General features: G+C 42.9%; 50 protein-coding genes and 3 pseudogenes. 29 read left to right on the forward strand and 24 right to left on the reverse strand.

The features are described 5' to 3' along the window. Window positions 1-30: 30 nt before the first annotated feature. Window positions 31-1,362 (reverse strand): IS4 family transposase, encoded by a 1,332-nt coding sequence (locus PseudUWO311_RS20360; protein WP_142657072.1) that lies wholly within the window; start codon window positions 1,360-1,362, stop codon window positions 31-33. Between the two features lie 485 nt (window positions 1,363-1,847). On the opposite strand from PseudUWO311_RS20360, the gene PseudUWO311_RS20365 reads away from it, so the two are divergent. From PseudUWO311_RS20365 to PseudUWO311_RS20400, 8 genes are all read left to right on the forward strand, one after another. Continuing rightward, on the forward strand, window positions 1,848-2,279 hold the full coding sequence (locus PseudUWO311_RS20365; protein ID WP_142657073.1) for an Hpt domain-containing protein: 432 nt from the start codon (window positions 1,848-1,850) through the stop codon (window positions 2,277-2,279). 26 nt (window positions 2,280-2,305) lie between these two features. After that, a complete protein-coding gene (gene arsS, locus PseudUWO311_RS20370) occupies window positions 2,306-3,298 on the forward strand; it encodes an arsenosugar biosynthesis radical SAM (seleno)protein ArsS (RefSeq protein WP_142657074.1) in 993 nt (330 codons plus the stop codon). After that, a complete protein-coding gene (gene hsdR / locus PseudUWO311_RS20375; protein ID WP_142657075.1) occupies window positions 3,295-5,661 on the forward strand; it encodes an EcoAI/FtnUII family type I restriction enzme subunit R in 2,367 nt (788 codons plus the stop codon). The genes arsS and hsdR overlap by 4 nt, the downstream gene beginning before the upstream one ends. A gap of 148 nt (window positions 5,662-5,809) precedes the next feature. Further along, on the forward strand, window positions 5,810-7,285 hold the full coding sequence (locus tag PseudUWO311_RS20380; RefSeq protein ID WP_142657076.1) for a class I SAM-dependent DNA methyltransferase: 1,476 nt from the start codon (window positions 5,810-5,812) through the stop codon (window positions 7,283-7,285). Then, the gene (locus PseudUWO311_RS20385; RefSeq protein ID WP_142657077.1) at window positions 7,285-8,718 is read left to right on the forward strand and encodes a helix-turn-helix domain-containing protein; all 1,434 of its coding nucleotides are present in this window, start codon (window positions 7,285-7,287) and stop codon (window positions 8,716-8,718) included. Before PseudUWO311_RS20380 ends, PseudUWO311_RS20385 begins: the two co-directional genes overlap by 1 nt. Then, window positions 8,711-10,405: a restriction endonuclease subunit S gene (locus tag PseudUWO311_RS20390; RefSeq protein ID WP_142657078.1), complete on the forward strand. Its 1,695-nt coding sequence runs from the start codon at window positions 8,711-8,713 to the stop codon at window positions 10,403-10,405. Before PseudUWO311_RS20385 ends, PseudUWO311_RS20390 begins: the two co-directional genes overlap by 8 nt. A 53-nt stretch (window positions 10,406-10,458) precedes the next feature. Next, complete coding sequence (locus tag PseudUWO311_RS20395) at window positions 10,459-10,689, forward strand: addiction module protein (RefSeq protein WP_142657079.1); 231 nt, start codon at window positions 10,459-10,461, stop codon at window positions 10,687-10,689. After that, a complete protein-coding gene (locus PseudUWO311_RS20400) occupies window positions 10,686-10,979 on the forward strand; it encodes a type II toxin-antitoxin system RelE/ParE family toxin (protein ID WP_142657080.1) in 294 nt (97 codons plus the stop codon). Before PseudUWO311_RS20395 ends, PseudUWO311_RS20400 begins: the two co-directional genes overlap by 4 nt. A gap of 93 nt (window positions 10,980-11,072) precedes the next feature. Here PseudUWO311_RS20400 and PseudUWO311_RS20405 read toward each other — a convergent pair whose 3' ends face one another. Further along, window positions 11,073-11,708, reverse strand: coding sequence for a restriction endonuclease subunit R (locus PseudUWO311_RS20405; protein ID WP_142657081.1), 636 nt, complete (start codon window positions 11,706-11,708; stop codon window positions 11,073-11,075). A gap of 276 nt (window positions 11,709-11,984) precedes the next feature. Continuing rightward, a complete protein-coding gene (locus PseudUWO311_RS20410; RefSeq protein ID WP_142657082.1) occupies window positions 11,985-12,923 on the reverse strand; it encodes an AAA family ATPase in 939 nt (312 codons plus the stop codon). Between the two features lie 230 nt (window positions 12,924-13,153). Between PseudUWO311_RS20410 and PseudUWO311_RS20415 the strand changes: the two genes are divergently transcribed. Next, window positions 13,154-14,518 (forward strand): DUF3084 domain-containing protein, encoded by a 1,365-nt coding sequence (locus tag PseudUWO311_RS20415; protein WP_142657083.1) that lies wholly within the window; start codon window positions 13,154-13,156, stop codon window positions 14,516-14,518. A gap of 21 nt (window positions 14,519-14,539) precedes the next feature. Further along, window positions 14,540-15,931, forward strand: a complete 1,392-nt coding sequence (locus PseudUWO311_RS20420) for an MFS transporter (RefSeq protein WP_142657084.1) — start codon at window positions 14,540-14,542, stop codon at window positions 15,929-15,931. Between the two features lie 61 nt (window positions 15,932-15,992). On the opposite strand, the gene PseudUWO311_RS20425 is transcribed toward PseudUWO311_RS20420, so the two are convergent. From PseudUWO311_RS20425 to PseudUWO311_RS20435, 3 genes are all read right to left on the reverse strand, one after another. Continuing rightward, window positions 15,993-16,709, reverse strand: coding sequence for a glycoside hydrolase family protein (locus PseudUWO311_RS20425; protein ID WP_142657085.1), 717 nt, complete (start codon window positions 16,707-16,709; stop codon window positions 15,993-15,995). Window positions 16,710-16,871: 162 nt separating this feature from the next. After that, the gene (locus PseudUWO311_RS20430; RefSeq protein ID WP_142657086.1) at window positions 16,872-20,075 is read right to left on the reverse strand and encodes an efflux RND transporter permease subunit; all 3,204 of its coding nucleotides are present in this window, start codon (window positions 20,073-20,075) and stop codon (window positions 16,872-16,874) included. A gap of 5 nt (window positions 20,076-20,080) precedes the next feature. Next, entirely contained in the window at window positions 20,081-20,743 is a 663-nt protein-coding gene (locus PseudUWO311_RS20435; protein ID WP_142657087.1) for a cobalt transporter, read from the reverse strand. Window positions 20,744-20,879: 136 nt separating this feature from the next. On the opposite strand from PseudUWO311_RS20435, the gene rppA reads away from it, so the two are divergent. The 3 genes from rppA (at window position 20,880) to PseudUWO311_RS20450 (ending at window position 23,478) form a co-directional block, all read left to right on the forward strand. Further along, on the forward strand, window positions 20,880-21,581 hold the full coding sequence (gene rppA, locus PseudUWO311_RS20440) for a two-component system response regulator RppA (protein WP_142657117.1): 702 nt from the start codon (window positions 20,880-20,882) through the stop codon (window positions 21,579-21,581). 35 nt (window positions 21,582-21,616) lie between these two features. Next, entirely contained in the window at window positions 21,617-22,993 is a 1,377-nt protein-coding gene (rppB, locus tag PseudUWO311_RS20445; protein WP_142657088.1) for a two-component system sensor histidine kinase RppB, read from the forward strand. A 194-nt stretch (window positions 22,994-23,187) separates the two neighbouring features. Beyond that, the gene (locus tag PseudUWO311_RS20450) at window positions 23,188-23,478 is read left to right on the forward strand and encodes a hypothetical protein (protein WP_142657089.1); all 291 of its coding nucleotides are present in this window, start codon (window positions 23,188-23,190) and stop codon (window positions 23,476-23,478) included. Window positions 23,479-23,503: 25 nt separating this feature from the next. Here PseudUWO311_RS20450 and PseudUWO311_RS20455 read toward each other — a convergent pair whose 3' ends face one another. Beyond that, window positions 23,504-24,145, reverse strand: a complete 642-nt coding sequence (locus PseudUWO311_RS20455; protein WP_142657090.1) for a hypothetical protein — start codon at window positions 24,143-24,145, stop codon at window positions 23,504-23,506. A 212-nt stretch (window positions 24,146-24,357) separates the two neighbouring features. Beyond that, window positions 24,358-25,428, reverse strand: coding sequence for a hypothetical protein (locus PseudUWO311_RS20460; protein ID WP_142657091.1), 1,071 nt, complete (start codon window positions 25,426-25,428; stop codon window positions 24,358-24,360). Window positions 25,429-25,860: 432 nt separating this feature from the next. Between PseudUWO311_RS20460 and PseudUWO311_RS20465 the strand changes: the two genes are divergently transcribed. Together PseudUWO311_RS20465 and PseudUWO311_RS20470 are read left to right on the forward strand one after the other, a co-directional pair. Continuing rightward, on the forward strand, window positions 25,861-27,012 hold the full coding sequence (locus PseudUWO311_RS20465) for a UDP-sulfoquinovose synthase (RefSeq protein ID WP_142657092.1): 1,152 nt from the start codon (window positions 25,861-25,863) through the stop codon (window positions 27,010-27,012). A gap of 218 nt (window positions 27,013-27,230) precedes the next feature. Continuing rightward, window positions 27,231-27,608: a response regulator transcription factor gene (locus tag PseudUWO311_RS20470; protein WP_142657093.1), complete on the forward strand. Its 378-nt coding sequence runs from the start codon at window positions 27,231-27,233 to the stop codon at window positions 27,606-27,608. A 40-nt stretch (window positions 27,609-27,648) separates the two neighbouring features. Here PseudUWO311_RS20470 and PseudUWO311_RS20475 read toward each other — a convergent pair whose 3' ends face one another. Both PseudUWO311_RS20475 and PseudUWO311_RS24190 read right to left on the reverse strand, forming a co-directional pair. Further along, window positions 27,649-28,269 (reverse strand): rhomboid family intramembrane serine protease, encoded by a 621-nt coding sequence (locus PseudUWO311_RS20475; RefSeq protein ID WP_142657094.1) that lies wholly within the window; start codon window positions 28,267-28,269, stop codon window positions 27,649-27,651. Window positions 28,270-28,356: 87 nt separating this feature from the next. Then, on the reverse strand, window positions 28,357-28,515 hold the full coding sequence (locus tag PseudUWO311_RS24190) for a hypothetical protein (RefSeq protein WP_190303590.1): 159 nt from the start codon (window positions 28,513-28,515) through the stop codon (window positions 28,357-28,359). Window positions 28,516-28,909: 394 nt separating this feature from the next. Between PseudUWO311_RS24190 and PseudUWO311_RS20480 the strand changes: the two genes are divergently transcribed. After that, on the forward strand, window positions 28,910-29,428 hold the full coding sequence (locus PseudUWO311_RS20480) for an RNA recognition motif domain-containing protein (RefSeq protein WP_142657095.1): 519 nt from the start codon (window positions 28,910-28,912) through the stop codon (window positions 29,426-29,428). A gap of 81 nt (window positions 29,429-29,509) precedes the next feature. On the opposite strand, the gene PseudUWO311_RS20485 is transcribed toward PseudUWO311_RS20480, so the two are convergent. After that, window positions 29,510-30,829, reverse strand: a complete 1,320-nt coding sequence (locus PseudUWO311_RS20485) for a YdcF family protein (RefSeq protein WP_142657096.1) — start codon at window positions 30,827-30,829, stop codon at window positions 29,510-29,512. Window positions 30,830-31,267: 438 nt separating this feature from the next. On the opposite strand from PseudUWO311_RS20485, the gene lipA reads away from it, so the two are divergent. Beyond that, on the forward strand, window positions 31,268-32,128 hold the full coding sequence (lipA, locus tag PseudUWO311_RS20490) for a lipoyl synthase (protein ID WP_142657118.1): 861 nt from the start codon (window positions 31,268-31,270) through the stop codon (window positions 32,126-32,128). 260 nt (window positions 32,129-32,388) lie between these two features. Here lipA and PseudUWO311_RS20495 read toward each other — a convergent pair whose 3' ends face one another. The 7 genes and pseudogenes from PseudUWO311_RS20495 to PseudUWO311_RS20525 all read right to left on the reverse strand — a co-directional run bounded on the left by PseudUWO311_RS20495 (window position 32,389) and on the right by PseudUWO311_RS20525 (window position 36,174). Further along, complete coding sequence (locus tag PseudUWO311_RS20495) at window positions 32,389-33,546, reverse strand: 5-(carboxyamino)imidazole ribonucleotide synthase (RefSeq protein ID WP_142657097.1); 1,158 nt, start codon at window positions 33,544-33,546, stop codon at window positions 32,389-32,391. A 171-nt stretch (window positions 33,547-33,717) separates the two neighbouring features. Then, window positions 33,718-34,380 (reverse strand): annotated as a pseudogene (locus PseudUWO311_RS20500) (PDDEXK nuclease domain-containing protein); the annotation flags it as partial. Window positions 34,381-34,459: 79 nt separating this feature from the next. Then, complete coding sequence (locus PseudUWO311_RS20505; protein WP_142657099.1) at window positions 34,460-34,675, reverse strand: type II toxin-antitoxin system HicB family antitoxin; 216 nt, start codon at window positions 34,673-34,675, stop codon at window positions 34,460-34,462. Between the two features lie 3 nt (window positions 34,676-34,678). Next, window positions 34,679-34,867, reverse strand: a complete 189-nt coding sequence (locus PseudUWO311_RS20510) for a type II toxin-antitoxin system HicA family toxin (RefSeq protein ID WP_142657100.1) — start codon at window positions 34,865-34,867, stop codon at window positions 34,679-34,681. An 89-nt stretch (window positions 34,868-34,956) separates the two neighbouring features. Further along, window positions 34,957-35,340 (reverse strand): HEPN domain-containing protein, encoded by a 384-nt coding sequence (locus PseudUWO311_RS20515; protein WP_142657101.1) that lies wholly within the window; start codon window positions 35,338-35,340, stop codon window positions 34,957-34,959. Then, window positions 35,312-35,641, reverse strand: coding sequence for a nucleotidyltransferase domain-containing protein (locus PseudUWO311_RS20520; RefSeq protein ID WP_142657102.1), 330 nt, complete (start codon window positions 35,639-35,641; stop codon window positions 35,312-35,314). The genes PseudUWO311_RS20515 and PseudUWO311_RS20520 overlap by 29 nt, the downstream gene beginning before the upstream one ends. 254 nt (window positions 35,642-35,895) lie before the next feature. After that, entirely contained in the window at window positions 35,896-36,174 is a 279-nt protein-coding gene (locus PseudUWO311_RS20525) for a prevent-host-death protein (protein WP_103669037.1), read from the reverse strand. A 243-nt stretch (window positions 36,175-36,417) separates the two neighbouring features. On the opposite strand from PseudUWO311_RS20525, the gene PseudUWO311_RS20530 reads away from it, so the two are divergent. Together PseudUWO311_RS20530 and PseudUWO311_RS20535 are read left to right on the forward strand one after the other, a co-directional pair. Beyond that, on the forward strand, window positions 36,418-36,738 hold the full coding sequence (locus PseudUWO311_RS20530) for a replication protein (RefSeq protein WP_142657103.1): 321 nt from the start codon (window positions 36,418-36,420) through the stop codon (window positions 36,736-36,738). Continuing rightward, on the forward strand, window positions 36,657-37,100 hold the full coding sequence (locus PseudUWO311_RS20535) for an HNH endonuclease (RefSeq protein WP_142657104.1): 444 nt from the start codon (window positions 36,657-36,659) through the stop codon (window positions 37,098-37,100). The genes PseudUWO311_RS20530 and PseudUWO311_RS20535 overlap by 82 nt, the downstream gene beginning before the upstream one ends. A 16-nt stretch (window positions 37,101-37,116) precedes the next feature. On the opposite strand, the gene PseudUWO311_RS20540 is transcribed toward PseudUWO311_RS20535, so the two are convergent. Together PseudUWO311_RS20540 and PseudUWO311_RS20545 are read right to left on the reverse strand one after the other, a co-directional pair. Continuing rightward, window positions 37,117-38,136, reverse strand: a complete 1,020-nt coding sequence (locus tag PseudUWO311_RS20540; RefSeq protein WP_142657105.1) for a diguanylate cyclase domain-containing protein — start codon at window positions 38,134-38,136, stop codon at window positions 37,117-37,119. Window positions 38,137-38,146: 10 nt separating this feature from the next. Beyond that, the gene (locus PseudUWO311_RS20545; protein WP_142657106.1) at window positions 38,147-40,414 is read right to left on the reverse strand and encodes an ATP-binding protein; all 2,268 of its coding nucleotides are present in this window, start codon (window positions 40,412-40,414) and stop codon (window positions 38,147-38,149) included. Between the two features lie 346 nt (window positions 40,415-40,760). Between PseudUWO311_RS20545 and PseudUWO311_RS20550 the strand changes: the two genes are divergently transcribed. The 3 genes from PseudUWO311_RS20550 (at window position 40,761) to PseudUWO311_RS20560 (ending at window position 44,230) form a co-directional block, all read left to right on the forward strand. Further along, the gene (locus PseudUWO311_RS20550) at window positions 40,761-41,507 is read left to right on the forward strand and encodes a glycoside hydrolase family 19 protein (RefSeq protein ID WP_142657107.1); all 747 of its coding nucleotides are present in this window, start codon (window positions 40,761-40,763) and stop codon (window positions 41,505-41,507) included. A 265-nt stretch (window positions 41,508-41,772) separates the two neighbouring features. After that, complete coding sequence (locus PseudUWO311_RS20555; RefSeq protein WP_142657108.1) at window positions 41,773-42,939, forward strand: cache domain-containing protein; 1,167 nt, start codon at window positions 41,773-41,775, stop codon at window positions 42,937-42,939. Next, window positions 42,932-44,230, forward strand: a complete 1,299-nt coding sequence (locus tag PseudUWO311_RS20560; protein WP_142657109.1) for a hypothetical protein — start codon at window positions 42,932-42,934, stop codon at window positions 44,228-44,230. The genes PseudUWO311_RS20555 and PseudUWO311_RS20560 overlap by 8 nt, the downstream gene beginning before the upstream one ends. A 554-nt stretch (window positions 44,231-44,784) precedes the next feature. Here PseudUWO311_RS20560 and PseudUWO311_RS20565 read toward each other — a convergent pair. The 4 genes from PseudUWO311_RS20565 to PseudUWO311_RS20580 all read right to left on the reverse strand — a co-directional run bounded on the left by PseudUWO311_RS20565 (window position 44,785) and on the right by PseudUWO311_RS20580 (window position 48,000). Next, complete coding sequence (locus PseudUWO311_RS20565; RefSeq protein WP_142657110.1) at window positions 44,785-46,473, reverse strand: tetratricopeptide repeat protein; 1,689 nt, start codon at window positions 46,471-46,473, stop codon at window positions 44,785-44,787. Window positions 46,474-46,477: 4 nt separating this feature from the next. Next, on the reverse strand, window positions 46,478-46,783 hold the full coding sequence (locus PseudUWO311_RS20570) for a hypothetical protein (RefSeq protein WP_142657111.1): 306 nt from the start codon (window positions 46,781-46,783) through the stop codon (window positions 46,478-46,480). A 23-nt stretch (window positions 46,784-46,806) separates the two neighbouring features. Then, on the reverse strand, window positions 46,807-47,220 hold the full coding sequence (locus PseudUWO311_RS20575; RefSeq protein WP_142657112.1) for a hypothetical protein: 414 nt from the start codon (window positions 47,218-47,220) through the stop codon (window positions 46,807-46,809). Between the two features lie 258 nt (window positions 47,221-47,478). Continuing rightward, window positions 47,479-48,000: an adenine phosphoribosyltransferase gene (locus tag PseudUWO311_RS20580; RefSeq protein WP_142657113.1), complete on the reverse strand. Its 522-nt coding sequence runs from the start codon at window positions 47,998-48,000 to the stop codon at window positions 47,479-47,481. Between the two features lie 214 nt (window positions 48,001-48,214). Between PseudUWO311_RS20580 and hpxO the strand changes: the two genes are divergently transcribed. The 7 genes and pseudogenes from hpxO (at window position 48,215) to PseudUWO311_RS20620 (ending at window position 55,338) form a co-directional block, all read left to right on the forward strand. Further along, window positions 48,215-49,384 carry an FAD-dependent urate hydroxylase HpxO gene (hpxO, locus tag PseudUWO311_RS20585; RefSeq protein WP_142657119.1) on the forward strand — a complete coding sequence of 390 codons (1,170 nt, stop codon included), beginning with the start codon at window positions 48,215-48,217 and terminating at the stop codon, window positions 49,382-49,384. Beyond that, on the forward strand, window positions 49,381-49,881 hold the full coding sequence (gene uraD, locus PseudUWO311_RS20590; protein ID WP_142657114.1) for a 2-oxo-4-hydroxy-4-carboxy-5-ureidoimidazoline decarboxylase: 501 nt from the start codon (window positions 49,381-49,383) through the stop codon (window positions 49,879-49,881). Before hpxO ends, uraD begins: the two co-directional genes overlap by 4 nt. A gap of 98 nt (window positions 49,882-49,979) precedes the next feature. Next, window positions 49,980-50,888 (forward strand): allantoinase PuuE, encoded by a 909-nt coding sequence (puuE, locus tag PseudUWO311_RS20600; protein WP_142657120.1) that lies wholly within the window; start codon window positions 49,980-49,982, stop codon window positions 50,886-50,888. 190 nt (window positions 50,889-51,078) lie between these two features. Further along, window positions 51,079-53,235, forward strand: coding sequence for a Tex family protein (locus PseudUWO311_RS20605; protein WP_142657115.1), 2,157 nt, complete (start codon window positions 51,079-51,081; stop codon window positions 53,233-53,235). A 135-nt stretch (window positions 53,236-53,370) separates the two neighbouring features. Beyond that, window positions 53,371-53,625: pseudogene (locus PseudUWO311_RS20610) on the forward strand (DUF4277 domain-containing protein); the annotation flags it as partial. A 72-nt stretch (window positions 53,626-53,697) separates the two neighbouring features. Continuing rightward, window positions 53,698-54,915 (forward strand): annotated as a pseudogene (locus tag PseudUWO311_RS20615) (ISAzo13 family transposase). A gap of 21 nt (window positions 54,916-54,936) precedes the next feature. Continuing rightward, window positions 54,937-55,338 (forward strand): hypothetical protein, encoded by a 402-nt coding sequence (locus PseudUWO311_RS20620; RefSeq protein WP_142657116.1) that lies wholly within the window; start codon window positions 54,937-54,939, stop codon window positions 55,336-55,338. Window positions 55,339-55,531: the final 193 nt, after the last annotated feature.

Here is a 55,531-nt window from a genome sequence, read left to right on the forward strand (position 1 = left end):
TACCCCACCCTAACCCTCCCCCTTTTTAAGCTACCGTGTACACACAAGTCGTGAGTGAGGCAAAATCCAACCAAGAAAAATAGCCTCAAAGCGTTGCAGCCCATGGACAATGGTGGGCATACCAGGAGGACGTTGAGAGCGATAACCTGACCAGCCACCAAGACGAGCAATAATCCAAGTTGCCCAAGATAAAGATTGTCGAGGATGAGGATTTTTCTGCTTCACAGTATTGCCTTGCAGGGTCGGTTCAATATTGGACAAGCACTGTAATTGCATATCAGAGAAAGCCAGAGAAGCCGAAATGTTAGGAGTTTCACGCCTCTCAACCATTTGCAAAGTGCGAACTGCGACAGACAAAGCTAAAACGGCAAGCTTCTTAATTGCATCAGGAGACTCTAACTGAGTCGATTCAATATCTAAGCCCGCTAATTTGAGAGTGGCAAAAAGCTGTTCAATGCGCCATCGCCAACAGTACCACTGGATAATTTGTAGTGCTTTTTCGATAGACAGCACCTCATGAGTGGTGAGAAGTCTCCATAGGATTGGCTCTTGGTCTATAGGTGCTTGAACTTCGCTGACCTCGACTGCGTATATTCGCAAATGCGGTGGATAATCTGCGACTGGTAAAGATGCAGGGCGTTGAATTTCGATTGGGGTGAAACGTACAGCCAGAAAAGCCTCACGACTTTTGCGCCCAGTTCTTGCATCACTGTGAACTTGCAGCCCGTAAGTACCTTCAATAGACTGTTTTGCCAGATATTCATAAAGTAATTCTGTCTTTTGCCACAGACAGCGATTTTGGCAAGCCCTAATCAGTAGGTGATGATTTAGTTGTTTAGGTACTGTTGCCCATTCTTCATACAAATCTGCTTCACGGTCGCCGATGTGCGTCACCATACTGGCATCTCCGCCATCCAGACATTTAATGCTCCTTTCCGCACTTGCTAGCCATTTGTATGATTCTTTCGCTTCGATTGGCTGTTGTTTATACTTTCTAGCTTTTTTGTCGGCATGATTCAAGGCTCTTGTCCAAACCTGCACAGTACTCAACCCTAATGGGAATCCTGTCTCTGCATTCAATACTAAGGTTGGATGAATAAAAAATCCCACATCTTTATTGTTTCCCACTACTCCCAACCCTTTTTCCTTTAGTCGTCCTTTATGGCTTTGGAGGTTAATTTCGCTGGTATCACTTATTGCTAATACGTGCTTTCCTCCAACGTTCTGCTGGCATTGCTCTGACAAGCTTTTTGTGAGTTCTGATATAGTCACGTTGTCATTTTCTAAAAAACGATAATTTGCGATTTGTTCGGCTCTGTTTTTACTGATTTGGCGTATATTTACCGATTGGCATTCAACCATTTTTTCGTATAGTATCCCCCCCTTTTTACCAATCGTGGATCGCCAAATGCTTTCCCTTTTGTTACCTCGTTATGAATTACTATCGGATTTAATTGCATCTGTAACCCTTGCCATACTTTTATCCTAGTGTAGGCTGACTTGTGTGTACACGGTAGGGGATTAAGGGGGGTAAAAACAGAAATTCATGCTAGATAGGTACTTCTCAAACACGCTCTAAAAGTGGGGAGAATTTAATTCTTCCTCCCCCAAAAAAATGAAAGAAAAGCTTTGCTTTTCTTTCATTTTTTTGGGTTATGTCATTGCAAAAATAACGCGGTTTACAGCAGATTTTTATCAAACAAACTACAAGAAAACTTTTGACAGCATGGCTTTGCAATGCTGTCAAAAGTTTTCTTGGTTTGGGTTTGAGCGCAGAGCGCTGTAAGCAGTTTTCGCCCAAAAGAACTAGAATGGATTTCTAAAAATTTATTGATTTGAGAAATGACATGCCTGAAAATGTGGAAGATAATGCGATCTCAAAGGTAAATGGTCTGATGCATGATTATCCAGAGTCTATGGATTTCCCAACTCTGGATATCTCCTCGTTTCAAGACTTGCGAGAAACAATAGACGACGATTTAATCTTTTCAGACTTAGTGACAATCTATCTTAGTTCAGCCGAAAATTTGATGGATGAAATTCAGGCTGCTTTTACTAACCAAGATGCTAATAAATTTGCAATTGCTGCACATTCTCTAAAATCGACTAGTGCCAGTATTGGGGCAACTAGACTGTCTCAAATCAGTAAGTATTTAGAAAAAGTTGGCAAAACAGGGGAGATTACAGGTTCAACTGATATTTTAATTCTCCTTAATAATGAATATACAGAGGTAATTAAGGCGATTCAAACCCTTATTCTTGAGTTTATGGCACAATGATCACATATTAACTAGATTGCTAATCTATGCAAGTTCCTGCGATCGCTACCACACCATTTTCTCTAAAACTAAAAGCTCCATTTCTAAAACAACAGATCTCCATATTGCAGATCAATTTGGGTAAAATTTGTAATCTCGCTTGTACTCACTGTCATGTCGAAGCTAGCCCAACTCGTACCGAAGAATTAACAGCAGAAATTTGCCAACAGTTAATCGAAATCATTCATCGGTTCCCACAAATTCAGACAGTAGATCTGACTGGGGGTGCCCCAGAGATGCTGTATGGATTTCATGCATTAGTTAAAGCGGCGCGAGAACTTGGCAAAGAAGCGATCGTTCGTTCTAATTTGACGATTTATTTTGAAAAGGGGTATACCGATATACCCGAATTCTTTGCTCAAAACCAAGTGCGAGTTGTTGCTTCTATGCCTTGCTATTTGGAAGACAATGTGGATAAGATGCGTGGTAAGGGGGTATTTGATAAATCAATTCAAGCTTTACAATGGCTAAATAGGCTTGGCTATGGTTCTAATCCTGATTTGATTTTAGATTTGGTATACAATCCACCACTTCCCAATTCTAATAAATTTTCCCTTGCTCCTAATCAACAAGGTTTAGAAATAGCTTATAAAACCCATCTGCAAGAGCATTTTGGGATTGTGTTTAATAACCTATTTACAATTACCAATCTTCCCATTGGCAGAAGTAAATTCCATCTGCGCCATCGCAAGTTAGAAGAAGAATATTCACAATTTTTAGAATCACATTTTAATCCTGACACTCTTGATCGCTTAATGTGTCGAAATCAGCTTTCAGTGGATTATCAAGGCAACATCTATGATTGTGATTTTAATCAAATGGAGAATTTGCCAGCGCGATCGCCTAATGGTGAGACTCTGACCGTAGCCAATATTTTAGAGCTAGGCTCTTTAGATATCATTCAAAAGATTCAAACCGATGACTATTGCTATGGTTGTACGGCAGGAAGTGGCTCTAGTTGCGGTGGTGCGTTGTTATGACTATCTTTCCCAAAAAGCAGTTCTCCGAACGGGATATTTGTACTAAATACATTACTCCTGCCTTAGAAAGGGCTGGCTGGGATATCGCTACGCAGATTCGCGAAGAATTTGCCTTGACTAATGGGCGTGTCCTTGTGCGTGGGCAGTTACATACCCGCGCTAAAAACAAGCGTGCTGATTATGTGCTGTTCTATAAGCCCAACATCCCGATCGCAGTAATCGAAGCCAAGGATAATAATCATTCTTTGGGTGATGGTATGCAGCAAGGGCTAGGCTATGGGGAAATGCTTGAGGTTCCCTTTATATTTAGCTCCAATGGTGATGGCTTTTTATTTCATAACAAGATTGCCCTTGATGGCATTATTGAGCGAGAAATCAGTCTAGAAGAATTTCCTTCTCCCAATTTGCTCTGGCTATGGTGGTCTGCTCATCGAGGACTAACGGAAAATCAAGAGAGCCTCGTGACGCAGGATTACTATAGCGATGGGTCAAATAAGACTCCGCGATACTATCAACTATTGGCGATTAACAAGACGATTGAGGCGATCGCTAAGGGACAAAATCGCATTTTGCTAGTCATGGCTACAGGTACTGGCAAGACTTTTACTGCGTTTCAGATTATCTGGCGGCTGTGGAAGTCCAAGAAAAGAAAGCGAATTCTGTTTTTAGCCGATCGCAATATCTTGGTCGATCAGACTATGACTAATGATTTCAAGCCATTCGGCTCGGCGATGACTAAAATTCAGAAGCGGCAAGCGGACAAGTCCTATGAAATTTATCTGTCGCTGTATCAGGCTGTGACGGGCAACGAAGAGGCGCAGAATATTTATAAACAGTTCAGTCGTGATTTTTTCGATTTGATCGTGATCGATGAGTGTCATCGGGGGAGTGCGGCTGAGGATTCGGCATGGCGGCAGATTTTAGAATATTTTTCTTCGGCGACACAAATCGGGCTGACAGCAACGCCTAAAGAAACGAAGGAAGTTTCTAATATTGATTATTTTGGGGAACCGATCTATACCTACTCTCTGCGTCAGGGGATTGATGATGGGTTTCTTGCGCCCTATAAAGTGGTGCGGATTGATTTAGATAAAGATTTAGCGGGTTGGAGACCCGATCGCGGCATGGTCGATAAATATGGCTATGAGATTGAGGATCGCGTTTATAACCAGAAGGATTTTGATAAAAATTTGGTATTGGAACAGCGCACGAAGTTAGTTGCTAAAAAGGTGAGCGAGTTTCTGAAAGCTACTAATCGCTTTGATAAGACGATTGTGTTTTGTGAAAATATCGACCATGCGGAGCGGATGCGTCAGGCGTTGGTGAATGAAAATGCTGATCTCGCGGCTGATTCACGCTATGTGATGCGGATTACGGGTGATAACGAAGAGGGCAAAGCAGAGCTTGATAATTTTATTTTTCCAGAATCAAAATATCCTGTGATTGCGACGACCTCCAAGCTTATGACTACTGGGGTTGATGCTCAAACTTGTAAATTGATTGTGTTGGATCAAAGGATTCAGTCGATGACTGAGTTTAAGCAAATTATTGGGCGTGGTACTCGCATTAATGAGGACTATGGCAAGTTTTATTTCACGATCATTGATTTTAAAAAAGCGACGGAGCTGTTTGCCGATCCTGATTTTGACGGCGATCCAGTGCAGATCTATGAGCCAAAATCGGATGAATCGCCAGTGCCGCCAGAACTGCCAGAGGAGGATGAACTCACCAGCCGCTATCCAGTACCAGACAAAAGCTTGGGATGGACTGCTGAACCCGATGGTTCTGAATATGAGACTGGAGTTAGGCGCTATGTGGTGGCAAATGTTGAGGTCAAGGTTGCGTCTGAACGAGTTCAGTATTTCGATGCTAACGGCAAACTAATTACAGAATCGCTCAAAGACTATACGCGCAAGGCGGTGACTAAGGAATTTGCCTCGCTGGATGACTTTCTCAGACGCTGGAGCGATGCTGATAAGAAACAGGCGATCGTTGATGAACTAGCTACTGAGGGTGTATTCTTTGAGGCTCTAGCCCAAGAGATCGGTAAAGATTGCGACCCCTTCGATCTGCTTTGTCACGTTGCTTGGGATATGCCACCGCTGACCCGCAAAGAACGTGCCGATCAGGTAAAAAAGCGCAATTACTTTGCCAAGTATGGAGAGCAATCCCGACGGGTGCTGGAAGCACTATTACAAAAGTATGCCGATGAGGGGGTAGCTCCGATTGAGGAAACGCAGATTCTCACGGTTGCGCCTTTCCCGCAATTTGGCACACCGATGGAGATTGTCCGCGCTTTTGGTGGGCTGGATGCCTACCGCTCAGCTTTGCACGAGTTGAAGCGATCGCTATATAGTGCGTAAAATACTCTTTCTGTCTACGTTTCGATTAATCAAGCCCCCTAAATCCCCCAATTCTGGGGGACTTTGAAAGACTATTATTTTCTTGTTCCCTAGAATTGGGGCTAGGGGCGAAAACTCTATAATTACGATGCAATTTTAAAGGACGCTCATGGCAATTGGCACACTCATCAAAAGTATTCAGGACATCATGCGAAAGGATGTGGGCGTTGATGGTGACGCTCAGAGGATTAGCCAGATTGTGTGGTTGCTTTTTCTGAAGATTTTTGATGATAAGGAACAGGAATGGGAGTTTACGATTTCGGACTATAAATCTCCGTTGCAGAGCCGTTTTCGTTGGACAAATTGGGCAAAGAATCCAGAGGGGATAACGGGTGAAGAGCTGATCGACTTTGTGAACAATGATCTCTTTCCTTCGCTGAAAAAACTTGCTACTGCGGCTGGGGTGTCGCCATTGGGTAAGGTTGTTGGGGCGGTGTTTGAGGATGCCTATAACTACATGAAGTCGGGGACTTTATTGCGTCAGGTGATTAATAGCATCGAAAGTGATGTGGATTTTAATTCCTCTAGCGATCGCCATTTGTTTAATGACATCTACGAAAAGATTTTGGCGGATCTGCAATCGGCGGGGAATGCGGGGGAATATTACACACCTCGCGCTGTGACTCAGTTTATGGTGGATATTATCAATCCTAAGCTGGGCGAAAAGGTACTTGATCCTGCCTGTGGTACTGGTGGCTTTTTGACCTGTACAATCGAGCATCTGAATCCGCAGATCAAAAATCCTAGCGATCGCACTTTGCGGGAGGCGACGATTCACGGAGTGGAGAAAAAGCCCCTGCCGCATATGTTGGCGATGACGAACATGATGTTGCATGGTATTGATGTGCCTAGCAATATTCTCCATGACAATACTTTGAGCCGTCCGCTTAGGGATTACAGCCCGAAGGATCGGGTGGATATCGTGATCACAAATCCGCCTTTTGGGGGCATGGAGGAGGATGGCATTGAGAGCAATTTCCCGAAAAAGTATCAGACTCGCGAAACTGCTGATTTGTTTATGGCGTTGATTATGCATTTACTCAAGCCTGATACTGGACGCGCTGCGGTGGTATTGCCCGATGGTTTCTTATTTGGGGAGGGAACGAAAACTAATCTGAAGCGGGAGCTTCTAGAAGAATTTAATCTGCATACAATCGTGCGTTTGCCGAAGGGCGTGTTTAGTCCCTATACGGGCATTAATACGAATATTCTCTTTTTTGAGAAGGGTGAGCCGACTAAGGATGTCTGGTTTTTTGCCCATCCATATCCTGAGGGCTACAAGTCCTATTCGCGTTCTAAGCCGCTAACGATCGCGGAGTTCGATCGCGAGAAAAAGTGGTGGGGTGGGGCGACGAGAAAGGGGCGCAAGGTGAATGAATATGCTTGGAAGGTTTCGGCAGCGGAGATTGCGGCTCGGAATTATAATCTTGATTGTAAAAATCCCCATGAGGTGATGGTCAATCATGGCGATCCTGAGGATTTGATGTTGGAATATTTGGAGATTGCCCGTGAGATGGAGAAGGCGCAAAATGCTTTGAAGCAGGAGTTGATCAATGCTTTGCAACAAACAAGTGGTGGCCTTTAATGGAATTACTAACGCTCAATGAAGGTAAAACCCTTGAATTTAAACGAGATCTGTCATCACCCAAAAACCTGCTAAAAACCTTGGTTGCCTTTGCTAATACGTCTGGGGGTAGGGCGATCATTGGTGTTGACGATCGCACAAAACAACCTATAGGAGTTGAGTTTCCTTTGGATGAGGAGGAACGTCTGAGCAACTTGATCGCTGACTCGATCAGCCCTCGCCTAGTCCCAAACATTGAAATGGTTACGGTTAACGAGCGCACTTTATTAATCGTTGAGGTTTATCTGAGTAATTCTCGCCCCCATTATTTACAAGCTGAGGGCGCGGAAAGGGGCGTGTATGTGCGGCTGGGTTCGTCCAATCGGCTTGCAGATCGAGAGCTAATTGCAGAAATGAGGCGATCTGTTGAGGGAATTGCTTTTGATGAAATGCCGATACCAGATTTGTCTATATCGGATCTGGACTTAGGGGTGATCAAAAAATGGTTTGGCGATCGCCGTGAACTTGATGAACAGGGTTTGCTGACGCTGAAGTTGTTGCGCCGAGAGCAAGGCAAACTAGTACCAACTAGGGGCGCGATCCTGTTATTTGGCAAGGATCGCATATTTCATTTCCCTGATGCTTGGGTGCAATGTGGGCGTTTTGTTGGTAATGACAAGGCGGTAATTTTCGATCACATTGAGCTTTATGAGCCTTTACCGCAGTTGGTGGACAGCATTATGTTGTTTCTCAAAAAACACGCAATGCGGGGAGCTGATTTCTCAGGGGTGCAACGGCGAGATGTTTGGAGTATTCCCCTAGGAATTTTGCGGGAGGCGGTGATCAATGCGTTGGTTCATGCTGACTATTCTCAACGGGGTGCGCCGATTCGGATTGCTTTCTTTGACGATCGCATTGAGATCGAAAACCCTGGAATCTTGTTATCGGGGATGACGATCGAGGATATGAAGCAAGGTATTTCTAAGATCCGTAATCCTGTAGTTGCTCGTGTGTTCCGTGAGCTAAATCTAATCGAACAATGGGGTAGTGGTGTGCGGCGAATGTTTCGAGAGGCGGAGGAGTTGGGTTTACCCAGCCCTGAAATCATAGAAATTGGTCTGCGTCTGCGGTTTATTGTACATTTGGCGGAACCTGTAGCAACGAGGAATCTGATTGCTGGGCTAGAGTCGGGGCTAGAGTCGGGGCTAGAGTCAGAAATGTCTAAGACTGTCTTACACATGCTGGCAAATAAGCCGTTACAGCGTTCTGAAATTGCCAAGGCTTTGGCTCATGGGAGAGTTTCAGGGGCGGTGAATCGGGCGGTAAAGGAGTTGATCACAAAACGACTGATTGAATACACGATTCCTGATAAGCCTAATAGCCGTTTACAAAAATATCGCTTGACTCCAACGGGGCAAGCCTTGCTTGTAAAGGAAAAAAATCGCCATGAATAACGAAACAATCTTACTTTTAGAAAAATATTTTGATGTGGCTTTTGCTGCGCCTGATGGCGTGAAGAAGTTGCGCGAGTTGATCTTGTCGCTGGCGATGCAGGGGAAGTTAGTTCCACAAGATCCAAGCGATCAGTCTGCTAGGGAGTTGTTGAAGGAGATTGAGGCGGAGAAAAGTAGATTGGTGAAGGATGGGAAGATCAAACCTTCTAAGCCTTTGCCTGAGATTAAGCTTGATGAGGTTCCCTATGATTTGCCGAAGAGTTGGGAGTGGGTAAGATTAGGAGAAATCGCGAATTACAATGGCAGAACAAATATTAATCCTGAACAGATAGAATCTGAAACTTGGTTGTTAGATCTTGAAGATATTGAAAAAGATACATCAAGAATTATCTACAGAGCTAAATATTCTGAACGAGAGTCAAAATCAACTAAATCAACTTTTCTAAAAGGTGATGTTCTTTATGGGAAATTGCGACCATACCTTAATAAAGTGGTGGTTGCTGATGATGATGGAATATGTACTACAGAGATTGTCCCTATTGTACTTTTCGGAAAAGTTGATCCGCATTTTCTACGGTGGGCGCTAAAAAGACCTGCATTTTTAGATTATGTAAACACTCTTATGTATGGGGTGAAAATGCCAAGACTTGGAACTGAACAAGCTGTAGAAAGTATTCATCCTCTTCCCCCGATCGCAGAACAACGCCGTATTGTTGCCAAAATTGATGAACTAATGGCACGATGTGATGATCTGGAAAAACTGCGCCAAGTCCATGCTCAAAAACAAATCACCGTCCACAATGCCGCGCTGAATCAATTGCTGACAGCCAAAGATCACAACGACTTCAAAACCTCATGGCATTTCATCACGCAACATTTCGGCGAACTTTATTCTGTTAAAGCAAATGTGACAGAACTACGCAAAGCTATACTCCAACTCGCCGTCATGGGCAAGCTAGTACCACAAGATCCTAATGACCAGCCAGCTAGTGAGTTGTTAAATGCGATCGAGGTAGAGAAAAATAGACTAGTTAAGGAAGGGAAGATAAAAGCATCTAAACCTCTACCAGAAATTAAACTGGAAGAAGTTCCCTATGATTTGCCTGCAAATTGGAAATGGGTAAGGGTTATAGATATCGTTGATGTGGGGACAGGCTCAACACCTGCTACAACCAACTCAGAATATTACAACGGAAATATTCCTTGGTATACCAGTTCGGCAACAAATGATAGTTTTGCAAAGATCCCAGAGACATTCATAACAGAGAAAGCACTTAAAGAAACCAACTGTAAAATCTTTCCTTCAGGAAGTCTAATTATCGCTATGTATGGACAAGGCAAAACCAGAGGTCAAATCAGCGAAATTGTATTGGCTGGAGCGACAAATCAGGCAATAGCAGCAATGGGTTTCTATGAATCATCCAAAGAATTAAAACAATACATCAAATATTATTTCGTCAAAATATATGATGAAATCCGTTCTATAGCTGAAGGTGCTGCTCAACCAAACTTAAACGTTGGCAAAATCAAAGAAACACTGATTCCCCTTCCTCCACTTGCCGAACAACATCGCATTGTTGCCAAAATCGATCAACTCATGACCCTTTGCGACGAGCTAGAAAAGCAGATAGACATCGCTAATAGCAAAAAGACCAACCTGCTTAACTCCGTGATGACCAAGGTTTAGCTCAAAACCTAAAAATTTTGCTAGACTACACAACAAAGCCTAATCATATTTTTATGAAATCAATAGAACTACTAACCAAAGAACTACTATCACTGCCTAGTATTTCCAGAGCGCTTTTAGCAGAAAAACTAATTGAAAGCTTAGAATTTGATATCGATCCAGCCATTCAGTCAGCTTGGACAAATGAAGCCAAAACTAGACGCGATGCAGTGCGCGATGGATCTGTACAGACTATTTCAGGAGATGATGCCCTAGCCCAAGTGAGAAGATTACTAGCTCAATGAAGTATGTATTTCATCCTGAAGCATTAGCAGAATATTCTGATGCAGTCGAGTATTATGCTGGTCAAAAAGTCGAAATTGCCCAAGCATTTATTAATGCAATTGAAGATACGATTTTACGGGTTAGGGAATATCCCAACCGTTATGCCACAATTGACGAAGATATTAGGCGTTGCATGACACGAAAATTTCCCTATGCAGTGCTTTACACAATTGAGCCAGACTTTATTCTCATATTGGCAGTAATGCACTGTAGCAGAGAAGTTGGATATTGGAAGAATAGGAAAAAGTAACCCATTAATACTGCATTAAATAAAAGTGATTTATAGGGAAATGATTTGGTTGCGATCGCACTGTAGATCTAGTGAAATGCGATCGCAACCAAATCACAATTTACAAATAGCTTTCAGAACCTTAAGAATCAAAATAGAAGGCTCAGACTCGATCAAAGATAGAGATGGAAATAGCTGATAAACAGGTGCTTCTCCTGCACAGATACGGATAAATTGAAAATGCAAACCATTTGTTGCTAAACCCCAAACCGAAGACTGAGAACTCAAAGACTCATGAGCATAAGTCAACAACTGCGGAATACCCGTAAAAGGTTCTATTCCTGCTCTCTTAGCCTCAACTATCAGCACCCAAAGCTTAGTTAAATTTGGAAATCCAGATTTTTTAACCGCCAAAATATCATATCTACCCGTGATACTTATATCCGCTTCGAGAATATCAATACGCTGAATATTTTCCTCTAAAAGTAATTCGATTTCTTGATTATAGTAACCTGCTAAATTCATCAAAGGCGCAAGCGCAAGAAACTTAATTTGTCCTTCAGAAACTCTACCTGACAAGAGATATCGACGGAAATTAGTGCAAATCTCAGTTAATTCTGTTTGCTCAAGATCTGACACAGATTGCAGATCGAGATAGTCAGAAAAAACACCCATGCTTCCAGATTCGTGAAAGCCTAATAGGCGCTCAACATCCTCAAAATTCAAATTTTTTGAGTCAAGTGCAACCATCTTGACCTCTGGTTTGATCGGCAGTCTTTATTGATCTTAACATTTCGCGATCGCACTGTGAGATTTAGTGAAATGCGATCGCAACCAAACCTCAAATCTATAATTAACTGATGTTACGTGGAACACAGATAATGAATCTCTTACTGCAAGCATAGCAGGGCAACCACGGGGGGATTGCCCCTACCCCAAAATTTAAGGGTTATCGTAGGGGCTGTGCCCCCGTGCCAGCCCTAGACCTATGCTATGGCAGGAATTCCTTCCACGTAACATCAGTAATTAAGGAACAGGCACAACATCTAGTAAGCGCTGAATGATCTTCTTAGGCGATCGCCTTCCTGCCGCCATAATGCGATGTCCTAAAACATAGGGAGCTAGGAACTTCACATCATCAGGTAAAACATAATCAGACTTGCGATTAGGATCAAGCATTTGTTGAATAAAGGCATAGCTTTGAACTGATCGCAATAAAGCGCTTGTACCTCTAGGACTCACGCCAAGGGTGATTTCTTCATCGTTACGAGTCGCACGGACAATATTCACAATGTATTCGCTAGTCGCATCACTAACAGGGACTTGAGTACAGAGTTGCCGAATCTCTAGTACTTCTTCAGGGGTGATACATGCTTCTAATTGAGCCGAACCAATTTTCCCAACTTGCATCCGCTTCAGCATTTCTAGCTCTTCCGCTTCACTGGGATAGCCAATACTAAAAGACAAGGCAAAGCGATCGAGTTGCGCCTCTGGCAAGGGGAATGTCCCTTGATATTCAATGGGGTTTTGAGTGGCGATCGCAAAAAATGGTGAGGGAACTTTCCGAGATATCCCATCAACGGTGACTTGACTCTCTTCCATTACCTCTAGCAATGCAGACTGAGTTCGTGGAGTCGCCCGATTGATTTCATCAGCAAGCAACACATTTGCAAATACTGGCCCTGGCAAAAACTGAAATTCACCTTTTTGGGGATTCCAAATATTTGTCCCCGTAATGTCGGTGGGCAATAGATCGGGAGTACATTGCACCCGCTGAAATTTTCCAGATATAGAAGCAGCAAGTGATTTGGCGAGTAAAGTCTTGCCCACCCCAGGCACATCTTCTAATAAGGCATGACCGCCCGAAAATAATGCTACTAAGACCAGTTGAATGGCTTCATCTTTGCCAACGATTGCCTTCGCCAGATTGTCAACTAATTGTTGTACTTTGAGTTGCTTTTCCATGTTCCCCATCAAGCTTGTGAAGATCGAATTTTGCAATACTTGTCATACTAGCCTATTGCGGCTCGCTTGCCCATGAAAGCAGCAGAGGCAACAGTAATTCTCAATTTTGGGTTGTGCTGCGCCTTCAGCGCAGCACAACCCATTATAGTAGAGACAATTCATGAATTGCCTCTACTGCTTTCATGAGCGTGGATCTGCTAAAATCAACAGCGTGAGGACTTAGGAGTTACATGGCTGGATATACGCTGATTTTAGCGATTTTGATCTTAGGAGGCATGATCGCAACTTTAGGCGATCGCATCGGCACTAAGGTTGGAAAAGCGCGGCTTAGCATATTCAAATTGAGACCGCGTGACACCGCCACAGTCGTGACGATCGCTACAGGCGGAATGATCTCTGCATCCACCTTAGGGATTTTATTATTGCTAAGTAGTCAGCTAAGGGATGGATTATTTCGTCTTGAGAGTATTCGCTCAGAGTTATCTAGTAGCCAAGAACAAAAGCAAAAAATTGAAACAGAGCTAAATGCTGCAAAAACCGAACAGGAAAAAGCGCAACAACGTTTAGGTGAAATTAATAAGTCGTTAGTCCAAGCTGTGCGTAAACAGTCAGAAACTCAGGCTTTATTACAATCAGTCGAGAGCAAATTTGCCCAAGCTGACGAACAACTCCAAAAAGCCTCGCAGCAGGAAGCAGATCTCCGCGATCGCATTAAGAGTTTGAGTGCAGAGCAAGAAAGTCTTCAAGCTGAAAGTAATCAGCTTCGCGGTGAAAAAGAGCGGATTTCTACTGAGTTAGCAAGTATTTCCCGCGATCGCGAAACCCTCAAACAAAGGGTTGATGAGTCAGAGCAACGCTTAGTAGAAATTGAAAAACAACGGGTAGCTCTTGGCTCAGAAGTAGCCTCCCTAGAATCTGCCCGTGAGCAATTGCTGATCAGTCTTGAAGCTCTACGCAAAGGTAACGTCGCTATTTTCGCCGACCAAATTTTATCGATTGGGGTTGTGCGTCCAAATTTGAGCCAAGCTGAGTTACGCCAAGCCAGTACCCAGCTCCTACAGCAAGCCGAGCGAAATGCCCGTGAACTTCTGGATTTTCTTCCTGATCAAGCGCCTAAAGAACCAGTTATTAAGATTACAGATGCACAGATCGAAGGACTACTGAATCGGATCAAGGATGGAAAAAGCTACGTGATCCGTATTCTTTCTGCTGGTAATTTTCTAAAACGCGAAACCAGAGTTGCGATCGCGGCTGATGTCACCCTAAACCGGCAAATATTTGCCGCAGGTGCTGAAATCGCCTCCTTACAATTTACTCCAGATCTATCCGCGCAGGCTCTTGCATCGAGGGTTGAGCAACTATTTTTGTTAGTCAGTTTTCGCGCTCGTCGTGAGGGAGTCCTAGCTAACCCACTTACAGGCAAAGTCGGCAATTTCCCCCCTGACGCTTTGACTGAGTTGTTTAAAGTAGTTAGCGAACTTAAGTCTCCCTACGAAATTAAGGCTGTAGCTAAGGAAGCCATTTTTCCTGCTAGTTCTCTGATTCTAGAGCTAGTAATTCGACAAAATGGCATTGAAATTGGGCGATTTAGTTAGCAATTTGCGATGTATTAGATTATGACAAGCTTTACTTTCTTTCAAAGTCTACGAAATACTGCTTTTGCAAGACTCTATGCTGCTCAAACAATCAGTTTATTTGGTGATGCCTTAACGTGGTTAGGGTTAGCTTTGCTAGCTTTTGAGTTGGCAGGGAAAGATAGTGGAGTCGTCCTTTCGGTAGCCCTGACATTAAGAGTGACGGCTTTTGTGATCTTGTCTCCATTAGCAGGGGCGATCGCCGATCGCCTAGATCGCAAGAATATTCTGATCATTACCCATATAGCCCGTATGGCGATTGTGGGAACACTACCATTCATAAATACAATTTGGCAGATTTATGTCTTAGTTTTTACGCTAAATGTATTCAATGCTTTTTTTACACCCACCTATCAAGCCACGATTCCTTTAGTCACTGGTAAAAAAGACTATGTACAGGCGATCGCGCTTTCGGCTGCTACCTATCAGTTATTAGGTGTGCTAGGACCTGGTATCGCAGGAAGTATCTCGAATTGGTTCGGAGCAAGACAGATATTTTTTTTAGATGCAATTTCATTTTTGATCGCAGCAATTTTGGTTTTCACAATTCCCAGACAGCTTAAAGTACATCAAAATGAAAATGTAGAGGTAAATATAGGCATTGTTCGTAAAATTTTAAACGATATTAAAGAGGGGACTACCCGCCTGTTTGAAGACCAATTTATTCGGTATGCACTGCTATTGCAACTTGTAGCCTCGATCGCTGGCGCACAGATTTTAGTTAATACAGTTAGCTATGTACAGGGAAATTTAAAACTGGGAAACTTGGAATATGGTTGGGTGATGTCTGCTTTTGGGATTGGCGCAACTATCGCAGCCTTGATGGTCGGCGCTATTAGCAAAAAATGGGAATACACGACTTTAATGTCTTTAGGTGCAGCCTTGATTACGGCGGCAATCCTTCCTGCTAATTATGTGAGCTTGGCTCCTTTGATGTTGCTTTGGGCGATCGCAGGGATAGGACAAGTTCTGGTAAACCTCCCGACGCAGACTTTAATTGCCGATCGCATTCCTAGCAACTTACAAGGTCGAGTCTATGGCGCACATTTTGCGTGGAGTCATCTATGGTGGGCGATCGCCTACCCAATCGCAGGTTGGTTAGGCAGTCACACTTACAACCAATCTTTCTTGTATGGAAGCCTAATTGGACTTGTGCTGTTTGTTGGAGTGCAATTACTATTAGCTCCAAAAACTCATGAACATAAGCATGAATATTTATTGCACGAGCATGAGCATTACCATGATCAGCATCATCAGCATGAACATTCCGAAGGAATAATCGTAAACGAGCCACATATTCATGCTCATAAACATTTACCAATGCGTCATCGCCATGCTTACTATGCCGACATTCATCATTTACACGGCTATTAGGAAACATCAAACTTCAAATAAATGAAGTCACCACCAAGTGGTGACTTCATTTATTTGAGGTTTATTGAATTGCGAGTTTTTTGCTTGTAGAGGCAAGTTCTTCAGCTAGAAATTGACGATAAAGCTTGGGTAAAAAAGGTGTTACCAAATTATCCTCAATCCCACCGCCCAGACTAGTCCAAACACCAGACAACTCGCTCAAAGCATCTTCAACCCGATTTTGTTTCAGCAAAGTTAAAATGTCAGCATTCCATTGATGATGATCTTTTAGCCAGCGATAGACCACAATATCTTGGTACTCAGGCTCAAAGCTATAGACTATGCCATCAGAAGTTTCATAGGGGTTTGGATGATATTTGGAAGCTTTTTCGAGCCAAGTAGAGGTTAGAAATTGATATCGCCCTGATGCTGTCGAACATTTCCCTTTATTCACTTGAGTTTTGATCGGAATACATTGATCAGGATGTTGACTCAAATCATGGACATGATCGCCACCGTATAAAAGTGCATAGGTGTTTTTACCACTGGACTCGCTTGCAGAAATAGTTCTCATCAAAGCGCGAATATGGGGATCACCAGTAGGCATGACCAGTGGCGGTATATCTTCGGAAACTTGCAGATATTTGGTGTTTCTGAGGATATTCTGGGCATTTTGAATGAACCAGGCTAAGGCAACTAGGCTCAGAATTGAGGCAATATCCCAAATCTTTTGCTTTTTGCTGTATGCCTTATTTTCGCTATTTTGATTATTTTTTTGTTTAGAACGATAGAAGAACATAGAGATAATCTTTAAATAACCTGTCTGCGTTTCAAGGTATAGATCCCCTTAAAAAGGGAGGAGAATTTTCTTCTTCCCCCTTTTTAAGGTGGATTGAGTGGGCTCTTTAGTAACTCATGGTATGACGGATAACTTGTGTGTGAGGGTTCCACCTCATACAGGTTATTTAACTAAGTAGTTAGGTATAAGTAAACTTAAAACCCAGATTGCCGAGTTACTTAATACCTGAGAACGCTCATCTACCTCAATTTCTTCCTCAAGCTTGGTCGCTTGTTGTTTAGGAATCATGAACTTACCAAACTTGGCATAGATAGCAGGAATTACCAACAGCGTTAAGGCGGTAGAGGTAAACAAGCCCCCTAAAACCACGATCGCTAAAGGCTGGAGAATCTCATTCCCAGAACCACCAGCTAACACGAGAGGTAATGTCCCCAATGCTGAGGTCAGTGCGGTCATCAAAATGGCATCAATTCTTTCTAGGGAACCTTTGACAATTGTTTCTTTGAGAGGGATACCTTGGGCAAATTTGTTGTTGTAATTGTCTACAAGCAGTAAGCCATTACGGACAGCCACACCAAAAAGGGTAATGAAGCCCACAAGAGAAGCAACGGACATGACCCCACCACTGACGATGATCGAGACTATCCCTCCCACCAAAGCTAAAGGCAGATTGAGCATAATCGCGATCGTGGCAGGGAGAGATTTCACCGAGAAGAACATCAACATAGAAATGATGATTGCTGCCAAGATACTAAACAATAGCAAGTTATTTGTGGCTCTTTGTTCCGATTCAAACTGACCGCCATACTGGATGAAATAACCATTAGGCAACTTCACTTGTTGATTAATTTGAGCTTGAATATCACCGACCACACTGCCCAGATCACGCTCAGCAACATTGGCAGAGACGACAATCAGCCGTGAGACATTTTCTCGGTTTACAACGTTAGCGCCCATACCATAATCAACCTTAGCTACATCCCGAAGAGCGATAGTTTGACCAGTGGGAGTAATTAGGGGAATCGCCCGAATATCATCAAGGCTATTCCGAGCTTGTTCAGTTATGGAGACAGTGATATCGATCAACTGCTGATTTTGAGCCAGTTGTGATACCACACGACCATTGAGAGCCGTTTCTATCACCTCTGACACCTGTGCCATTGTTAAGCCGTAGGTAGATGCTGCCGTGCGATCATATTGAATTTGGACTTGGCGAATTGGTAGCTGAGGTTCTAGCTGTAGATCGACAACTCCTTTAATCGGCTGAATCACATCCCGCACTTGTTCGCCAATCTTCCGCAATTCGGCTAGATCGGGACCAAAAATTTTGACAGCGATCGCACTTCTGACACCTGACAGCACTTCATCCATACGGTGCGAAATAAATCCGCCAATATTTGAAGCTACCCCTGGCAATTTATTAAAAGCCTCTCGGAGTTGTTTAATGCTGGATTCTCGGTCTTCCAAAGCGCGATCGCTCAGTTCTACATCAACGTGAGCCATACTCACTCCTGCCCCATCAGCGTCCCCAGGAGCGCGTCCAGCCCGAACTTGAACCCATTCGTAGAGGGGATTATCTTTGAGGGAAGTGTACAAAGTCATCCCTGCTCGGTTGGTCATATCGAGAGAAACTCCAGGGAATAAAACCATAGAGTTCACCATAGATTTTTCCTGAAATTCTGGCAGAAATACCCGTCCTAGGGAAGGAACGATCGCAAAAGCTGCCACGAGAGAGGCTAGAGCCACACCAAGAATGATTTGGGGCGATCGAATCGACAGATTAAGTAAGGGACGATAGAGATTTTGCGCCCAACGGGAGACAAAGGTGTTTTCTAGAGGTAGGGTTTGACCTGCCAACAAAATGGTACAAAGAGCTGGGGTGAGGGTCATGGCGACAATCAAGGAAGCGGCGATCGACAGCAAATAAGCCCAACCCATCGGCGCAAAAATATTTCCTTCTACCCCTGTCAAGCTAAAAATCGGTGCGAAGACCACAATAATAATTACTGTGGAAAAAACTACAGCTAGACGCACTTCGACAAAGGCATCAAATACTACCTTAAAAGAGGGTTTTGGGTACTCTTGTGTCTGATTTTCTCGAAGCTTGCGATAACAGTTTTCCATATAGACGATCGAGTCGTCTACAAAACCGCCTAGGGCAACCACCAAACCGCCTAGGGTCATAGTGTTGATCCCTAAACCAAAAGAGTTCATCATCATCATCCCAATCAACAAAGACAGGGGAATGGCACTCAAGGTAATCAGAGCTGTGCGCCAATTCATCAAAAACAGCAGCATAATCACCGAAACAATGATAATCCCTTCAATCAGAGAGCCGCTTACATTTTTAATCGCCGCATCAATAAAATTTGATTGACGGAAGGTTCGCGCTAACTGGACATCCGCAGGAAAAGTCTTTTGCAAAGATGCCATCACAGCTTCTACCGATCGCGTCACCTTGGGCGTATCGATTTCGGGCTGCTTATTGATCATCATCACGATCGCAGGTTGACCATTAAAACTGCCATCGCCACGCTTTAGGGCAGTACCCGTTTTCACTTGGGCAACATCGCGCAACAGGATCGGCTTGCCATCACTGACCTTCACTACGGACTGTTGCAGATCGCTAATGGAATTAACCTTACCGCTCCCTTTAATCAGTAACTCTTGACCACCACCAATCAGGAAACCCGCAGGAGCGCTAGAGTTTGCGCCCTTAGCGGCTTCGGCAACTTCGTTGAGAGATACATTTAGCGATCGCAGTTTCGCAGGATCGACTAGCACCTGTTCTTGACGCTCATCACCGCCATAGACCGTTACCTGCGTTACCCCAGCCACTGACAAGATCTGATTTTTGAGTGTGCTATCAACGAGACGGCGCAAATCCATCAATGAGGTTTTGCCCTGTCCATTCACCGTAAAGGCATATTGCAAAATCGTACCTAGCGGCGAAGCGAGGGGCGAAATTTCTGGCGGATGCACATTTTCAGGCAGTTGGTTAGTGACCTGTTGTAATCGCTCTGTCACCGATTGACGCGCCTTGTAAATATCAGCGTCCTGATCGAAGACCACATTCACCATCGACAGCCCCACCTTGGAGGACGATCGCACAATCGTCACCCCTGGCAAGCCATTGACTGCGCTCTCAATGGGAATCGTGATTTGCGATTCCACTTCTTCGGGCGCAAGTCCCGTTGCTTTGGTGTGAATATCGACTTGAGGCGGTGCAAATTCGGGGAACACATCTAGGGGCATTTGTGTAACCGTGAAAACGCCCCAAAATGTTATAAGAACTGAGCAAATGACTATCAACCAACGCTGAATGATCGATCCTTTCAATATTTGGTCTAAAAGAGAGTTAAACATTTAAATTAGCCCTTCTTACCATTGCCACGAGTCACCGCAAAAACAAGTACGCCTGCGGCGATTAATAATGCACCACCACCTGCGATTGAGGCTTGCATGATCGGAAATTCACCTTCTTGGCTATGGGGTTTACCCTCTGCATGGGCTTGAGCATGGGCTGGATCTGTGCTGGTTTTAGCTGCATCGGTTGCGGTCGCATCTGTTTTAGCAATAGGAGCTTTCGATGGATTCGCAGCAGTAGTAGTGGGTTTAGTTTTACGAGACTCGGCATAGAGGGATAGACTGCCTTGAGTAACCAGCTTTTCGCCAACGGATAAACCATCGGTAATCTCAATTAAATCGCCCTTAGTTGAGCCAGTTTTCACAGGTACTGGCTCATAGAAATTTTCGTACTGCACAAATACTAATTGCTTGCCATCGGCATCCACTAGCGCTGTCACAGGAATCAGCACCGCTTTACCACCACCCTTTTCAGGGGCGATCGCCTTGACCTCAATGCCCAACTGTGTATCGGTAGTAGCATTTACCTTGACTCTCTCGATGCCGCCCGTTGCCTGAAATTCATCACCATGTCCAACATGGGCAAAGGCGATCGCAGGGATACTCAGGGTCAAAGCCGTCGCTAATAATGGGCTAAATATAGGACTAAACAAAGAAAACTTTTTCATGGGATATCCTCACAAGCACTTAATAATTCAATGAACTTAATAAATTCTTAAGTAGCTTGCCAGAGGTGCGATGAAATCGAGGTGAAAAGCAAATTGTTTCGATACAATCAAGCTCGTGGTTGATTTGCCTAATGCGATGCGAATTTTGCTTGTAGAAGATGAAATAGACTTGGGAACAGCAATTAAGCAGGTCTTAGTTTGTGAAAAATATGTTGTGGATTGGGTAACAGATGGTGCTCAGGCTTGGTACTATCTCGAAAATCAATGGACAGACTATTCTGTCGCTATTTTCGATCTGCTACTACCAAAACTGTCAGGGCTAGAACTCTGCCAAAAATTGCGATCGCATCAAAATCCTTTACCCGTACTAATGCTCACTGCCCTCGGTCAGCCTGAAAATCGCATCGCAGGACTAGACGCTGGAGCTGATGACTATTTGGTAAAGCCATTTGTGATGGAGGAACTTTTAGCAAGATTACGCGCATTACAAAGGCGATCGCCGCAATTACAGTCTCAAACCCTAACAGTAGGTAAATTCTCACTAGATTATGCGAACAACGCGCTATTAGTGGCGACAGAGGCTCAAGCTCATCAAGCAGCACAGGTAATTCCCTTAACAACAAAAGAATTTCAAATTCTCACCTATCTCATGCAAAATTGCGATCGCATTATTTCGGGCAGCAAAATCCGTAACCAACTCTGGGATCTTGATGAAGAACCAGTTAGCAATGTGGTCGCCGCCCAAATGCGTCTATTGCGGCGAAAATTAGCTAACTATGGCTGTGATTGCCCGATTGAAACAATTCCCAGCCAAGGCTATCGATTTAATACCCATTAATGGGCGGCGCGAAGCGCCGCCCATCAAGATCAATTATGAACACACATCTATTATTTCGTCGTAGCCGAACTCGTCTCGCCTTTTGGTATGCGGGAGTGATGGCTGTAATCTTGAGTTTATCGGGATTTAGTATGTATCGCTTTCTGATTCAATCCAATTGGGAAGCGATGGAACGGGAAATGGAGTCAATCGCAGGGACTTTACACGATAGTTTAGAACCGATGTTACCTGCTTCCGAGGAGCCAACTTCTATTTTACGGCGAATTTTGCCAGAACTCTGTTTAGTAGACCAGCCTTGTAATATCAGCCCCACGCTGATTCAACGTCATACCACAGGCATTAGCGATCGCAGTACTTACTACATTCGCCTCTTCAATCATCAAGGGAAATTACTAGCTTTTTCCCCTAGTCAAATCATTGCTGAACTACCTAAGCGTTTAATAACTACACCTTGGCAAACCTTCGAGAGTTCTCAGGGTATCCGCTATCACCAGTTCACGATTATCTTGCATAGCCATGATGTGAAGAATCAAACCCATCGACACAGTACTCAACCATCTTGGGGATACTTGCAACTCGGTCGGAATTTAGAACCCTTTGATGCAGAAGTAAAGCGCATCAAAATAATTTTGGCGATCGGCTTTCCGATCGCATTGTTATTAATTGCTCTCTCTAGTTGGTGGCTATCTAAATTAGCAATGCAGCCTATTTATCAGTCCTATCAACAGCAGCAACAGTTCACCGCTAATGCTGCCCATGAATTGCGATCGCCTCTGGCAAGTCTTCTCGCCACCGTCGAAGCGATCTTGCGAGTACCGCCAGTTAATCCCGAAGATACGCAAACCATGCTCTACAAAGTAGAAAAGCAAGGAAGACGCTTGAGTAACTTAATTGCTGATTTACTATTTCTATCTAGCCTTGAGCAAAACTCATCCCCAAAGCCTTGGCAACGCTGTTGCTTAAATGATTTGATTAGCGATCTGACCGAAGAATTTTTGGAACTTGCCGCAGCGTCTAATATTGATTTAACTAATCAAATGCCTGATCGCGAGATTTATGTTTTGGGCAATGAATCTGAACTTTATCGCCTTGTTTCCAACTTAATTGTCAATGCAATTCAGTACACGCCTAGTAATGGTCATGTTGAAATCAGCCTATTTGAAGAAGATCGCAAAGCAGTAATTACTGTGAAAGATACGGGAATCGGGATTGCTCCAACCGAACAAACGCGCATTTTTGATCGCTTTTATCGTATCGATAGCGATCGCTCTAGTAAAACAGGGGGAACAGGTTTGGGCTTGGCAATTGTGCAAGCGATCGCCAAAAGACATAACTCAAATCTCAAGGTTACCAGCCAAGTGGGGAAAGGAAGCATTTTCAATCTAGAATTGCCGATAGATTGCACTGTATAGAAAATAGCAATTTGACGATAATCTAAATCCTTGTACTAATACTCCTGCACATTTGAGTTATCCCAATTCACAAAAGTGTTGTCACACTTTTGTGAATTAAAAAATAAAACCACCAAGGGTTTTAAAAATATAAGATGGCTACGCCATTTTGTGTTTTGGCTTAACAAGACTAGCGAAAGCTATAAAATACATCTATGGCAAAAATATCTCTGTGCGATCGCTGTAATTTTTACTCTCACAGCCAACTTTTGGTCTGTGCGGTACATCCTTACGGGCCAGAGTGGGGACTATGCTCAGATTTTGTCTCGGCAGAGCTATGGGAACCCGACGATCCCCATAGTTATGATCCCGCTATGGAAGCAGAATGTGGCTGGCATCCCATCTTTACAGGTAAATGCCCAGAATGCCGCACTGCCTTTTCACGAATGCGAATTCCACCAGAGCAATGGCGCTGTAAGTGCTGTGGCTGGGAAGATGATCTGTAATCAAAAGTTGCTTCGCAACTTTTGATTACTCTTTGCGATCAATCCCATACACATCCCGCCCTCTGACATTGTTAATCGTATTCAACACCGCCTCCGAAGCCGCCATAATATCTCGCTCTTCGCCACCAAGATATAAACGCCCAAAGCTACCTACAGCGACAATTTCCAAAATATTAATCGAGGCAGCTTTTTCAGCCTCATTTGCGGCAAGAGCCGCATAGGCAGCAGGTTCTACTTCCATGATGTACAGAGTTTGTCCAGACAACAACATCTGCCCTCTTCGGAAGCGATTAATTAACTGGGTTTGATGCGCGTCAATATTACGAATAATTTGACTAGATAGTAATCTAGGCTTAATCCGATCTTCTTCGGTTACGCCCAGCATCTCCAAAATGGCTCGACCTGCGGCTTGGGTTTCCCCTTGACTTGCCGAATGGATTTCTAGTAGTCCATACAACCGTTCAACTATTTGCACACCTGGACGTACTGAAGTAGATTTCAGTGCTACATCGGTAATGCGGTTAATTTCAACACCTGGGGAAATTTCGATCCAGAGGGAGGTGTCACCTGGTAAGGGTAAAAATCCTTGTGCAACTGTTCCTAAATAAGCAGCATGTTGTTTTTGAAGATTGTCTAAGTAGACGTAGCTGCGTAAATCGATACCCAAAAAATTTTTCTCCCACGAGGCTTTTACTGGGTTTTTCTAGCTGTCTGAATCAAGAAATTAGTTAGCTACCCAATATGTAATTTTATAGCAATAGCAACAAAAAAAGAGAGAGGGCGCTTTGCGTCCTCTCTCTTTTTTGTTGCTACGCAAAATTAAACCCAAAACCAAGATATTTACCGCCCGCGTAGCGGACGGTAAATATCTTGGTTTTGTTATAAGCCAGCTTGAGCCTTAGCCACTACTTGACCATCTTTAAACTCAATGATTGCATTACTACCCTGAGGATTTTTCCAAGAATAAACCTGCCCAATACTATTGCTTGAGTTATTCTCGGCGATAACCTTGCCAGATGCACCAAAAACCTTTTCCACCTGCTCAAGAGTCATTCCTTTTTGAATACGATTAAACTTTTCTAAATTTATAACTGGTTCTTGTTCTAGCTCATTTGGGGGTGATGCGATCGGCTCAACCGAAGGATTGGCTTTGGGAGTAACTTGAGTTGGAGCGACAGATGGTTGAATAGTCTCGCTAGGAGAGCTTTTAGCAGTAGTGATTGTACTTTTTGTTTCTTTATTTTCAACTGATGGAGTTGCTAATGATGAGGAAGAACTTGATTCAACGGCTGTTTTTGATGTGAGTGCTCTCACTGAGGCTCCAATGCCCAATCCTAGTGCGACAATCGATAAGCCTACAAACAATAACTGCCAATAATTACTATCCGATGTCGGAATCTGGGGTTTATTAACTTTGACAAGATCGCTTGATTTAACTGTTATGCCATTGGTAAAGGATTGCTGCTCTAGATCAGTAGCTAAAAGGTTTTTTCTAGCTTGAGAATTGCTTGGGGCAATTTTTTTGATCGCATTTTGTAAGACAGACTGCTTAGAAAGTTGCGGCTCTGGCGATCGCGTTTCTAGGGGCTTACTATCCGACTCTGGAACTATGTCTGGCGGTGGTGTCAGTGATGATTTTGAAAGTTCTAGCATAAATTGCTCCGTCCATAGCAGGCGCTGTTCTTGCGTTTCTTCATCATTGCGCCAACAGTGAATCCTAAATTTAGCTACTGATTCTATATGCAAATTTTGAAGTTTGCTATGGACTAATGTCAGCAGTTTTTCTTTGTCAATGGCAGAATCTGCCCGAATTTGTATCTCTAAACTACTATCGACAATATCTACAGCAACATCAAGATTTTCAATGTCAAGTGGCTGTAATTCCTGACAGAGCATTTTGGCGATCACCTTTGGATATCTTTTATGGGCAAGTTCGGCAATCGAAAGCATACTTGACTAAATCATCCTAGTCGAACTAATGAATAGTTTTACAACTACTCTTGGCTATCTTAATTTCAATACATTACACTTGCCGACTGAAAGCAGCGATCGGCTAAATTGCGTGATCGTACCAAATATCCATATTATATAGACTATTCTCGAAAAGTCGAGTGGGGCGCGAAACGCGCAGCAATTCTCATTATAAAAATTGGTTTTGTTGAAAGTCCGCCTTTGGCGGACTTTCAACAAAACCAATTTTTTGGGTTGCGGCGAAACGTGCCCTTCGGCTTTTCGCGAATAGTCCTCCAGCCCCAAACCCTTCATGTATTGCTCGACACATACAACTTAAGAAATTTCAGTCTTGTCCATCACAAACGAGATAAATCCTGATAGGGTTAATTTGGAAACTGTAACTCAAATTTTTTGTAACCCACAGAATTCATGAAAGTACTGGTAATTGGTGGCGATGGTTATTGCGGATGGGCGACAGCTTTACATCTTGCCAATAAAGGATATGAAGTTGGTGTGCTGGATAGCTTAGTTCGTCGGCATTGGGACAATGAGTTAGGTGTTGCGACGCTCACACCGATCGCCTCTATTCAAGAGCGCATATATAAATGGCAAGCTGTTTCAGGTCAAAAAATTGACTTGTTTATTGGTGATATCACCAATTATGAATTTCTACAGAATACATTCCGTTGTTTTGAACCTGATGCGCTTGTCCATTTTGGTGAACAACGCTCAGCACCATTCTCGATGATTGATCGCGAACATGCTGTACTTACCCAAGTTAATAACGTAGTTGGAACGCTCAATTTACTTTATGCGATTAAAGAACATAATCCCGACTGCCACCTAGTTAAGCTGGGGACAATGGGTGAGTATGGCACTCCAAATATCGATATCGAAGAAGGCTACATCACCATTGAGCATAACGGTCGCAAAGACACACTGCCTTATCCTAAGCAACCTGGAAGTTTTTACCATCTCAGCAAGGTTCATGATAGCCATAATATCCACTTTGCTTGTAAGACATGGGGATTGCGAGCAACTGATCTCAATCAAGGCGTTGTCTATGGTGTATTAACGGAAGAAACTGGCACTGACGAGCTACTGATTAATCGCCTTGATTATGATGGTGTATTTGGCACTGCTCTTAACCGTTTTTGCATCCAAGCGGCGATTGGTCATCCTTTGACTGTCTATGGTTCTGGCGGACAAACTCGAAGTTTTCTTGATATTCGGGACACGGTGAGATGTATTGAACTAGCGATCGCTACGCCTGCGGAGGCTGGCAAAATGCGGGTATTCAACCAATTTACTGAGCTTTTCTCGATTCGAGATCTTGCCTTTATGGTGCAAAAAGCTGGGCAAACTCTCGGCATCAAAGTCGAAGTCCAAAATATTGACAATCCACGAGTTGAGTTAGAAGAGCATTATTTCAATGCTAAAAACACCAATCTTCTCGATCTGGGCTTACAACCTCATTTTCTATCCGATGCCCTAATCGACTCCTTACTCAACTTTGCCATCAAATATCGCGATCGCATCGATCAAAAGCAAATTTTGCCAAAAGTAAAATGGCGCAATTAAGCAAATAAAAAAGTACGCCGATGGCGTACTTTTTTATTTGCTACCACATAAATAGGATTGCAACTGCTAAAAAAAACAAAAGAATTAACGGAGATTCTCATCTCCTATGCTTTTGGGCTTTGATGTTTAGTCCCTGCGATAGAAGATTTAACTTAAAAAAAGAAGTATCTTAAATTACATAACAGAGTTATTGTCAAGCCCTTCTTACCGAACCTACCATGACAGCTTCTACAAAAAACTTGCGCGTTTTGGTGGTGGATGACCACGAACTTACCCGATGCACTTTACAGCTAGCACTTTCACTACAATCTTGTATTGCTGCTGTAGAGGTTGCAACTAATGGCAAAGAAGCGATCGCCAAAGTACAAAATCATGAACCAGATGTTGTGGTCATGGATTTGCATATGCCCGTGATGGATGGATGGACAGCATCCAACGCCATCAAAACTGAATATCCACATATTAAGATTGTTGCCTACTCAGCCGCCGATGGTGGAAAAGATCGAGCTTTGTCCAATGGAGCTAATATTGACGCTTTTTGTGACAAGGGAGCATGTACACGTAGCTTGCTAGAAGCAATCAAAAGCGTTGCTTAAATTCAATAAAAAAGAGTCGGCGTTTTACGCCGACTCTTTTTTATTGAGCAGTTTTGCTAGGCGACAATAGTTTTGCCGCAATGATGCCACCAATAAAACCAAATAAATGCATCTCCCACGAAATATAAGATCTAGTTGGCAATACTCCCCAAATCATTCCTCCGTAACCGATGGCGATCGCAATCGAAATAGCGATCGCTACAAAGCTTTTTTCAAAATATCCGCGAAATAGTAAATAGCCAAAATAGCCAAAAATTACGCCACTTACGCCCACATGAACTGAACAGGGTCTCCCAACTAACCATGTTCCTAAACCACCCACCAGAGCAGACATTACTGACACAAAATAAAAATCTTTAATGTTTCGCAGCATCACAAACCATCCCAGAACAATAAATGGGATGGTATTTGCCATAACGTGATAGAAGCCTCCATGCAGAAATGGAGCAAACAAAATGCCTCGCAATCCAATAAAGCTATGGGGCACAAGTCCTAGAGCGTTAAGTCCTCGTCGCAAGCCACATCCAGTGGAAATTACTAAGATATTCTCAAGGAGTACTTCATTTAAGATGACGATAATCCAAAAAGTTGCTACCAAAGCCGCCAATATTTTAACTTGAGTTTTTAACTCTCCACTAATGCCTTGCAGATTTTGCTTCACGATTTTTACCCCGTCAAAGTGATTGTACTAGGATGCTTTATGGCTATAGCCTAACGCATCCTAAAGGATGGTACAAAATCCATTAGTCTATAGTTTCTCGATAACTCGTACATTTATATATTGATCGTTTTTAAGTTTTTCTTTGATCCGCTTTTCTACTTCCTGTTCCTGCTTCTTTTGGGAATCATTTAGAGCCTGACCAATCCACAAACAATAACCAAGAATAAAAATTCCGAAAAATTCCATAAAAATTCCATGTGAATTTATGAAAATGGATATTACATAGTCAAACTTTATTCGTCAAGTAACTAACCATAAAAAACATTAAAACTTAATATTTAAATCATGGCTGTCGCCATGTCAAAAACAAAAGAGATTTGCTCCGCAAATCTCTTTTGTTTTTGACGTGGATCGAGTTTTGATACTTTCATTACATTTTATTTTTAAGACAAGCATTTTGTATGTTATGTTGTTACATGGCACAAGAGTGTCGTATCAATTTGATTAATCGCAGGTAGCACGTAATCAATAGCTCCAATTTAAGCTAACAAGTAGCAAACAAGTTTTTTAAACAAGTTTTTTGTAGCGGCTGCTCTAGTCACCTGCTGAAGATTTTATAGCGTAGAGGTTTTCTATTATCATGTCCATTCGCCTTTATGTTGGCAACTTGCCAGCAGAATTAGATCGCCAAGCTCTAGAAAAAATTTTCAATGAATCAGGTGATTCAGTATCGTTGAAAGTTATAACTGACCGCAAAACAGGCAAATGCCGTGGTTTTGGCTTTGTCACTGTCGGCTCTGATGAAGTTGCTGACGTAGTCATTGAAAAGTTTAATGGCTATGATTTCAACGGTGCTGTATTAAAGCTAGAAAAAGCTTTGCCTCGTACCAAAGGTAAAGCCGAAGATGGTTCTGATTTGGAAGATGTTTCTTCTGATGACTCCTCTCAGTCAGAGAGCGAATCTCCAATAACAAGTACAGTTGCTGCACCAGTTAAAGCCGCAGCAAAACGCAAAAAGCGTAGTAATAATAACAAGAAAACTACTGGAACTGTATCTAGTTCTAGTACTTCCTCTGAAGCCCATCAACCTGACCCACGTTGGGCATCTGACCTAGAGCGCTTAAAACAGCTTCTAGAAGCTCAGGGCGCAGCCAAGTAAAAGATAAAAAAGCCTCGCTTAGCGAGGCTTTTTTATAAAACAAAAATAAGATTGCGGTGCTCTACACCGCAATCTTATTTTTTAAACTGGTTGCTTGGGATAGTAGGGACGATCGTCTGTTAATGGTGGACGCAGCCAAAATCTGAGGGTATAGAACACTAGTTCTTTAATTTCTGTCCACACCCGTTCAGATTTCACAAAAGCTTCGGCGTTAAAAAGAAAATACTGTGGCTTGAGTCTAAACTGCTTACCAATTGGCCAAGGACATTGCTCACCTAGGTTACTGTGGCTATCAGATGGATAGCTAGCAGTGGTTAAAGATGCATTTAAATCTTGATTTCTAAAAGACAAGAAGGAACGAGTTGCCTCGATAGGAGAAGTGATCAGCAAGATCCTTCTACTGTTGCGGGCATCTTCGGCTATTAGCTTATTTTTTTCTAGAGATTTGATCAGTTTGCTAATTTCATCGCCGCTACTTCGCACCGTCATCCCTGATGGCTCAATAATCACAAACGGACGAATTGAAGAGATATTTGGAAAACTAGTCAAAGCACTACACATTTGATCAGCTTCAGTTAGGTCAACTTGAGGAATACCGTCGCTGGGAGCAGCTCGATTGGTAAAGTAGCCCTCATAGCGCGGGTCATACCGCAGTCCCATATCGGGTATTCCTGCTCGACTCGCGATCACATCTCTGACGTTTTCTTTAGTGCGCGTGGGTGGAGATTCTGGTGCGGTAAGACAGGCATATCCTTTTGTAGATGGGTAAGATGTACGTCTACCACCACTTAAGATGATGTACGGTTTTTTAGAGATTTCAGCCTCATTCCATAATCTGATCGCTTCTTGGAGTCGTGGCTCATAGGGAGGATTTTCGGCAAGGACGACTATGAGATCGTAAACTCCACGCCTAAAATCCAGCAACTCTTTTTCGGTCAAATCGCGGACTGGGCGGCGATAAGACTGCTCGATCGCATTTGAGCCTTGCTGTTCTAGGTAACAGGTAAATAGTTCTGAGGTAGCGTTGTTGGTAGCGATCGCAAAGATCAGTAAAACTATTAATATTTCTTTTTTAACTGTGGCAACTTTCTCGGCAGCAGCTTTATTGTCAACTTTCTCACCACTTTTAATAGTGATTTTTTTGAGCCTGAGCCAATAGTTAAAAAATAGCAATAGCAGCAAAAGCCCAACTAGCGTAAACGGGAACGTGAGAAACTCAACAACAGTTTTGGGGATCGGCTCTTCCACAAATCTGAAGTTAGCAAAAATGATCGCAATTAGCGCTGTAAATATTACTAATCCAAATAGACGAAACCAGTCTTTGGGAATAGCCCTAAACAGAATTACAAAAATTGGGATTGCAATAATCCAAATCAGAATATTGGTTAATAGATCAAACACTACCCCTCCAAAATTCTTTACTGTTGCTTGTTAAGTAAAAAACAAGAGAGAATAGGGCGCGTCGCGCCCTATTCTCTCTTGTTTTTTACTTGTGTCCCACGCATCATGACGGCTATTAAAATGTGTCAGTGCAATATGCTAGTCAATAGGGTTACATCTGTAAAGGGTTTTAATCAGGTTTTATGAGACTTTTTCTGACAAACCTATAAATTTGAGGTGGGACAAAGCCAGCAATTCTCAATATGAAACCGAATTTAGTGTTTCTAGCGCCTTTGGCACTAGAAACACTAAATTCGGTTTTTTGAAAGTCAGCCTAAGGCTGGCTTTCAAAAAACCGAATTTTATAATGACAATTGCTGATACAAAGCGTTGCTTCTCATTTATAAGTTTTAATAGGAGAGGTACTTTGTGCCTCTCCTATTTTTTTATATCAACGATATGCCCGCCAAAGAAGAGTTACGTTTACCCAGTTGGCTGCGACCACAAATCGGCAAAGCTAGTGAAATCTCTGAAGTTCAGCAAATTATTAAGCAGCGAGGGATTCATACTATTTGTGAAGAGGGGCGCTGTCCAAATCGAGCGGAATGCTATGCCCAAAAGACGGCAACTTTTTTGTTGATGGGCCCAACTTGTACTCGTGCTTGTGGTTTTTGCCAAGTCGATAAAGGTCATCAACCAATGCCACTCGATCCTGATGAGGCGAGAAAAGTGGCGGAGGCGGTAAATTTATTGGGCCTAGATTATGTGGTGCTGACTTCAGTAGCACGAGATGATTTGGCGGATCAAGGAGCTAGTTGTTTTGTGGATACGATGCAGGAGATTAGGAGATCGCGTCCAAATGCAAAAATCGAAGTACTAACTCCCGACTTTCGGGGCGATCGCCATTGCATTGAGACGGTGGCTTTGGCTGAGCCTATTTGCTATAACCATAATATTGAGACAGTAAGACGTTTACAGGGTAAAGTGCGCCGTGGGGCGAAGTATGACCGATCTCTATCGGTTTTGGCAATGGTGAAGGAGATTGATAATCGCATTATTACAAAGTCAGGGCTAATGGTGGGGCATGGTGAAACCTTGGAGGAGCTAACAGAGACAATGCAAGATTTATATGCGGTCGGTTGTAGTTCCCTGACAATTGGACAATATTTACGTCCTTCTCTTGAGCATTTGCCCGTGCAGAAATATTGGACTCCTGAAGAATTTGATGAGCTAGGGGCGATCGCAAAACAGATTGGGTTTGCCCATGTGCGATCGGGAGCTTTGGTACGCAGTTCCTATCATGCCAGCCAAACTATATAAAAGGTGGTGCGAAGCACCACCTTTTATACGAAATTACGCGAAAAAAAAGCGGGTAAATGGCAACGTCAGTAAATCCATTTCCCGCCAACTCTTGTTCAATGAAACAATTGAGACGCATATATAACTTCCCACGAAGCTAAAAGGGTTTTCATCGGCTAAAGCGCTTATTTGAAATGCTTTCTATATAAGCATTTTGGCTTGATTCACCAAATTAAGTCCCCAAGTGTATAAGTGAAGTTGTGCCCCGCAGGGGCGCAACTTTACTTATACCAAATACTTTCGATGCGATCGCTAATATCTATAGCAATATCGTGAGTTTCTGCCAGAATCGTAACGTGACCAAGCTTTCGCCCAATTCCCGATCGCGTTTTGTTATACCAATGTATATGCGTATTCGGGAAGCTTGCGATCGTCTTGCGTTTGTCTAAATAATCAGCGTCTATACCAGAAGCATTCTCAAACCCCAATAAATTAACCATTACAGCCACAGGTGCAACCATCGATACATTACCGAGTTGCCTTCCACTGACAACACGGAGTAACTGCTCGAATTGCGAAGTTTGACAGCCTTCGATGGTGTAATGTCCTGAATTATGGGTGCGTGGCGCAATTTCGTTAACGCTAACTTCTCCTGCGGCTGTCAAAAAGAATTCGATTCCAAATACACCGATCGCATCAAGGGTGGTCACAATTTGCTTAGCAATGTTTTCCACTTTTTCCATAACTTTGGGATCAACACGAGCAGGTGCGATCGTGCGACGACAAACTTGATTGGTTTGCAGAGTTTCGACAACTGGATAAATGACGATCTCTCCTGATTCCGATCGCGCCACAATGACAGCAAGTTCGCGTTCAAAGGGAATGAAAGCTTCTGCGATCGCAGGAAATTTATGCATACTTTCCCAAGCTGATCGCAATTCGATTTCATTGGCAATTACCCAAGTTCCTTTGCCGTCATAGCCATGTCGTCGCGCTTTGAGAACTAAGGGATAGCCGAGATGATCGGCAGATGCTAAAAGTTCTAATTCGGTTTCAACATTATAAAATTCTGGTGTGTGAATCTGATGATCGTAGAAATGTTGACGTTGATTAAGCTTATCGACGGAAATCGCCAAAGTTTCTAGCTTTGGCAAAAACAACAAGCCGCGATCGCCTGCTTGATTAACTAGCTCTTGCAGATCAACAAGATCTACAAACTCATTCTCAAAGGTAATCACTTGGCAATTTTCTGCGAGCTTGGCTGTGGCATTAGCGTCAGCAACTTTTCCATAAATTACGCGATCGGCAACATTTACGGCTGTTTCATCGGGTCTTGCGGCTTGAACGGCTAACTCAATGCCAAGATGCTTGGCTGCGATCGCCATCATCCACGCAAGTTGTCCGCCACCAATTACCCCGATTTTTTGCCGAGTAGCCACTACAAAATCCCTAAATCAATCTAAACCACAATTCTAGGTTACCGTGAGATTGGTGCTAATGAGTCCCTTTTCCATTGCGGCAAATCTCAATAGAGTTCTAGGACAAGGCGATCGCAGTTTGAGTATGGATTAAACTTCAAAATTGCGCGATCGCAACTTTTCCAAATGTTACTGACTACCAACAAAAGCAAATCCTATCCCAAGTTCCAATAGAAAACTACGAATGCGCTCAAGTAAGGCTTTCTCTAGATCTCGCTCCTGAGCATTTTGCGACAAAGTTAAAAAATCAAATGTGTAGAGATCTTTAATCAGTTGTTGGGCTAAATTGGATTGTGGCTGGGGCAAGGTTAAATCAAAATTGGTAATTGCTTTGCCTTGACGCTGATAGAGTTTTGTCTCAATCTGGTGTTCCAACACGGCACGACTCCAACCATTGGAGATCGCTTGTTGGATGTACCAAATGCGCTCTGGTTTTGGCTTTACCTTGTCGAGAAGAATGCAATTATGAAACCAAGGAATTTGTGCAGCAAGTTGCTGCACTATTTGTTCGTCTGTCCAAGCCTCGGCAAATGCTCGCATATATTTTAGATTGCGAGACGAGAAGCCCATCATTTCGGGAAATTCTTGTTTGAGATCTTTGGCTAGGCGATCGATTACCTTGGTTCCCCAACCTTCTTGCCCCTGTCGCTGCAAAATTTCGCGCCCGATTTGCCAATAAAGTAATACCAATTCTCGGTTTACGGCTAAGGCTGCTTTGACTTGTGCTGAACGGATGCGATTTTTTAGTTCTCGCAATAGTTGCTCGTAGTCTGCGGGGACAATTTGATTAGGCATAAATCTGAGAATGGAATATTGCAAGCGCGATCGCTACTTTCATATTTTGCCATCTAGCGATCGCTTGACTAGAGAACTTTTAAGCACTCAATGGTTCAAGATATTCGCATAATGTTCTGGGCTGTGGAATTAGCATTCCATCTTCAGCGAGAGACTCTAAATGAAAAGCGATCGCTTCTTGGATTAGAGTTCTGACTTCATCGACAGTTTCAGCGACAGCTACACAACCAGGCAAATCAGGAACATAAGCCCCATAGCTAGTTTCACCAGTTTCAATTACTACTGCATATTTCATAACCTATACCTCAATTTGTGCTTGTTTCCAAATGCTTTTTAAAGTCCCAATTGGTACATCAACGCTGGATTTACCCGCAACTGTTACTGTACCTGATTTTGTTGGATGTTTCAGTTGTCGATGGCTTCCTTTTGTTCTAACAATAACCCAACCATCTGCTTCTAACGTTTTTAATACATCACGCACCTTCACAATTTAGAAATCCTCATGTTTTCGATTTTTTGTTACTTTATTTTGGATAAAGTTGATCGCTACTTTCATATTTTGCCATCTAGCGATCGTTACAAAATCTCTAGGTATTGTCTTATTACTTGACGAATCTGAGTACAGGCAGAAAAAGCATCATTGGCAATTGTTTGGTCGGCAGATATGGCAGGGTATCGGAACTCAACAGCATAAACTGTTAGCTCATCAAGGTTATTTCGTAGATCTTCCCAACTTGGTTCCATTGTCAAGAATGCATCTAACAATTTCGTTAGGTCATGAGTTCTACCAAAGGCAATATTGTTTTCTTGCAGACAGGCTTTTAAGTATTTCTCTATGCATTGCTGACTATGGAAGCAGACGGCATCATAGTTTGGGTTATTTTCAACATCGATTTCTCTTTGGGCAGTTGCGAAGTCGCCTTCTGCTTTATCAACCCACTCTTGCGTGATTGGCTTCATGGAGAATACGACCTCTTTGGAGAATGTCTTGAATAAAAAAATCACCCATCTCTAAACGCTGTTGAATTTGTTTGGAAGTTCGAGCGATTAAATCCAGTGAGAAGGTAGGTCTGAGCTTTTTGCGGATTTCGAGCGCTTTATAAACTGGTAGCCCTTCAAAAGGCAATATCACCAGTAAATCAACGTCGGAGTCTTGATTTGGTTGACCATAGGCATAGGAACCAAACAGAATAATCTGATCGGGCTGAAACTGCTCGACAATCTGTTGGCTAAATGCTTGGATTTGGCTATGGCTAATCATTTTGACTAAAGATTAATAGCTTAATTCGTTTTTATAATAACATTAGGGCGATCGCTACTTTCATATTTTGCCATAGGCTAGCAAATATTCAGTTTGACTTCTCTCTGACCCAGCGTTCAATTAATGGCACTTCAAATTTATAGCATTTGTCATTCAATAAACGGATTCAAGATTTGAATATTACAACCTTCAAAATCACGAGTATTGCGTGTAACCAGAATTAGATCGTGAACTTCAGCAGTCGCAGAGAAAGGTCATGGCAGCATTTCCGCAAAGGGATTAGGCCGATCGCAACGTGGGCTAATCTCGAAGGTATAGTTTTCCGCAATACAAATCTGTCGTAATTCATCGAAGGTATCGGCTAGGGAAGTCCGTTTTTGCTGTTGTTGCCATGTGAGAAATTCTTGAAATAGGTCAGCACGAATTACCGCCGCAACAAAACGATCGCGCTGATAAATTAGTTGAGGAGTTTGTCCAGAAGCATTAACAACTTCCAAAAATTGTTCTTGTGCTTCTTCAATTTTCCAAGTCATAGGTTTTTAGTCCTTACGATAAATTGGTTGTTTACATAATATTCGCGTAATACTCATGAGCTTTGCCACAAAATAAATGCGCGATCGCTACTTTCATATTTTGCCATAGGCTAGCAAACATTCAGGTTGACTTCTCTCTGACCCAGTGATCGCATAATGGCATTTCAAATTTGTACTGGTTATTGACTTTCTCGATATTGCGCTATCCTAAATAAAGTTTCTTAGAAAGATACGAGGTGAGAAATGATTAGCCAAGTAATGGTGCAGCCATCGTCACTTATACCTGTAGGGATGAATATTGTTCCTTTAGGTAATGTCTTTCTGTTTCATCTCACGGATGATTTGCAAGATCGCCTAGAAAACCTTCTAGATCAAAAGAAAGCAGATTCTCTCTCTAATGAGCAAATTGCTGAACTTGAAGGTATTACGGAACTGTCTCGCATCTTTACTCTGATTAATGCCCAAATTGCTGAAAAAGCCGTATGGTGTCCTCTCAAGCCAGAAAATTTGTCCGAGAACGCGCCCGAAGTCTCTGTGAATACTGCCATTCACCAGAATATCTAAATAGCGATCGCTTTACAATGGAACATCTTCTGCCGCAATCTTTAGGTGGTACGGATGAGGTAGATAATCTTGCACTTGCTTGTTCTCGATGCAATAGTCGCCGCTACAATTTCATGACTGGTATCGATCCTGAGACGGAAAGAGAAATAGCTCTTTTTAACCCACGTCAACAAAACTGGTCAGAGCATTATGTTTGGTCGGTTGATAGATTACAGATTGTTGGCAAAACCGCAATTGGTCGCGCTACTTGCCACAGATTAGATCTCAATGACGATCGCCACAATGACAGATTTATCATCCGAGCGAGAGCGTTATGGCTCAGAGGTGGTTGGCATCCCCCCGATGGTGATCCTTGTTTGTAAACAGCGATCGCTACTTTCATATTTTGCCATAGGCGATCGCCTGATTGCGTCCCTTTTGCTTGGCTAAATACAAGGATTGATCGGCATAGGAAATGAGGACTTCTGGACTGAGATCTAATGTAGGAATTAAGCTAGCAAATCCCATACTCAGCGTGACGTAATCGCTGACATCAGAATTTTCGTGAATAATTGCGAGACTTGCGATCGCTTCTTGAATTGCCCGTACAACCTTGAGCGCTCCTTGCGTATCAGTATTGCTCAAAATCACCACAAATTCTTCACCACCGTAACGTGCCACTAAATCGGTAGAACGTTTAGGAACTTGGGCGATTGCTTGAGCAACTCGCACTAAACAATCATCACCGCCTTGGTGTCCGTAGCGATCGTTGTAGCGTTTGAAGTAGTCGATATCGATCATAATTAGTGCCAGAGAATTTTGGTCGCGTTGATGGCGTTGCCATTCTGAGGACAAATAATCATCAAATCGGCGACGGTTAGCAATTTTAGTTAACCCATCTAAGTTAGCCATTAATTCTAACTTGCGATTTGCTTCCTGCAAAACCAGTTCAGTCTGCACTCGCTTAGCAATTTCATCTTGCAATCGCTTCTTCTGTCTCTGAATCGTTAGGTGGGTTTCTAAACGAGCTACAACCTCTTCAATTTGAAATGGTTTCGTAATATAGTCTACTCCCCCAACTTGAAAGGCTTTTAATTTATCAAATGTTTCATCTAAAGCACTTATAAAAAGGATTGGAATATCACAAAGATCGGAATCTTCTTTAAATGCTTGACAAACTTGATAGCCATCCATTTCAGGCATTTGGATATCAATCAAGATAATATCAGGGAGTTTCAATCTTATGCTTTTTAGCGCTCTATTTCCACTAATCGCACAACGGGGAGTATATCCGAGATTGGTAAGTAATTCGGTCAATAATCTTAAATTTTCTGGTAGATCGTCAATTAATAGAATATTGCCCTTTGTTTCTGGCGGGAGATTAGGATTCACAGAATCGGAGTTAATTAGTTCATTCATGACGAATTCTCTATGATAATAGCTCTACCATTTCATCAAATTGAAATTGATGAGCATATTTTTCTAGAGTTTTCACAATTACTGACTCTTGATTGGGGATTTCTCGAATTAGTTGGGTAACACGATTACTGTCACCTTCTAGGGCAAATTCGCATATTTGCGATCGCCACTCCTCGGACATCACCGACAAATCTAAGAGTGTCATCGAATCCGACAAATCTATTTGGTCATTGGCAGAATCTGAGTAGACATATTTCACACCTAGATGTTTTGTTAAGGCAGCAAAAATTGTCTGTTCCTTAAAGGGTTTACGCATAAAATCATCACAACCTGCCGATAGAATGATCGCTCTTTCTTGTTCTAAGACACTAGCAGTTAGAGCAATGATGGCGGTGGCATTACCTTGGGTAGTGGATTTGATATACTTGGTTGCCTCATAGCCATCCATTACAGGCATTCGCATATCCATCCAAATCAAATGGGGCTGCCATGCTTCCCACATGACGATCGCCTCTTGTCCGTTGCTTGCTTCTTTTAACTCAAAACCTAATGGAGCTAGCAGTCTCACCAATAATTGACGGTTAATTGGTTTATCATCAACTACTAAGATTCTGTAGTCTGGTTGATTGGGAGCAAGAGCAATGACTTGACGCTTGTCAAAGTTTTCACCGATTATTTCGTTACCTAACTGGGTCTGGATTGAGAAATTAAAAGAAGTCCCCTTGCCGAGTTCGCTCGTAACGGTAATATCACCGCCCATTAACTGCACAAACTGGCGACTTATCGCTAAGCCTAAACCTGTACCTTCTTGAGACTCTCGACCAGATTCTGTTTGAGTAAATGCTTCAAATAATTTATCTAACTCCTCAGGTGCGATGCCAACCCCAGTATCGCTTACTTGAAAATTAAAGGTATAGCTTTGAGGTTCGGTATTTTCAGAGGAACTTATGCTCAAAACCACTTCCCCTTGTTGTGTAAACTTGATGGCATTGCCTAACAAATTTAGTAAAACTTGACGCAACTTCACTCCATCAGTGTGAATATAACGCGGTAAATTATCACTCCGATCTAAAATCAATTCCAAACCAGCGTTCTCTGCTCTTAGATGGAGCATATCTTCTAAATCGTCAAGTAATTGATACAAGTCAATATCTTTAGGATTGAGGGTCGTTTTTCCTGCTTCAATTTTAGAGAAGTCAAGAACGTTATTAATCAATGTCAATAAATATTCACCACTACGATGAATAATATTCATATTTTCGTATTGTTCGGGTGACAGGTTTTTCGAGCGTAGCATTACCTGAGCAAAGCCAATAATTGCATTGAGAGGAGATCTCAGTTCATGGCTCATATTCGCAATAAAAGCACTTTTCGCCTTATTCGCAACTTCCGCTTTTTCTTTAGCAACGGCTAGTTCTGAAGTGCGATCTTGAACGCGATTTTCTAAGGTTTCAAAAGAAGTTTGTAACTGCCTTGCCATATAATTAAATGAATTTGCCAGCGATTCTAATTCCGCACATCCATCTACTTCCACAAATTGCTCCATTTCCCCATTAGCGATCGCCTTAGCTGACTTGTTAAGATCCCGAACAAAGCGAGACATCAGCCGAGCGATAAAGAAACTAGTGCTGAGTGCCAAACACAGAGCCGCGATCGACAATAAAATCGTATCGCGAGTATTGATATTAATCTGCTCCATAAAGTCAGATTCAGGTATGACTACAGCAGTCAGCCAGTTCAGCCCATATTCATCCTTGACTGGTGAAACTGTAAGAAAATATTTTTCGCCATTATGCTGAAAATCTAAGCGTGTGGTTTGCTGAATCTTTGCTAAATCACCAAGTTGCGATCGCATTGACTGCACACTTTGAGCTAGGACAGGGTTGTTACTATCCATAGCCTTAATTCGATTTTTGTTAATGGCTAAGGGTTGATTGGCTGGGGAAGTTGCCACTAACTCCCCTGACGGCTCAAGCACAAATACCAAGCCTGATTTACCAACTTTTAGGGTCTGCAAAAATTCACGAATTGGCTCTATAGTTTGATTGGCTAAACGCGGCTCTTGTAGATAACCTTGCACGCGATCCTTAACCCTAAAAATTATTTCCTTTTGGAGTTGTCCAGAGATATCGTTGACAGCCTTCTGACCATTGCGAAAGGACAAATAGCCAACTGTTCCCATTGCCCCCATAAGCAGCACTGCAAAGGGGGCAATTAAGAATAATCTCATCGAGATCAGGGGGTGTTTTTGGGCTTTTAGGGGGTGAGATTTATCCATAAAGTACTTGAGTACCCTTCCAAAGTAGATTTTACCCTTTTCAGAAATTATCTCATAATCTTAAAATTAAAATTCGTGCGTGATGACACAAACTGCCTAGTTTTCAATACTCCAACCGAATGAGCATGCCATCTTCCAGTTGTACAGGAATATTCTGAGTGCGATGTTTTGAATCATTCATTTAGCTACAATCTCGTTAATATTAAAATTTTAGCTTAGGTGATTTTCTAAATTAAAACTACAAAATGTCATGTACAGTTCTGAATAAAAACACAATAGACTTCATTTACAAAAACAACATCAGAAGCTGATAATTATTTCATCTAGTTATTGTGGTAAGAATAGCATGGGAACAATGAAGGCTAAGGCGGCAACAAAACTTAAAGTGCGACCAGTGGATTCAGCGCAACTCACAAAACCTAACGAAACTATAGATGTCCCAGTTGGTAAAACCTATGGATTTGATAAATTTGAGCCAGCAGACAATGGACATTTCAAAGTCATTTTAGCGGCAGGTAGTGGAACTTACTTTGTTTTTCCACCCCATTGGGAAGGACTAGTACCTGACGTTCCTCAAATTGTCAGTAAAAAACAAGCTGAATCATTCTTTGGTAGACAAATTACTGACGCTCAACTTCTAGATTTGAATTCTTGCCTAGTTCGCTACAAAATTACTACCGCGCCTAGATTGCGGCATTTCCTTAGTCAAATTGCTCACGAGTCTGGTGGCTTGCAATATACACAGGAAATTGCCGATGGTTCTGATTATGAAGGTCGTGAGGATTTGGGGAATGTCAATCCAGGTGACGGGCCAAAATATAAAGGAGCTGGAGTGATTCAGCTTACGGGACGGGCTAATTATCAAGCTTTTAGTAAGGCGATCGCTGATCCTAAAGTGATGGATGGAGTCGCCTATGTTGCGGCGAAATATCCATTTACTAGTGCTGGATTTTGGTGGTCTAACAACAATATGAATGCCCTATGCGATCGCGGTGCAAGTGTCGAAGAAGTGACCTTACGTGTGAATGGTGGCTATAACGGTCTAGACGATCGCAAATATTACTTTGACAAGGCTCGCGGTATCTTTGCCTAACAGCAAAGGAAAAGACAGTGCCAAGCACTGTCTTTTCCTTTGCTGGATTTGATTTTTAATTCACAAAAGTGTGACGACACTTTTGTGAATTGGTGTTTAGACATCAAAAAAAATAACAACTACAACAATTTGCGACCAAACAAACTACTATAAATTTTTGAAACTGTTGCAAAGCAACAGTTTCAAAAATTTATTAATTATGGCTTGAGCACAATTCGCTTTAAGAAATGGAATCAGCCTCCTGTAGATTAAATGCAAGCAAAATATGAATATTAAGTGGAAGTCTCAACTGTTGTTGTTTATGGTGGCTATAACCACTTCGATCGTGTCGGCATATTCGGGGTTTCAGGCTAACAATGCCATGATCGAAAGTGCGAAGAAACGAGAATTGAATGTTACATCCACATTGATCCAGAGCAACATCGCTGAACAGATTAACAAAGCCTCCGCCCGCGCTTCATTAGTGTCTTCATTGCCATCGATCAAGCAAGCTTTTCGTGCAAAAAACCGCGAAGAGATCGCAAATCGTCTATTGCCAGCTATGATTGTCCAACGCGATCAGTTTGGCGTGAGAGAAGGACAGTTTGTTCTGCCACCTGCTGTCTCTTTTCTCCGAATCTATGCTCTTAAGGATGGGCATGGTGAAGATCTGAGTGGATTTCGTCAGATGCTACTGGTAGCTAATCGCACTGGGGAACCTCAACGCGGTATGGAAATCGGTCGGCGCGGGCTTAGCATTCGCGCAGTCTATCCAGTCAAAGATGATGAGGGGTTGATCGGTAGCTTTGAAATAGGCTTAAGTTTCTCATCTGTTCTGTCACAAACTAAGACAAATACTGGTTTTGATGTGGGTGTGTTCATCGATGATAAATTGATGACTGAGGTCGCCAAATTGCAGCCTCGTCCAGATAGTGAGCGCATCATCGGTGGATACCAAGCTGTTGAAGTGACTGAATGGGCGGCTCTCAAGCCATTGCTGTCTCCCGCAGTCTTTGCCAAGGCGCGTGATGTTTCCACTGAACTTCTCACCGTCAATGGCAATGACTACGGACTGGTCTTAGTGCCAGTGCTGGACTACAAGGGCGAACGTATCGGTGCGGTGGTAGCAGTTAGAGACTTTAGTGAATTCCAGAATCAGCAAAGGTGGGCACTCACAGGCACAGTTGCGATGGCAGGCTTACAGATAGTATTGCTGACTGGTGCTTTGTTAATCGTGGTTAATGCCATGTTACTCAAGCCCTTCGCAGCGATCGCAAGTGCCAGTAATGAGCTTGCTGATGGAAATCCAGCCCCAGATCTAGAAGATTTGGCAAACCGCCGCGATGAGATTGGCGGCATGGCGCGATCGCTACAAACTCTTGTTGCCTCTAAAGGGAATGGTAAGGGCAATACTAATACTAAAGATGCTGTGAAGGAGTCAAAAAATGCGTAGACTATGGAAATTTTCGCTATCCCACATCCTCACCATTTTTTTATTGTGCATTTCCTTTACTTTTGCTACCTATATTGGGGTAGGAGCAAACATCGCAACGACCGCTATCTTTGCTCAATCTAATCCTGAAGCGACAAATAATCCCACAACACCTGCACCTAATCAGTCAGTGGCAAACCCCACAGTTACTGATGCAGCAAAGCCTCCAGCAAACAAAGATGGATCTGCTAATCCAACAAAGCCGCCAGTTAAAGATAACGTCAAAAAAACTACTACACCAGACGAAAACCCACTGGGGATGAATAATCTTGTTCCTTTTCCTTCTAATGTGGCTCTTCCCATAAATGTAGGTGTAGCCTTATTTGTAAATAACATCAGCAAAATCAACGAAGCTAGTAATACCTTTGAGAGTCAGTTTGATTTAAGGTATAACTGGAAAGATCCTCGCTTAGCCTTTGATACTGGCGAAATGGGAACAAATCGTTTGGAGTTTGGACAAGAAGCAGCTGTAGCAAAATTAGCCACCATCTGGAACCCGCAGATTAAAATCACTAACATCATCGAGAAAGATGCTCAAATCGTACCAGGCTTATTTATTCATTATGATGGTGAAGTAGAGCTAATCCAGCGTGTTAAGGCGACCTTCGAGACCAAATTAAATTTAGATGCCTTCCCCTTTGACTCCCAGTCTCTGCTAGTAGCGATGTTGTCATCTAAATACAATTCTAATCAGATTGCATTGACGCAGGATCAGAATGATCTGAACGAATCAGGACTCGATCCAGACCTCAAAGTTAATGGATGGAAGCCACAGGGAATCTCCTTTAAAATGACGCAACTACGCGCTTGGAATGGAGCATTTCTCCGTCAGATTGAAGCTCGTGTAGGTATGAAACGTATCCCGAATGCGATTCTAGGCTCGATCTTCACGCCATTCTTCTTGACTTTAATCGTACCGACAATCTTTACATTCTTCGCAAATGTAGACTTAGCGCCCCGTCTAGTCGCATGGAGTGGCTCAATCTTGGCATTAGTGGCGCTTACCTTCACATTCTCAGTGCGATACCCTTGGCTCGGCAGCAACAGCCTCGTATCGCAGATATTCACCGCAGGACATGCCTTTCAGCTTATCTCAGTACTCTTATCGATAACTCTGTTTAACCCAGATGTAGCGAAAAAGATGGATCGGTTCATCGTTGCCGAACTCGTCAGCTATCTACGGTGGCTTGTTCCTGTTGGCTTCTTAGGTGTCTTGATCACTAAGTCTCTACTCACAGCTTTCGACTGGTAATGCGATCGCCTATAGCGATCGCTTAGTCTAGAACAAGCCCAGAATAAAAGTTCTGGGCTGCAAATTCATTAAATTGTACTTGCAATGAAAACACCAAGATGCTGTAGGGGCTTAGCATTTGCGCCATTATTTCTAGGCTCATCACAAAAAAACTTGATTTGCAAATGCTAAGCCCTCTTTGCTTTTACTGACAAGTTATCCCTACGTTGTGAGTTTTTGGGCAGAGCATTCCCAATTGATGAGGAACTGAGAAACTTATAGATTGTTGCGGGAATGCTCTGTCCCTACAAATCTATATCTATGGGCGAACCAATATTCCTGCCCCCTAAATCCCCCAATTCTGGGGGACTTGAATCTGTTCCCCCCAGAATTGGGGGGCTAGGGGGGCTAAATCAAAACTTCTCAAACACGCTCTAACTCTGTCTAAACAAATTTTTGATGCCTCGGCAAATATTTTGAATCCAAGAATGTGATTTTATTGACTTACCTCTCGGCTTTGTGGGTGAGGCTTGTCCATTCTCAAACCCAGAAATATTCCTTTCATCAGTAGCATTTTACAAAATCGCTATATTTTCAAGTACGAGATCCACCTTTGGCTGAAAAGCAGCAGGACTCTTTTTCGCAAAGTCTTGATAAATCTGCAAAGCCTCTTGATATGCCGACATTGCGAGATCAGTTTCATTGGTATTCCTATGCAAATTCGCCAAATTGTTTAGCGTATCTGCTACGTCTGGTAGAAAAGTAGCAGGATTCTGATTTGCCAATTCGCGTCTGATCTCTAGTGCCTCCGTATATGTCGATAGGGCGATCGCCATTTCATTGGCATCACTATGCAAAATCCCCAAATTGGTCAGCGTTGTTGCCACTTTTGGCAGAAAAGTAGCAGGATTCTGCTTTGCCAATTCGCGATAGATCTCTAGTGCCTCCCTAATTTCCAACAGGGCGATCGCCATTTCATTGGTATTCCAATGCAAGCCTGCCAGATTGTTCAGCGTATCTGCCACGTATGGCAGAAAAGTAGCGGGATTCTGCTTTGCCAATTTGCGTCTAATCCCTAGCGCCTCAGTATATTCCGAGAGGGCAATCGCCATTTCATTGGTATCACTATGCAAAATCGCCAAATTGTTCAGCGTACCTGCCACTTTTGGCAGAAAAGTAGCAGGATTCTGCTTTGCCAATTCACGATATATCTCTAGCGCCTCCCTATATTCCGAGAGGGCGATCGCCATTTCATTGGTATTCATATGCAAAATCCCCAAATTGTTCAGCGTACCTGCCACATCTGGTAGAAAAGTAGCAGGATTCTGCTTTGCCAATTCATGATATATCTCTAGCGCCTCCCTATATTCCGAGAGCGCGATCGCCATTTCATTGGTATTCTTATGCAAAATCGCCAAATTGTTCAGCGTTGTTGCCACGTATGGCAGAAAAGTAGCAGGATTCTGCTTTGCCAATTCAAGATATATCTCTAGCGCCTTCCTATATTCCGAAAAGGCGATCGCCATTTCATTGGTATTCGTATGCAAATTCGCCAAATTGTTCAGCGTACCTGCCACGTATGGCAGAAAAGTAGCAGAATTCTGCTTTGCTAATTCATGATATATCTCTAGAGCCTCCTGATATAGTTGTTCCGCTTGCTTGAGTTTGTAATGTTCTTTTAAAAAATATGCATATTCAAACAAGTTCTCGCCCGTCCGCGCCGCCCGTAAAGCCTCTTCAAAATATTCGCAAGTTTTCTCTAAACGATTTGGTAGGTCATAAAAAGTTGCCCATAGACGTGCCTTAATTAAAAACTCGTTCGCGATCTGCTCTCTACTCTCCCGCACATTTTCCCTTTGGCGATGCAGTTGCCTCTCCCTCTCGATCAGCTTATCGAGATCCTCAGTCATCTCCTCCGCCTTCAGCACCGCATCCGCCTCTCGAAATTCCCCCCGATCGAAATGCGCCTTAGCCTGCCTTAACCGTTCCGTATTAATCTCAATCTTGGTAAAAGTTTCATACAACTTAAAAACGTTACCCTTAAACTCCTCTAACTGCTCCTTCAGTTCTTGCAGTTTCTCAGCAAGTTTCAAACGCCTTTCTGGTTTAGAGGTTTCTTCCAAACTTTCCTGAGTTTCCCGAATCTGCTCCACCAATCTTTGATAATCATCTGATCGCACATAAATATTAGTAATTTGGGCATTATCGCCAATTACCCCAATATTCGCTCCTTGAGCATCAACGTTATATTTAGATTCACTCATCAATTTAGAGATCAGTCCTTAACGACCAAAAAGAACGAACAGAAAGAAAATAAAAACCTGTAGGGGTAGAGCATTTGCGCCAACATTCATAAATCATCACCAAAATCTCCATACGCAAATGCTCTACCATCTCCGCTTTTACCAATAAATTATCCCTGCGGTTTGAAATTTTCGGTGAATGTTTGAATTTAAAGGTGGTTTGGGGATTTTCGGTAAATGTTTTAGGTTTAGGGCAGAGCATTCCCGATCGCAAAGTATCTGAGAAATTTATAGATTGTTGCGGGAATGCTCTGCCCCTACATCTGGTCATTATTGATGATTATCTGCGCAAATTTAGGGTTTATTCCCAAAATTCATATTGTCAATCTTGGCGCGATCGCCGATTACACCAATATTCGCACCCTGAGCATTAATATTGAATTTGCCCTTCTCCATTGTCTCTTCTCCCTCCAAAATCTTCGCAATTTCCGCCTTCAAAGTCGCATTCTCTGGAGCCTCCAGAATTTTCTTTAATTGCAGTCGCAACTGTCCCAGCCCATCCGCATCATCAGGATTTTCCGCAACATAAACCACCGATTCCTTAGCACTGGGTTTAGCCTCCAAATGTGGCGATAGCTTCTTAAAAATTTCTTCAGCCCCTTTTTCACCCAACTTCTCAGCCCCTTTGTCCAAGGCTTTCTTCCCTAACCCCAACAGCGTAGGCAAATAAGGAGCCAGAAAACTCACAAGCGGTGTAATGATATCCATGAGAAATTATTGTTAAAAATTTATTAGAGCAGTCTACACCAACTTTTAAATTTTACTTATAGCGCTTTGCGCTCAAATCCAAACCAAGAGAATTTTTGAAAGTGCTGCTTTGCGATCGCCATCAGTAGTTCGGCAAAAAGAAAACTGTAATTGCCCAGATCCCCGACTTTTTTGGTGAAGCAGAACTAATCTATAGATTGCAAAGAAAAAGTCAGGGATCTTACATGCTGTATCTTCAGCTTTTTGAGGCCTAGCTACCTAATAATTTACTAAGGAAAAAATCGGCACTTCTGGTAATGCTTTTCTGCCATTGAGAAAATCCAGCTCAATCAAAAATCCATAACCAAGCAATTCTGCCCCAGCTTGTTTAATGAGCTTCGCAGTCGCAGCCGCAGTTCCTCCAGTAGCAATCACATCATCAATGATCATTACTTTCTCCCCGACTGCAAGAGCATCTTGATGCATTTCTAAAGTATCGGTTCCATATTCCAGAGAATATTCAACCCGAAATACTGCGGAGGGTAACTTTTTAGGTTTACGAACTGGCACAAAGCTACAACCTAAAGCCATAGCTAACGCTGCACCAAGGATAAATCCTCTGGACTCAATCCCAACAATACAATCGATCTCCCCAATTTCCGTATCAGCAAATTTTGTTTTAAAGCCTTGGATAACGGCTGTTAGTCCCTGAGGATGTGCTAACAAAGGCGTAATATCTCGAAACATGATGCCTTGCTGTGGAAAATCAGGAATATCACGAATAATGCTTTTAAAATCCATAGGGTTGCTTGCTGCTAGAGAGTCTCACAATTTTATCGGTATGCGCGATCGCATTTAACACAAGAGTATCGTAGTTTCATAACCTAAAAATAAAGAACCGATTTTTTGTGGCGCGTCGAAGCCACACCACAAAAAATCGGTTCTTTATGGAAATTTTGATGTGCATCAAAAAACATGCATGTATACTGTATGCAAAGTATATGGGTTTGTTGCGATGTATGGCTTAAAAGCAATTGTCATCGGTGCAGGTATTGGTGGGCTTACTACAGGAATTGCCTTGCGACAAGCTGGTTATGAAGTAGAAATTTATGATCGGGTGCGCGATTTGCGTCCGATCGGCTCAGGAATCTCGCTCTGGTCAAATGGAGTAAAAGTCCTCAATCGTCTTGGTCTCAGCCAAAAGTTAGCTGCGATCGGTGGAGAGATGCATTACATGGAGTATCGCCATCTTTCGGGGAATGTTCTTAATCATATTTCATTGCAACCATTAGTTGAAGAAGTTGGGCAGCGTCCTTACCCTGTCGCAAGGCGGGATTTACAAAATGTGCTTTTAGATGCCTTTGTTTCTGCGGGTGGCAAGCTAACACTTGCGGCTAAGTGCATCGGTATTGTGGAAGGCTTTCGTGATGTCACGGCAAAATTTGAGGATGGCAGCACAGCCACGGGCGATCTATTAGTAGCCGCAGATGGTGTGCGTTCTCTCTTGCGTCAGTATATTCTCAACGAATCCGTAGAACCTAAATACGCTGGCTATGTTAACTGGAATGGGCTAGTTCCGATTACTACAGATCTTGCCGCAGCAGATACTTGGTCGATTTATGTGGGAGAACATAAACGCGCTTCGATGATGCCCTTAGCAGGCGATCGCTTCTATTTCTTCTTCGATGTGCCATTACCACTGGGCACTGTTAACGATTGCGCTAATTACAAAAGCGAATTGAAGCAACATTTCCAAGGCTGGGCAGAGCCAGTGCAGTTACTAATCGATCGCATCGAGCCTGAATCTGTAGCTCGTCTAGAAATTCATGATGTCGGTCCCATTGAAAAGATGGTCAAAGGCAGAGTAGCTTTGCTCGGTGATGCTGCCCATGCCACTTGTCCTGATCTTGGTCAAGGTGGATGTCAAGCGATCGAAGATGGCTGGGTGTTAACCAACTATTTGATATCCACGAATTTAAGCGTTCCCGACGCACTCCGACGCTACGAAACTGAGCGCAAAGTCCGCACCACTGAAGTTGTCAACAAAGCGAGAAATCGTGCCGAAACAATTCATGGGAAAGATCCTGAAATCACCCAAAAATGGTACGACCAACTCTCTCAAGAAGATCCCTTGGATGTAACTAAAGCGATCGCTAAAATTATTAATGGAGGGCCATTACATTGAGTTATCCGATTACAAAGCTCAACCAGATGAGCCAATCAGAATTTATAGAAGCCATTGGTTCTATCTTTGAACACACGCCAGAAATAGCCGCCGAAGCATGGCGATCTCAGCCTTTTGCCGATGTTCAGAATTTACATCAAGTGATGGCTGCGATCGTTTTGAAAATGAGCGATGATGCCCAATTAAAGCTAATCTGCGCCCACCCCGATCTTGGCAGTAAGTTCAAAATGGCAGAAGCTTCATTACAGGAGCAATCTACCGTCGGACTCGATCAACTCTCTACCACAGAATACGATCGCTTCCAATATCTTAATCAAGCCTATAAAGACAAGTTCGCATTTCCTTTCATTATCGCTGTTCGTAACCACACCAAAGATAGTATCCTCAAAGCTTTTGAGCAAAGGCTACTAAACAATCTGGAAGTTGAAAAAAAACAAGCGATCGCTGAAATTATCGAAATTGCTAGATGGCGGTTGGTTTTGGCAACTAGCAGCTAGTGAATTACGAATTAGGAATTACGAATTACCCAATCACCAATTACCAATTACCAATCACCAATTACCAATTACCAATCACCAATTACCAATATTCAACTATGACATACCCAAGAGACATGATTGGCTACGGGAGATTCATTCCCGATGCAAAATGGAAAGATAATGCTCGTGTTGCTGTCCAGTTTGTAATTAATTACGAAGAAGGCGGTGAAACATGTATTCTGCATGGTGACGGTGCATCTGAGACTTTCCTGTCAGAAATTGTGGGTGCAGTTCCCTTTAATGGACTGCGACATATGAATATGGAATCTTGTTACGAATATGGAAGTCGTGCAGGTTTTTGGCGCTTATATCGCATGTTTTGCGATCGCAATATTCCCGTAACTATCTATGGTATTGCTATGGCTCTTGCCCGCAATCCTGAAGCCGTAGCAGCCATGCTCGAAGCGGATTGGGAAATTGCTAGTCATGGTTATCGTTGGATTGATTACAAATATTTTTCGCCTGAACAAGAGCGAGAGCATTTGCAAAAGGCGATCGCGATACATACGCAGGTTACTGGCGAACGTCCCCTTGGTTGGTATACGGGGCGGACTAGCGAGCATACAAGACGTTTAGTGGTAGAAGAAGGTGGATTTCTTTATGATTCCGATAGCTATGCCGATGACCTTCCCTATTGGAATTATGAATATGGTAAGCCACATCTGATTATTCCCTATACCCTTGACAATAACGATATGCGTTTTGCTACTCCTCAAGGCTTTAATTCAGGCGATCAGTTTTTTGCTTATTTGCGTGATGCTTTTGATGTTCTCTACGCCGAGGGAGAAACTTCGCCAAAAATGATGAGTATCGGCTTACATTGCCGTCTCGTCGGGCGACCAGGGAGAGCGGCGGCTTTAGCGAGATTTTTAGACTATGTGCAAAGCCGCGATCGCGTTTGGCTTTGTCGCCGTGTTGATATTGCTCGGCATTGGCATAAGTACCATAAGCCACTCCAAACCTAAATCATGGCTTATATCAATATTGATTGTAGGGGCGGGTTTAGTTGACAATTCCGTACTGAAAGCAGGATGTATCTACAAAACCCGCCCCTACTTTTGGTAATCGTTGCGGTGATATCAGGACAAAACATTATGCTAGGATAGCGAACGCTTTATAAACGTATGTATCCAGCCTATGGAGTTGCTTAGATAAATGCAGAACGAACAACTAATAATCCAACTCATAGCTCAAGAACTTTCTCTTCGTGCCGAACAAATCAAAAATGCTCTAGAACTATTCGCAGAAGGAGCTACGATTCCCTTTGTTGCGCGTTATCGGAAAGAGCGTACTGGCGAAATGAATGAGATCCAATTAAGGGATCTGCAAGATCGTTATGCCTATCTCACAGAATTGCGCGATCGCAAAGCCGTAATTCTCCAAGCGATCGCTGACCAAGGCAAACTAACCGACGCGCTCAGAGCCAAAATCGAAACCTGCACTCAAAAGACCGAACTCGAAGATCTATATTTGCCCTATCGTCCCAAGCGCAGAACTAGAGCTGCGATCGCTAGAGAAAAAGGACTCGAACCATTAGCTGAAGCCATCAAAGCCTTCAACCGTCCGAACATAAACACTGCGTCGTTAGCACCTGAAGCCACGAAATATTTATCAGAGCAAGTAAAGACCGTCGAAGAAGCGATTAAAGGCGCATCAGATATTCTTGCTGAAGAAGTCGCTGACAGCGCCGAATATCGAGCTTACATCAGAGAATACTTGATGCAGTCAGGCTTCTTTGTTTCGCAGATCAAAGCAACCCACACAGTCGGCACAACTAAGTTTGAGATGTACCGCGACTATGAAGCAAAAGTCAAGGCGATCGCGCCCCATAATCTTCTCGCTTTGTTGCGTGGTGAAACTGAAGAAATCCTTACTCTCAATCTCGATTTTGATGAAGATCATGTGCTGACTTACTTAGAGTCGCAACAAATTCGGGCGAAGACTCCAGCAATAAAGCAGTTCTATCAAGATATGCTCAAGGATGCCTTTAACCGCTTGATCAAAGCCTCTGCGATCGCATCTGTCATCACGGAGAAAAAAGCTTGGGCGGATGGGGAATCGATCAAAACCTTTGAAACTAATCTGCGCGATTTGTTATTAGCGGCTCCCGCAGGTATGAAACCGACTCTCGCGATCGATCCAGGGTTCCGCACAGGATGCAAGACTGCGGTAATTAGTGAGACTGGTCAGTTTCTCGAATATCAAACGATTTTTCCACATCAAGCTCTAGCGCAAAGAGAGCAAGCTGCGCGGACTTTGAGAACTTTAATTGAGAAGTATCAAATCCAATTAATTGCGATTGGCAATGGTACGGCGGGAAGAGAAACTGATGCTTTTGTGATGGAAGTTATTCAAGGGTTGAAAATCCCACCAATCAAAGTAATGGTCAATGAGTCGGGGGCTTCGATTTATTCGGCTAGTCCAGTAGCAATCGCTGAGTTTCCCGATTTAGACTTAACAGTGCGTGGTGCTGTCAGCATCGGGCGACGCTTGCAAGATCCTCTTGCGGAACTAGTAAAAATCGATCCAAAATCAATTGGTGTTGGACAATATCAGCATGATGTCGATCAGAAATTATTAAAAAAGAAGCTTGATGAAACCGTAGAGAGTTGCGTGAACTTCGTCGGTGTAGACCTGAACACAGCTTCTAAGGAACTACTCACTTTTGTGTCTGGACTCAGTGCCACTGTTGCCAATAACATCATCACCTATCGCAATCAAAATGGTGCTTTTCGCGATCGCCGTCATTTGTTGAAGGTTCCGAAACTAGGCGCAAAAGCCTTTGAACAAGCGGCGGGATTTTTACGAATTCGTGACGGTGCTAATCCCTTAGACAACACTGCTGTGCATCCCGAAAGCTATAGTGTGGTGGAGGCGATCGCACGTGACCTAAATGTGCCGCTATCGGAAATCTCGCAAGCGGCGGATAAGCTGAAAACGGTAAATCTCAAGAAATATGTAACGGATGCGATCGGTGAGCCAACCTTGCGCGATATTTTGCGAGAGTTAGAAAAGCCAGGACGTGACCCGCGTGCAGAGTTCAAATATGCGACGTTCAGCGATGCGATTCAGAAAATCTCTGATCTGCAAATTGGTATGGAGATAGAAGGAATTATTACCAATGTGGCTAACTTTGGGGCATTTGTGGATATTGGTGTGCATCAAGATGGATTAATCCATATTTCCCAATTAGCCGATCGCTTTGTCAGCGATCCGAAGCAAATCGTTAAGGTCGGTCAGGTGGTAAAGGTGCGCGTTTTGGAGGTGAATGAATCTCTGAAACGGATTAGTCTGTCAATGCGATCGGCATAGTGAAAAAGTAGTGGTACTTTGTAATGAGGTATATCTAGCCGATCGCTTATGATGTTTAAACCCACATTCCGCTCTCAAAAGAAGCGCAAAATAATTAGAATAGGAAAAAAGCAAGGATAGAAACAGGAGGGAGATATCAGAAACGAGATAACAGTGCAAAACCTTGACCATCTAGGAATCGTAGCAGGAATAATCGATGAGATCGGGATAGAGGAGATCATCAACGAAAAACTGGGCAAAAACAGTCGAGAGAAAGTAAGCGCAGGGTTAATCGTCAAAGCAATGCTGATCAACGGATTAGGATTTGTATCCGCCCCGTTGTATATGTTTGAGAAATTCTATCAAGGGATCGCCGTAGAACATTTATTAGGATCAGGAGTAAAAGCAGAGTCCTAAGGGAAAGCAAAAGAAAGATTGATCCTGCAATAATAAGGTAATCATTAAATATCTAGTAAAGCCGCCATGTTGCCAGCCATCGGACTAGAACTGCCAGAGCATATAAAAGATTTATACATAAAAACAGCTAAAAAGCTGAAGGGAACTGACCGCAGACAGTTCATGGCTGAGGTGGTAAAAAGTCTGGGCGTAGGAGGACAAACACTTGCAGAGCGAGAACTAGGTTGGAATCGACGAACAGTGAGAAAGGGAACGAAAGAATAAAATAGTGGTGAAGTGATTGAGGATGGTTACTGGCGCAGTGGACGGAAAAAAGTGGAGGTCAAACTACCCAATTTAATGGCAGATATAAAAGCGATTGTAGAGCCACAAAGCCAGAGTGATCCGAGTTTTCAAAGTACGCGGCTGTATACAAGAATCAGTGCTGCTGAAGTGCGCCGTCAACTAATTCTGACTAAAGGTTACGAAGATGAGGCATTACCCAGTTGTGAAACGATTCGCCATCGATTAAATGACATGGGTTACAGCCTAAAGCGAGTTGCGAAGACGAAACCACAAAAGCGTATTCCCGAAACAGACGCAATTTTCCAAGAGATTGAAAAGATCAACAAAGAAGCTGATGAAGATCCACACACATTAAGAATTTCTATTGATGCCAAGGTTGCCGTGAAAATTGGAGAATTTGACAGAGGCGGTAAAACCCGTGTGACAACAAAGGCTTTAGACCATGACTTTGAATCGGTCATGACACTAACACCTTATGGCATATATGTACCTGAGTTGGATGAATTATGGTTATTCTTTATTTCCTCCAAATTAACAGCAGATTGTATCGTTGACCTAATTGAACAATGGTGGCAGAACCAGACAGCAAGGTTTAGACATATCCGCAAGTTAGTCATAAATCAAGACAATGGACCAGAAAATAATTCTAGCCGTACACAATTCATGAGTCGCTTATTAGACTTTGCTCACCAGTCAAAACTGCATGTTCAATTAGCCTACTATCCCCCCTATCACAGCAAATATAATCCAGTCGAACGCACCTTTGCGTGGCTAGAAAAACATTGGAATGGTAGTTTACTTGACTCACTAGAAACTGTGTTGGAATTTGCCAAGACGCTCACTATCAGAGGGAAAAACCCTGTTGTAACTTTGGTCGATAAGATTTACCATACTGGAGTAAAGCTCACCAAAGCAGCTATGGAAAAAGTGGAAGAACAACTTGAGCGCTTTCCCGATCTCAAAAAGTGGTTTGTCAGTATTTCAGTTAATTTCGACTAGTTGCTAGGATCAATCTTTCTTTTGATTACCCTTAGTGGTGCGTTTGCTCAGGGGCTGACGGTGATGGATGATGGTTCGGTGAACCTCAAGAGTCAGTTGGGTGGTAAAGGACGGGCGATCTTGACTTCTTCGAGCTCGACGCAGTTTTCATTTCAGCCTGATGGAGAGATGTCGATCTATACGCGCTATTTGGTAGAGGGCATTGAGACGGGGGCGGCGGATCGGGATGGAGATCTCAAAATCTCTGTTGATGAGTTGCATGAATATGCGGCGCTGAAGGTGTCGCAAGAGTCGCCAAATATGACTCCTGCGTTTTATCCTGTGGAGCAGGGTGGCAAGATTTATATTGCCAAGGTGGCTCAAGCGAAGGACGATTCGAGACTGGTCTATCGACGCGAGTTAGAGAGTCGGATCGCTGATTGACTGAAAAAAGAGGTAAGAGAAGTAGCGAGAAAGTATACAGAGATTGAATTTAAGTAAAAAAGAGGTGTATGCTGTTTTTTGAAGAAAAAGGAGCATAGGACAAATGACCCAAAACGCCTCACGTATCTATAAAATGAACTAATAAAATTTGGGAGTCAATACAGTGACTGGTCAGATGTGCGTCACTTGAGAG

It is taken from the genome of Pseudanabaena sp. UWO311, assembly GCF_006937785.1.
Lineage (GTDB): Bacteria > Cyanobacteriota > Cyanobacteriia > Pseudanabaenales > Pseudanabaenaceae > Pseudanabaena.

Bases quoted from the DNA above. Each gene is read 5' to 3' on its own strand.
- PseudUWO311_RS20470 (WP_142657093.1), top strand. From the start codon at position 27,231: ATGACAGCTTCTACAAAAAACTTGCGCGTTTTGGTGGTGGATGACCAC.
- PseudUWO311_RS20605 (WP_142657115.1), top strand. From the start codon at position 51,079: ATGCAGAACGAACAACTAATAATCCAACTCATAGCTCAAGAACTTTCT.
- PseudUWO311_RS20530 (WP_142657103.1), top strand. From the start codon at position 36,418: ATGATTAGCCAAGTAATGGTGCAGCCATCGTCACTTATACCTGTAGGG.
- PseudUWO311_RS20450 (WP_142657089.1), top strand. From the start codon at position 23,188: ATGGCAAAAATATCTCTGTGCGATCGCTGTAATTTTTACTCTCACAGC.
- PseudUWO311_RS20390 (WP_142657078.1), top strand. From the start codon at position 8,711: ATGAATAACGAAACAATCTTACTTTTAGAAAAATATTTTGATGTGGCT.
- PseudUWO311_RS20435 (WP_142657087.1), bottom strand. From the start codon at position 20,743: ATGAAAAAGTTTTCTTTGTTTAGTCCTATATTTAGCCCATTATTAGCG.
- PseudUWO311_RS20365 (WP_142657073.1), top strand. From the start codon at position 1,848: ATGCCTGAAAATGTGGAAGATAATGCGATCTCAAAGGTAAATGGTCTG.
- PseudUWO311_RS20570 (WP_142657111.1), bottom strand. From the start codon at position 46,783: ATGACCAGATGTAGGGGCAGAGCATTCCCGCAACAATCTATAAATTTC.
- PseudUWO311_RS20565 (WP_142657110.1), bottom strand. From the start codon at position 46,473: ATGAGTGAATCTAAATATAACGTTGATGCTCAAGGAGCGAATATTGGG.
- PseudUWO311_RS20480 (WP_142657095.1), top strand. From the start codon at position 28,910: ATGTCCATTCGCCTTTATGTTGGCAACTTGCCAGCAGAATTAGATCGC.
- hpxO (WP_142657119.1), top strand. From the start codon at position 48,215: ATGTATGGCTTAAAAGCAATTGTCATCGGTGCAGGTATTGGTGGGCTT.
- PseudUWO311_RS20425 (WP_142657085.1), bottom strand. From the start codon at position 16,709: ATGTTCTTCTATCGTTCTAAACAAAAAAATAATCAAAATAGCGAAAAT.
- PseudUWO311_RS20410 (WP_142657082.1), bottom strand. From the start codon at position 12,923: ATGGAAAAGCAACTCAAAGTACAACAATTAGTTGACAATCTGGCGAAG.
- PseudUWO311_RS20540 (WP_142657105.1), bottom strand. From the start codon at position 38,136: ATGAATGAACTAATTAACTCCGATTCTGTGAATCCTAATCTCCCGCCA.
- PseudUWO311_RS24190 (WP_190303590.1), bottom strand. From the start codon at position 28,515: ATGGAATTTTTCGGAATTTTTATTCTTGGTTATTGTTTGTGGATTGGT.
- PseudUWO311_RS20400 (WP_142657080.1), top strand. From the start codon at position 10,686: ATGAAGTATGTATTTCATCCTGAAGCATTAGCAGAATATTCTGATGCA.
- PseudUWO311_RS20555 (WP_142657108.1), top strand. From the start codon at position 41,773: ATGAATATTAAGTGGAAGTCTCAACTGTTGTTGTTTATGGTGGCTATA.
- PseudUWO311_RS20385 (WP_142657077.1), top strand. From the start codon at position 7,285: ATGGAATTACTAACGCTCAATGAAGGTAAAACCCTTGAATTTAAACGA.
- PseudUWO311_RS20420 (WP_142657084.1), top strand. From the start codon at position 14,540: ATGACAAGCTTTACTTTCTTTCAAAGTCTACGAAATACTGCTTTTGCA.
- PseudUWO311_RS20520 (WP_142657102.1), bottom strand. From the start codon at position 35,641: ATGATTAGCCATAGCCAAATCCAAGCATTTAGCCAACAGATTGTCGAG.
- PseudUWO311_RS20415 (WP_142657083.1), top strand. From the start codon at position 13,154: ATGGCTGGATATACGCTGATTTTAGCGATTTTGATCTTAGGAGGCATG.
- PseudUWO311_RS20380 (WP_142657076.1), top strand. From the start codon at position 5,810: ATGGCAATTGGCACACTCATCAAAAGTATTCAGGACATCATGCGAAAG.
- rppB (WP_142657088.1), top strand. From the start codon at position 21,617: ATGAACACACATCTATTATTTCGTCGTAGCCGAACTCGTCTCGCCTTT.
- PseudUWO311_RS20515 (WP_142657101.1), bottom strand. From the start codon at position 35,340: ATGAAGCCAATCACGCAAGAGTGGGTTGATAAAGCAGAAGGCGACTTC.
- PseudUWO311_RS20405 (WP_142657081.1), bottom strand. From the start codon at position 11,708: ATGGTTGCACTTGACTCAAAAAATTTGAATTTTGAGGATGTTGAGCGC.
- PseudUWO311_RS20465 (WP_142657092.1), top strand. From the start codon at position 25,861: ATGAAAGTACTGGTAATTGGTGGCGATGGTTATTGCGGATGGGCGACA.
- puuE (WP_142657120.1), top strand. From the start codon at position 49,980: ATGACATACCCAAGAGACATGATTGGCTACGGGAGATTCATTCCCGAT.
- PseudUWO311_RS20395 (WP_142657079.1), top strand. From the start codon at position 10,459: ATGAAATCAATAGAACTACTAACCAAAGAACTACTATCACTGCCTAGT.
- PseudUWO311_RS20535 (WP_142657104.1), top strand. From the start codon at position 36,657: ATGGTGTCCTCTCAAGCCAGAAAATTTGTCCGAGAACGCGCCCGAAGT.
- lipA (WP_142657118.1), top strand. From the start codon at position 31,268: ATGCCCGCCAAAGAAGAGTTACGTTTACCCAGTTGGCTGCGACCACAA.
- PseudUWO311_RS20560 (WP_142657109.1), top strand. From the start codon at position 42,932: ATGCGTAGACTATGGAAATTTTCGCTATCCCACATCCTCACCATTTTT.
- PseudUWO311_RS20580 (WP_142657113.1), bottom strand. From the start codon at position 48,000: ATGGATTTTAAAAGCATTATTCGTGATATTCCTGATTTTCCACAGCAA.
- rppA (WP_142657117.1), top strand. From the start codon at position 20,880: ATGCGAATTTTGCTTGTAGAAGATGAAATAGACTTGGGAACAGCAATT.
- PseudUWO311_RS20360 (WP_142657072.1), bottom strand. From the start codon at position 1,362: ATGGTTGAATGCCAATCGGTAAATATACGCCAAATCAGTAAAAACAGA.
- PseudUWO311_RS20545 (WP_142657106.1), bottom strand. From the start codon at position 40,414: ATGGATAAATCTCACCCCCTAAAAGCCCAAAAACACCCCCTGATCTCG.
- hsdR (WP_142657075.1), top strand. From the start codon at position 3,295: ATGACTATCTTTCCCAAAAAGCAGTTCTCCGAACGGGATATTTGTACT.
- arsS (WP_142657074.1), top strand. From the start codon at position 2,306: ATGCAAGTTCCTGCGATCGCTACCACACCATTTTCTCTAAAACTAAAA.
- PseudUWO311_RS20460 (WP_142657091.1), bottom strand. From the start codon at position 25,428: ATGCTTTCGATTGCCGAACTTGCCCATAAAAGATATCCAAAGGTGATC.
- PseudUWO311_RS20550 (WP_142657107.1), top strand. From the start codon at position 40,761: ATGGGAACAATGAAGGCTAAGGCGGCAACAAAACTTAAAGTGCGACCA.
- PseudUWO311_RS20575 (WP_142657112.1), bottom strand. From the start codon at position 47,220: ATGGATATCATTACACCGCTTGTGAGTTTTCTGGCTCCTTATTTGCCT.
- PseudUWO311_RS20525 (WP_103669037.1), bottom strand. From the start codon at position 36,174: ATGACTTGGAAAATTGAAGAAGCACAAGAACAATTTTTGGAAGTTGTT.
- PseudUWO311_RS20430 (WP_142657086.1), bottom strand. From the start codon at position 20,075: ATGTTTAACTCTCTTTTAGACCAAATATTGAAAGGATCGATCATTCAG.
- PseudUWO311_RS20505 (WP_142657099.1), bottom strand. From the start codon at position 34,675: ATGAAATATGCAGTAGTAATTGAAACTGGTGAAACTAGCTATGGGGCT.